Annotated in this window: 53 protein-coding genes; 29 read left to right on the forward strand and 24 right to left on the reverse strand. The window is 71.0% G+C overall.

Annotation, left to right across the window (positions count from 1 at the left end):
- Positions 1-148: 148 nt before the first annotated feature.
- The gene (locus tag ACZ63F_RS36930) at positions 149-1,015 is read right to left on the reverse strand and encodes a L,D-transpeptidase family protein (protein ID WP_469717947.1); all 867 of its coding nucleotides are present in this window, start codon (positions 1,013-1,015) and stop codon (positions 149-151) included.
- A 107-nt stretch (positions 1,016-1,122) separates the two neighbouring features.
- On the opposite strand from ACZ63F_RS36930, the gene ACZ63F_RS36935 reads away from it, so the two are divergent.
- Positions 1,123-2,703, forward strand: a complete 1,581-nt coding sequence (locus ACZ63F_RS36935; RefSeq protein ID WP_469717948.1) for an acyl-CoA mutase large subunit family protein — start codon at positions 1,123-1,125, stop codon at positions 2,701-2,703.
- Positions 2,704-2,764: 61 nt separating this feature from the next.
- Positions 2,765-3,418, forward strand: a complete 654-nt coding sequence (gene leuE / locus ACZ63F_RS36940) for a leucine efflux protein LeuE (protein WP_469717949.1) — start codon at positions 2,765-2,767, stop codon at positions 3,416-3,418.
- A gap of 180 nt (positions 3,419-3,598) precedes the next feature.
- Here leuE and ACZ63F_RS36945 read toward each other — a convergent pair whose 3' ends face one another.
- Positions 3,599-4,987: an FAD-dependent monooxygenase gene (locus ACZ63F_RS36945; RefSeq protein ID WP_469717951.1), complete on the reverse strand. Its 1,389-nt coding sequence runs from the start codon at positions 4,985-4,987 to the stop codon at positions 3,599-3,601.
- Positions 4,988-5,058: 71 nt separating this feature from the next.
- On the opposite strand from ACZ63F_RS36945, the gene ACZ63F_RS36950 reads away from it, so the two are divergent.
- Entirely contained in the window at positions 5,059-5,703 is a 645-nt protein-coding gene (locus tag ACZ63F_RS36950) for a TetR/AcrR family transcriptional regulator C-terminal domain-containing protein (protein ID WP_469717953.1), read from the forward strand.
- A gap of 48 nt (positions 5,704-5,751) precedes the next feature.
- Here the strand turns inward: ACZ63F_RS36950 and ACZ63F_RS36955 are convergent, their stop codons facing one another.
- The 5 genes from ACZ63F_RS36955 to ACZ63F_RS36975 all read right to left on the reverse strand — a co-directional run bounded on the left by ACZ63F_RS36955 (position 5,752) and on the right by ACZ63F_RS36975 (position 13,423).
- Complete coding sequence (locus tag ACZ63F_RS36955) at positions 5,752-6,666, reverse strand: class I SAM-dependent methyltransferase (protein WP_469717956.1); 915 nt, start codon at positions 6,664-6,666, stop codon at positions 5,752-5,754.
- A 144-nt stretch (positions 6,667-6,810) separates the two neighbouring features.
- Positions 6,811-7,920 (reverse strand): acyltransferase family protein, encoded by a 1,110-nt coding sequence (locus tag ACZ63F_RS36960; protein WP_469717958.1) that lies wholly within the window; start codon positions 7,918-7,920, stop codon positions 6,811-6,813.
- Between the two features lie 201 nt (positions 7,921-8,121).
- Entirely contained in the window at positions 8,122-10,809 is a 2,688-nt protein-coding gene (locus tag ACZ63F_RS36965) for a glycosyltransferase family 4 protein (RefSeq protein WP_469717960.1), read from the reverse strand.
- Positions 10,810-11,114: 305 nt separating this feature from the next.
- The gene (locus tag ACZ63F_RS36970; RefSeq protein ID WP_469717961.1) at positions 11,115-12,449 is read right to left on the reverse strand and encodes an alpha-2,8-polysialyltransferase family protein; all 1,335 of its coding nucleotides are present in this window, start codon (positions 12,447-12,449) and stop codon (positions 11,115-11,117) included.
- Positions 12,446-13,423, reverse strand: a complete 978-nt coding sequence (locus ACZ63F_RS36975; protein ID WP_469717962.1) for a glycosyltransferase family 2 protein — start codon at positions 13,421-13,423, stop codon at positions 12,446-12,448. The genes ACZ63F_RS36970 and ACZ63F_RS36975 overlap by 4 nt, the downstream gene beginning before the upstream one ends.
- A gap of 198 nt (positions 13,424-13,621) precedes the next feature.
- Between ACZ63F_RS36975 and ACZ63F_RS36980 the strand changes: the two genes are divergently transcribed.
- From ACZ63F_RS36980 to ACZ63F_RS37010, 7 genes are all read left to right on the forward strand, one after another.
- The gene (locus ACZ63F_RS36980; protein ID WP_469717964.1) at positions 13,622-14,944 is read left to right on the forward strand and encodes a DUF6716 putative glycosyltransferase; all 1,323 of its coding nucleotides are present in this window, start codon (positions 13,622-13,624) and stop codon (positions 14,942-14,944) included.
- Between the two features lie 56 nt (positions 14,945-15,000).
- Positions 15,001-16,251 carry a cytidylyltransferase domain-containing protein gene (locus ACZ63F_RS36985; RefSeq protein ID WP_469717965.1) on the forward strand — a complete coding sequence of 417 codons (1,251 nt, stop codon included), beginning with the start codon at positions 15,001-15,003 and terminating at the stop codon, positions 16,249-16,251.
- A gap of 15 nt (positions 16,252-16,266) precedes the next feature.
- Positions 16,267-17,202, forward strand: a complete 936-nt coding sequence (locus ACZ63F_RS36990) for an N-acetylneuraminate synthase family protein (protein ID WP_469717967.1) — start codon at positions 16,267-16,269, stop codon at positions 17,200-17,202.
- A 38-nt stretch (positions 17,203-17,240) separates the two neighbouring features.
- On the forward strand, positions 17,241-18,380 hold the full coding sequence (locus tag ACZ63F_RS36995) for a hypothetical protein (protein WP_469717968.1): 1,140 nt from the start codon (positions 17,241-17,243) through the stop codon (positions 18,378-18,380).
- 128 nt (positions 18,381-18,508) lie between these two features.
- Positions 18,509-19,015 (forward strand): carboxymuconolactone decarboxylase family protein, encoded by a 507-nt coding sequence (locus ACZ63F_RS37000; RefSeq protein WP_469717969.1) that lies wholly within the window; start codon positions 18,509-18,511, stop codon positions 19,013-19,015.
- 139 nt (positions 19,016-19,154) lie between these two features.
- Complete coding sequence (locus tag ACZ63F_RS37005; RefSeq protein WP_469717970.1) at positions 19,155-20,279, forward strand: SPFH domain-containing protein; 1,125 nt, start codon at positions 19,155-19,157, stop codon at positions 20,277-20,279.
- A gap of 15 nt (positions 20,280-20,294) precedes the next feature.
- On the forward strand, positions 20,295-21,377 hold the full coding sequence (locus tag ACZ63F_RS37010) for a TFIIB-type zinc ribbon-containing protein (protein ID WP_469717972.1): 1,083 nt from the start codon (positions 20,295-20,297) through the stop codon (positions 21,375-21,377).
- Here the strand turns inward: ACZ63F_RS37010 and ACZ63F_RS37015 are convergent.
- On the reverse strand, positions 21,374-21,559 hold the full coding sequence (locus ACZ63F_RS37015; protein ID WP_469717973.1) for a DUF397 domain-containing protein: 186 nt from the start codon (positions 21,557-21,559) through the stop codon (positions 21,374-21,376). The genes ACZ63F_RS37010 and ACZ63F_RS37015 overlap by 4 nt on opposite strands.
- A 10-nt stretch (positions 21,560-21,569) precedes the next feature.
- On the reverse strand, positions 21,570-22,412 hold the full coding sequence (locus tag ACZ63F_RS37020; protein WP_469717974.1) for a helix-turn-helix domain-containing protein: 843 nt from the start codon (positions 22,410-22,412) through the stop codon (positions 21,570-21,572).
- A 192-nt stretch (positions 22,413-22,604) separates the two neighbouring features.
- Between ACZ63F_RS37020 and ACZ63F_RS37025 the strand changes: the two genes are divergently transcribed.
- On the forward strand, positions 22,605-23,054 hold the full coding sequence (locus ACZ63F_RS37025; RefSeq protein WP_469717976.1) for an ATP-binding protein: 450 nt from the start codon (positions 22,605-22,607) through the stop codon (positions 23,052-23,054).
- Positions 23,055-23,670: 616 nt separating this feature from the next.
- Positions 23,671-24,759, forward strand: coding sequence for a glutamate--cysteine ligase 2 (locus ACZ63F_RS37030; protein WP_469717977.1), 1,089 nt, complete (start codon positions 23,671-23,673; stop codon positions 24,757-24,759).
- 36 nt (positions 24,760-24,795) lie between these two features.
- Here ACZ63F_RS37030 and ACZ63F_RS37035 read toward each other — a convergent pair whose 3' ends face one another.
- Positions 24,796-25,452, reverse strand: a complete 657-nt coding sequence (locus ACZ63F_RS37035; protein ID WP_469717979.1) for a class I SAM-dependent DNA methyltransferase — start codon at positions 25,450-25,452, stop codon at positions 24,796-24,798.
- A gap of 260 nt (positions 25,453-25,712) precedes the next feature.
- Between ACZ63F_RS37035 and ACZ63F_RS37040 the strand changes: the two genes are divergently transcribed.
- The 9 genes from ACZ63F_RS37040 (at position 25,713) to ACZ63F_RS37080 (ending at position 36,138) form a co-directional block, all read left to right on the forward strand.
- Positions 25,713-26,930 (forward strand): amidohydrolase, encoded by a 1,218-nt coding sequence (locus ACZ63F_RS37040; RefSeq protein ID WP_469717980.1) that lies wholly within the window; start codon positions 25,713-25,715, stop codon positions 26,928-26,930.
- Between the two features lie 383 nt (positions 26,931-27,313).
- Complete coding sequence (locus ACZ63F_RS37045) at positions 27,314-28,345, forward strand: BMP family lipoprotein (RefSeq protein WP_469717981.1); 1,032 nt, start codon at positions 27,314-27,316, stop codon at positions 28,343-28,345.
- Between the two features lie 244 nt (positions 28,346-28,589).
- A complete protein-coding gene (locus ACZ63F_RS37050) occupies positions 28,590-29,639 on the forward strand; it encodes a BMP family lipoprotein (protein WP_469717983.1) in 1,050 nt (349 codons plus the stop codon).
- A 326-nt stretch (positions 29,640-29,965) separates the two neighbouring features.
- Complete coding sequence (locus ACZ63F_RS37055; protein ID WP_469718115.1) at positions 29,966-31,669, forward strand: ABC transporter ATP-binding protein; 1,704 nt, start codon at positions 29,966-29,968, stop codon at positions 31,667-31,669.
- Positions 31,666-32,787 (forward strand): ABC transporter permease, encoded by a 1,122-nt coding sequence (locus ACZ63F_RS37060; RefSeq protein WP_352354751.1) that lies wholly within the window; start codon positions 31,666-31,668, stop codon positions 32,785-32,787. Before ACZ63F_RS37055 ends, ACZ63F_RS37060 begins: the two co-directional genes overlap by 4 nt.
- Positions 32,787-34,049, forward strand: coding sequence for an ABC transporter permease (locus ACZ63F_RS37065; protein ID WP_469717985.1), 1,263 nt, complete (start codon positions 32,787-32,789; stop codon positions 34,047-34,049). The genes ACZ63F_RS37060 and ACZ63F_RS37065 overlap by 1 nt, the downstream gene beginning before the upstream one ends.
- On the forward strand, positions 34,046-34,450 hold the full coding sequence (locus ACZ63F_RS37070; protein WP_469717986.1) for a cytidine deaminase: 405 nt from the start codon (positions 34,046-34,048) through the stop codon (positions 34,448-34,450). Before ACZ63F_RS37065 ends, ACZ63F_RS37070 begins: the two co-directional genes overlap by 4 nt.
- Positions 34,451-34,522: 72 nt before the next feature.
- The gene (locus ACZ63F_RS37075; RefSeq protein WP_469718117.1) at positions 34,523-35,800 is read left to right on the forward strand and encodes a thymidine phosphorylase; all 1,278 of its coding nucleotides are present in this window, start codon (positions 34,523-34,525) and stop codon (positions 35,798-35,800) included.
- Between the two features lie 74 nt (positions 35,801-35,874).
- Positions 35,875-36,138, forward strand: coding sequence for a hypothetical protein (locus ACZ63F_RS37080; RefSeq protein ID WP_469717988.1), 264 nt, complete (start codon positions 35,875-35,877; stop codon positions 36,136-36,138).
- Positions 36,139-36,146: 8 nt separating this feature from the next.
- On the opposite strand, the gene ACZ63F_RS37085 is transcribed toward ACZ63F_RS37080, so the two are convergent.
- Positions 36,147-37,067, reverse strand: coding sequence for an AEC family transporter (locus tag ACZ63F_RS37085; protein ID WP_469717989.1), 921 nt, complete (start codon positions 37,065-37,067; stop codon positions 36,147-36,149).
- 263 nt (positions 37,068-37,330) lie between these two features.
- On the opposite strand from ACZ63F_RS37085, the gene ACZ63F_RS37090 reads away from it, so the two are divergent.
- Positions 37,331-37,606: an STAS domain-containing protein gene (locus ACZ63F_RS37090; protein ID WP_457738088.1), complete on the forward strand. Its 276-nt coding sequence runs from the start codon at positions 37,331-37,333 to the stop codon at positions 37,604-37,606.
- Here the strand turns inward: ACZ63F_RS37090 and ACZ63F_RS37095 are convergent.
- Both ACZ63F_RS37095 and ACZ63F_RS37100 read right to left on the reverse strand, forming a co-directional pair.
- The gene (locus ACZ63F_RS37095) at positions 37,490-38,503 is read right to left on the reverse strand and encodes a sigma-70 family RNA polymerase sigma factor (protein WP_469717990.1); all 1,014 of its coding nucleotides are present in this window, start codon (positions 38,501-38,503) and stop codon (positions 37,490-37,492) included. The genes ACZ63F_RS37090 and ACZ63F_RS37095 overlap by 117 nt on opposite strands.
- A 211-nt stretch (positions 38,504-38,714) precedes the next feature.
- Entirely contained in the window at positions 38,715-39,983 is a 1,269-nt protein-coding gene (locus ACZ63F_RS37100) for an MFS transporter (RefSeq protein ID WP_469717992.1), read from the reverse strand.
- Between the two features lie 63 nt (positions 39,984-40,046).
- Between ACZ63F_RS37100 and ACZ63F_RS37105 the strand changes: the two genes are divergently transcribed.
- Positions 40,047-41,000 (forward strand): LysR family transcriptional regulator, encoded by a 954-nt coding sequence (locus ACZ63F_RS37105; protein WP_469717993.1) that lies wholly within the window; start codon positions 40,047-40,049, stop codon positions 40,998-41,000.
- A gap of 99 nt (positions 41,001-41,099) precedes the next feature.
- Here ACZ63F_RS37105 and ACZ63F_RS37110 read toward each other — a convergent pair whose 3' ends face one another.
- The gene (locus ACZ63F_RS37110; protein ID WP_352354733.1) at positions 41,100-41,864 is read right to left on the reverse strand and encodes a prolyl oligopeptidase family serine peptidase; all 765 of its coding nucleotides are present in this window, start codon (positions 41,862-41,864) and stop codon (positions 41,100-41,102) included.
- A 123-nt stretch (positions 41,865-41,987) separates the two neighbouring features.
- Here ACZ63F_RS37110 and ACZ63F_RS37115 point away from each other — a divergent pair, with 123 nt between their 5' ends.
- Both ACZ63F_RS37115 and ACZ63F_RS37120 read left to right on the forward strand, forming a co-directional pair.
- The gene (locus tag ACZ63F_RS37115; protein WP_469717995.1) at positions 41,988-43,145 is read left to right on the forward strand and encodes an adenosine deaminase; all 1,158 of its coding nucleotides are present in this window, start codon (positions 41,988-41,990) and stop codon (positions 43,143-43,145) included.
- A gap of 151 nt (positions 43,146-43,296) precedes the next feature.
- Positions 43,297-43,647, forward strand: a complete 351-nt coding sequence (locus ACZ63F_RS37120; protein WP_093499459.1) for an ATP-binding protein — start codon at positions 43,297-43,299, stop codon at positions 43,645-43,647.
- 82 nt (positions 43,648-43,729) lie between these two features.
- Here the strand turns inward: ACZ63F_RS37120 and ACZ63F_RS37125 are convergent, their stop codons facing one another.
- The 5 genes from ACZ63F_RS37125 to afsQ1 all read right to left on the reverse strand — a co-directional run bounded on the left by ACZ63F_RS37125 (position 43,730) and on the right by afsQ1 (position 47,699).
- Entirely contained in the window at positions 43,730-43,930 is a 201-nt protein-coding gene (locus ACZ63F_RS37125) for a PspC domain-containing protein (RefSeq protein ID WP_352354727.1), read from the reverse strand.
- A gap of 95 nt (positions 43,931-44,025) precedes the next feature.
- Positions 44,026-44,577 (reverse strand): VanZ family protein, encoded by a 552-nt coding sequence (locus ACZ63F_RS37130; RefSeq protein ID WP_469717996.1) that lies wholly within the window; start codon positions 44,575-44,577, stop codon positions 44,026-44,028.
- A 235-nt stretch (positions 44,578-44,812) separates the two neighbouring features.
- A complete protein-coding gene (locus tag ACZ63F_RS37135) occupies positions 44,813-45,442 on the reverse strand; it encodes a hypothetical protein (protein ID WP_469717998.1) in 630 nt (209 codons plus the stop codon).
- Positions 45,442-47,025 carry an ATP-binding protein gene (locus tag ACZ63F_RS37140; protein WP_469717999.1) on the reverse strand — a complete coding sequence of 528 codons (1,584 nt, stop codon included), beginning with the start codon at positions 47,023-47,025 and terminating at the stop codon, positions 45,442-45,444. The genes ACZ63F_RS37135 and ACZ63F_RS37140 overlap by 1 nt, the downstream gene beginning before the upstream one ends.
- On the reverse strand, positions 47,022-47,699 hold the full coding sequence (gene afsQ1, locus ACZ63F_RS37145) for a two-component system response regulator AfsQ1 (RefSeq protein WP_174855921.1): 678 nt from the start codon (positions 47,697-47,699) through the stop codon (positions 47,022-47,024). Before afsQ1 ends, ACZ63F_RS37140 begins: the two co-directional genes overlap by 4 nt.
- A gap of 253 nt (positions 47,700-47,952) precedes the next feature.
- Between afsQ1 and ACZ63F_RS37150 the strand changes: the two genes are divergently transcribed.
- Positions 47,953-48,690: a SigE family RNA polymerase sigma factor gene (locus ACZ63F_RS37150; RefSeq protein ID WP_352354719.1), complete on the forward strand. Its 738-nt coding sequence runs from the start codon at positions 47,953-47,955 to the stop codon at positions 48,688-48,690.
- 208 nt (positions 48,691-48,898) lie between these two features.
- Here ACZ63F_RS37150 and ACZ63F_RS37155 read toward each other — a convergent pair whose 3' ends face one another.
- On the reverse strand, positions 48,899-49,540 hold the full coding sequence (locus tag ACZ63F_RS37155; RefSeq protein ID WP_457700129.1) for a uridine kinase family protein: 642 nt from the start codon (positions 49,538-49,540) through the stop codon (positions 48,899-48,901).
- Between the two features lie 128 nt (positions 49,541-49,668).
- Between ACZ63F_RS37155 and ACZ63F_RS37160 the strand changes: the two genes are divergently transcribed.
- Positions 49,669-50,064: a hypothetical protein gene (locus ACZ63F_RS37160; RefSeq protein ID WP_469718001.1), complete on the forward strand. Its 396-nt coding sequence runs from the start codon at positions 49,669-49,671 to the stop codon at positions 50,062-50,064.
- Positions 50,065-50,164: 100 nt separating this feature from the next.
- Here the strand turns inward: ACZ63F_RS37160 and ACZ63F_RS37165 are convergent, their stop codons facing one another.
- From ACZ63F_RS37165 to deoC, 3 genes are read right to left on the reverse strand one after another with little or no spacing between them, the layout of a single operon-like run.
- Positions 50,165-51,052, reverse strand: a complete 888-nt coding sequence (locus ACZ63F_RS37165) for an aldehyde dehydrogenase family protein (RefSeq protein ID WP_469718002.1) — start codon at positions 51,050-51,052, stop codon at positions 50,165-50,167.
- A complete protein-coding gene (locus ACZ63F_RS37170) occupies positions 51,045-52,481 on the reverse strand; it encodes an aldehyde dehydrogenase family protein (RefSeq protein ID WP_469718003.1) in 1,437 nt (478 codons plus the stop codon). Before ACZ63F_RS37170 ends, ACZ63F_RS37165 begins: the two co-directional genes overlap by 8 nt.
- A gap of 20 nt (positions 52,482-52,501) precedes the next feature.
- On the reverse strand, positions 52,502-53,452 hold the full coding sequence (gene deoC, locus ACZ63F_RS37175; protein ID WP_352354872.1) for a deoxyribose-phosphate aldolase: 951 nt from the start codon (positions 53,450-53,452) through the stop codon (positions 52,502-52,504).
- A 192-nt stretch (positions 53,453-53,644) separates the two neighbouring features.
- Here deoC and ACZ63F_RS37180 point away from each other — a divergent pair, with 192 nt between their 5' ends.
- Both ACZ63F_RS37180 and ACZ63F_RS37185 read left to right on the forward strand, forming a co-directional pair.
- A complete protein-coding gene (locus ACZ63F_RS37180) occupies positions 53,645-54,325 on the forward strand; it encodes a PH domain-containing protein (protein WP_469718005.1) in 681 nt (226 codons plus the stop codon).
- A gap of 477 nt (positions 54,326-54,802) precedes the next feature.
- Positions 54,803-55,429, forward strand: a complete 627-nt coding sequence (locus ACZ63F_RS37185) for a TetR/AcrR family transcriptional regulator (RefSeq protein ID WP_469718006.1) — start codon at positions 54,803-54,805, stop codon at positions 55,427-55,429.
- Here ACZ63F_RS37185 and ACZ63F_RS37190 read toward each other — a convergent pair.
- Complete coding sequence (locus ACZ63F_RS37190; protein WP_469718007.1) at positions 55,416-56,180, reverse strand: SDR family NAD(P)-dependent oxidoreductase; 765 nt, start codon at positions 56,178-56,180, stop codon at positions 55,416-55,418. The genes ACZ63F_RS37185 and ACZ63F_RS37190 overlap by 14 nt on opposite strands.
- Positions 56,181-56,202 lie beyond the last annotated feature (22 nt).

The following is a 56,202-nucleotide window of genomic DNA, read 5'->3' on the forward strand; positions in this document are numbered from 1 at the left end:
GGGAGGAGGGGGAGGGGGGGGGAGGGGTGGGGGGGCGGAAGGAGAGGGGTGTGTTTTCCGCTGCGGGTGTGGGGGGGGGTCGGGGGGGGGCGCCCCCCCCCCCCCCCCCCCCCCCCCCCCGCCCCGAACGTCACCCGCTCGTACCCGTTCACCAGGAGACGACGACCTTGTCGCCGTTCCGCACCTGCGCGAACAGATCCGCGATCGCCGTCTCGTCCCGTACGTTGACGCACCCGTGCGAGCCGCCCGCGTAGCCCCGGGCCGCGAAGTCGTAGGAGTAGTGCACCGCCTGCCCGCCGCTGAAGAACATCGCGTACGGCATCGACGAGTGGTAGAGCGTCGACACGTGGTGGCGGGACTTCCAGTAGACGTGGAACACACCCTCGCGGGTCGGGGTGTACTGCGCCCCGAACCGCACCGACATCGTCGAGACCGTGCGCCCGTCGATCATCCAGCGCAGTGTCCGGCTGGTCTTGCTGATGCACAGCACCCGCCCGGTCAGGCACCGCGGATCGGGCGCGGCGGCCGGCTGACCGCCCATCAGGTACAGCTCCCACTTCCCCGGCCTGTGCGTCATCCGGACCAGCCGCTGCCAGGTCACGGCGTCGGTCTCGCCGGTCCGCGGCAGCCCGCGCCTGCCCTGGAAGCCCGCGACGGCCTGGGCGGTGAGGTCGTCGTAGGTCCCCGTCGGCCCGTCGAACAGCCAGGCGACCTGGCGCAGCCGGGCCTGGAGCTCGCGGACGCCGGTGCCGGTGTCGCCGCGGGTGTACACGATGTGCGGCGGGACCGTCTCGACGGCGGACGGCGAGGGGGTGCCCGCGGTGGGCATGGTGGTGCCGGACGCGGTGGGAGGGGATGCGGTGGGAGCGGTGCCGACGGGTGCCGGGCTGTGCGGGAGGTCGATGTGGACGGGCGAGTGCCCCTTGGCGTCCCCGCCGCCCGCCGGCTGGACCGTGCACCCGCACAGCACGGCCAGTACGGCGGCCAGGACCCCCGAATACCCAGAGACCTTCATGCCGAGGATGCTTCCCCGCGTGACCGCCGCCGAACAAGGAGGCATCGTGGGAACCGACAGACGTACCGGCGTACCGGTGTATCGGCGTACTGCGGAGGTCACCCGTCATGGCCCGTGAGTCGGAGTCCGGACTGCCCATCGAGCCCGTCTACGGTCCCGGCGACCTGGCGGGCTGGGACCCGGCCGCCAGCCTCGGCGACCCGGGCTCGTACCCCTTCACCAGGGGCGTCTACCCGACGATGTACACCGGGCGCCCCTGGACCATGCGCCAGTACGCCGGGTTCGGCACGGCCGCGGAGTCCAACGCCCGCTACCGGCAGCTCATCGCGCACGGCACCACCGGTCTCTCCGTCGCCTTCGACCTGCCCACCCAGATGGGCCACGACTCGGACGCGCCCCTCGCGCACGGCGAGGTCGGCAAGGTGGGCGTGGCGATCGACTCGGTCGACGACATGCGGGTGCTGTTCGGCGGGATCCCCCTGGACAGGGTGTCGACGTCGATGACGATCAACGCCCCGGCGGCCGTGCTGTTGCTGCTGTACCAGCTGGTGGCGGAGGAACAGGGCGTACCGGCGGCGGCGCTGACCGGCACGATCCAGAACGACGTCCTGAAGGAGTACATCGCGCGGGGCACGTACATCTTCCCGCCCAAGCCGTCCCTGCGGCTGACCGCGGACATCTTCGGGTACTGCCGGACCGCGATCCCGCGCTGGAACACGATCTCGATCTCCGGCTACCACATGGCCGAGGCGGGGGCGTCCCCCGTGCAGGAGATCGCCTTCACCCTCGCCGACGGGATCGAGTACGTGCGCACGGCGGTCGCGGCCGGCATGGACGTCGACGACTTCGCGCCGCGCCTCTCCTTCTTCTTCGTGGCGCGTACGACGCTTCTCGAGGAGGTCGCAAAGTTCCGTGCGGCGCGCCGGATCTGGGCACGGGTGATGCGGGAGGAGTTCGGGGCGCGGGACCCGAAGTCGCTGATGCTGCGGTTCCACACGCAGACGGCCGGCGTGCAGCTGACGGCCCAGCAGCCGGAGGTGAACCTGGTGCGGGTGGCGGTGCAGGCCCTGGGCGCGGTCCTCGGCGGCACCCAGTCGCTGCACACCAACTCCTTCGACGAGGCGATCGCGCTGCCCACCGACAAGAGCGCGCGGCTCGCCCTGCGCACCCAGCAGGTGCTGGCGTACGAGACCGACGTGACGGCGACGGTGGACCCCTTCGCGGGTTCGTACGCCGTGGAGCGGATGACGGACGACGTCGAGGAGGCGGCCCTCGCTCTGATGGGCAGGGTCGAGGACCTCGGCGGCGCGGTGGCGGCGATCGAGCACGGCTTCCAGAAGGGTGAGATCGAGCGGAACGCCTACCGCATCGCGCAGGAGACCGACGCGGGGGAGCGGGTGGTGGTCGGCGTCAACCGGTTCCGGCTGGACGAGGAGGAGCCGTACGAGCCGCTGCGCGTCGACCCGGCCATCGAGACCCGGCAGGCGGAGCGCCTCGCGAGGCTGCGCGCCGACCGCGACCGGGCGGCCGTCGCCGCGGCACTCACCGCCCTGAAGAAGGCCGCCGAGGGCGACGACAACGTGCTGCCCCCGATGAAGGAGGCGCTGCGGGCGCGGGCCACGGTGGGGGAGGTGTGCGACGCGCTGCGGGACGTGTGGGGGGTCTACGTCCCGGCGGACGTCTTCTGACGGCTCCTTATGGCGAACGACACCCGGGGCGTTGTCGGACCCGCGTGCGAGACTGCTTCCCATGTTCGGCGTCATCGATCTCCCCACCTACCTGGCAGGACTCGTCCTGATCGTCCTGCTGCCCGGCCCCAACTCCCTCTACGTGCTCTCCGTCGCCGCCCGGCAGGGGATCCGGGCCGGTTACACCGCCGCCGCGGGTGTGTGGTGCGGGGACACCGTGCTGATGACGCTGTCGGCGGCCGGGGTGGCCTCGCTGCTCAAGGCCAACGCCGTGCTGTTCGGGATCGTGAAGTACGCGGGCGCCGGCTATCTCACCTGGCTGGCGGTGGGCATGCTGCGGGCGGCCTGGACGATGTGGCGGACGCGGAAGCAGCAGGCGGCGGAGCAGACGGCACCGGCCGCCGCCCCGGCGCAGGAGCGCCCGTACCGCCGTGCCCTGGTGATCAGCCTCTTCAACCCGAAGGCGATCCTGTTCTTCATCGCCTTCTTCGTGCAGTTCGTCGACCCGGGGTACGCGTACCCGGCGGTCTCCTTCGTCGTCCTCGGAACCTTCGCCCAGCTGGCCAGCTTCCTCTACCTCAGTGCCCTGATATTCAGCGGCACGAGGCTGGCCGACGCGTTCCGCCGCCGCAAGCGGATGTCGGCGACGGCCACCTCGGCGGCGGGGGTGCTGTTCCTCGGGTTCGCGGTGAAGCTGACGCTGGCCAGCGCCTGAGTCCGGGGTCACACGTGCACGCCTTGCCCTGAGCTGGTCCGGTGAAGCCCACGGTTCGGCAGCGCCCCGTCAGGGGCGCTGGGGGTACCCCCGGCCGAAGGCTGGGGGAGGAACTGCGCGACCAGCCACCACGGTGCCGCGGTCGCCGGACGGCATGTCGCGGCACTTGCGGCGGAGCGCTCAGGCGACGTCGACCATCCCGGTGCGCGCCGCGTACACCCGTAGCCCTTCCGCCGTCTCCCCTGCCCACCCCACATAACCGTCCGGGCGGACCAGGAACACCCCCGGGCCGTACGACTCCGGGGCCGGCAGGCCGCCGAGGCCGGCCACCGGTTCCGGGGCCAGCAGCGTCCAGTGCGGTCCCCGGAACGCGTCGAACATCCGCACCCCGTCGACGTTGCGCCCGTCGGGCGCCCGGTCGCCCGCCCGCACCGGTCCCGGGTTCGCCCGGGTCTCCTCGGTCAGCGAGGACTCCCGGTAGCCGATGCCCAGCTGGACCGTGGCCTCGCCCCGCCGGACCTCGCCGTTGTGGACGCTCGTCGAGAGGCCCAGCATGGCGGCGGCGTTCGCCCGGCGCTCCTCCTCGTAGGTGTCGAGGAGCGCGTCCGGGGCCCGCCCGGCGAGCACCGCGGCCAGCTTCCAGCCCAGGTTGTAGGCGTCCTGGACGCTGGTGTTCAGGCCCTGGCCGCCGGCCGGGGAGTGGATGTGGGCCGCGTCGCCGGCCAGGAAGACCCGGCCCACCCGGAACCGGTCGGCCAGCGCGGCGCGGGGCCGGAAGTCGGAGGCCCAGCGCACCTCGGTGACGTCGGCGGCGTCGAGGTGGCTGTACGTCGTCACCAGCCGGCGCAGGCCCGCCAGGGACAGGTCGGTCTCCGTGCCCTCGGGCAGCCGGGCGCCCAGCTGGAACTCGTCGGTGCCGGCCAGCGGGCACAGCGCCACACCGCAGCCGTCGTCGCCGACGAAGGTGTGCCAGTGCTCGCGGTCGAGGCCCCGCACCCGCAGGTCGGCCACGAGGAACGGGCTCGGGTCGACCGACTCGCCGGTCATCCCGACGCCGACCGCACGCCGTACGGCCGAACGCCCGCCGTCCGCCGCCACGACGTACCGCGCACGGGCCGTCGTGCCGTCGGTGAAGCGGGCGGTCACCCCCTCCGCGTCCTGCTCCAGGCCGGTCACTCCACGCCCGAACGCGACCCGGCCGCCCAGCTCCCGCAGCCGCGCGTACAGCACCTCCTGCGTGCGCCACTGCGCGACCATCAGCGGCTCGGTGTACGGCGCCCCCTCGTCCGCCGCCACCGCGTCGAACATCGGCTCCGTGCCGAGGGGTTCGCCGTCCTTCCAGAGCAGCCGGGGCGGGTAGGGGCCGCCGGCCGCGCGCATCGCGTCGAGCACGCCGAGGTCGTCGTACACCTCCTGCGTGCGGGGCTGGATCCCCTTGCCGCGCGAGCCCGGGAACAGCTTCTCGCCGGCCTCCACGACCAGCGCGTCCACCCCGCGCCGGGCGAGGTCGATCCCGAGGACCAGCCCGGTGGGCCCGGCGCCGACGACCAGTACATCCAACGTATCCATCACATTTCCCCTTAACGTCGTTAAGTACCGTCGACGAGTAGGCTGACCTTAACGCTGTTAAGCTGTCAAGCGTGAGTACGGAACGACGCGCCCCCCTCGACCGCCGCCGGGTCGCCGACACGGCCCTGCGCCTGCTGAACGAGGTCGGTCTGGAGGGGCTGACCCTGCGGGCCATCGCCAAGGAGCTGGACGTCAAGGCCCCGGCCCTGTACTGGCACTTCAAGGACAAGCAGGCGCTGCTCGACGAGATGGCGACGGAGATGTACCGCCGGATGGTCGCGGAGACGCGGCTCGACCCCACCGGGACCTGGCAGAACGCGCTGCGGACGGTGGGCCGCGGACTGCGCACGGCGCTGCTCGGCTACCGCGACGGAGCGAGGGTCTTCAGCGGCTCACGCTTCACGGGCATCGAACACGCCCCGGAGCAGGAGGCCTACCTCCGCGTCATGACCGAGGCCGGCTTCACCCTCGCCCAGGCGGCCCGGGCGGGCATGACGACGAACGCCTACACCATCGGCTTCGTCATCGAGGAACAGGGCGTCGTACCCCTCTCGGGCGAGCGCCGGGAGGGGTACGACGTCGAGGAACGGGCCCGCCTGATGGCCGACTTCCCGCTGGCGGCACAGGCGGGCAGGGAGCTCTTCGACGATTACGACCAGCACTTCGAGGAGGGGCTGGAGATCGTCATCGCGGGGATCGGGGCGCGGCGGGGCTAGAACCGGTCGAGAAGGCCGGAATCCCCGCCCTTCAGGGCGCGGAGCATGTCAGTGCATCGCCTTCCGGATGGCCCGGGTGAGCACCGGTGGCAGCAGGTCCCGGGCGACTCGGCGTGCCCTGCTGGGCCGGCGGGGCGGAGCGGCGGGGGCGGCCGGCGGGGCCGGGGGTGCGGGCGCGGGCTCCGGTTCCTCCGGGGCGTCCGCGTAGCGCGACGGCGGGAACTCCGGTGCCCGCATCCCCTTGGACTTCAGCCGTACGATCCGGTGCCCGGCCGCCGTCTGGGTGCTCAGGTGGCAGTCGGTCCGCTGTTTGATCATCTCCATCAGCGCCTCCTGCACCGGCTCGGGGTCGCCCCAAGTGCCGTACAGCTTCTGGGTGCTGAGGCAGATCGGGTTCAGTCCGCCGTTGAGGACGGCCTCCCAGGCCGCTATGGAGACACCTGGCGTGTGCTCGGAGCGGAAGTCGTCGAGGACCACGATGCCGTCGGGCACGAGCAGTTCGTGCGCCGCCTTTATGTCACCGTGCACGTGCTCGTACAGGTGCGAGGCGTCGACGTGCACGAACCGGCAGGAGCCGGGCGCGACTTCGGCGGGGACCACGGAGCTGGGGCCCTGCAGGACGCGGGGGAGTTCCTCGTGGAAGGCGAGGTAGTTCTGCTCGAAGATGCTTCGGGTGAGTTTGCTGTAGGACTTCGTCGACTCGGCGCGGTTCGCGTCGTCCGGGGCGTCGCCCTCGAAGAGGTCGCAGACCGTGTACGTCTCGCCGGCCCGCAAATGCCGGGCCGTGAAGATCGCGCTCTTTCCCATGTAGGTCCCGACCTCGAGGAGGTCGCCGCGCGTTCCGGCCTCTTCCTGGCGGCGCAGGAACCAGTCGAAGAGCACCTGGTCGAGCACCGGGAACCAGCCGGGGACGTCGTCGAGACGGCGAGGCGGTCGGGTCGTTTCCTGGGTGGTTATCGCCATGCGGAGAAGGCACTCCCTCGATACACGAAACGGCGGTCTGTGGAATCCCTGCGAAAAACCTGTGCGCAGGCAAGGTTCCAAGGTGCCTGCCCGCCGTGCCGGTCCGAAACCCAAGCAGAGATGAACGGCGGGCCAACATCAGCGTCAGGCGTTTTTCAGGGCCCGCTTCAGGCGCGGTCCGAGCGGAGTCTCCACGAACCGGTGGACGAGCCAGGCGAGCCCCAGCATCCCGAGGACCGTCACCGCCAGCGTCGGCCACGGCGGCAGCCCCCACGCCCGGTGCAGGACCCGGATAACGAACCAGCCCAGGTGCTCGTGGACCAGGTAGAAGGGATACGTCAGCGCCCCGGCGGTGGTCAGCCAGGGCCAGGCCGCCCAGCGTGTCCAGCCCGCCGCCACCGCGGCGACGGCGGCGAAGGCGAGGGTGACGAGGAGCATCACGACGTACGGGTCACGGGGCGAGCCCGGGTGCCACAGGCCCTGGGTCGCCGTGCGCATGCCGAGGATCCAGGAGAGCGCCACGATCCCCCAGGGCAGCAGCCCGTTGCCGAAGCGGTGGACGAGGTAGAGCGCCAGGCCGCCGACGAAGTACGGCGCGTACGCGGGCATCACGACCAGCTCGGCCCAGGCGCCTCCGGTCGCGGTGGACAGGACGGCGGCCATGGTCCACACCGAGCAGAACAGCACCACCCTGCGGTAGGTGACGCCCCGCAGGACCACCAGGAGCGCGAACAGGGCGTAGAAGCGCACCTCGACCCAGAGGGTCCAGCAGACGCCGAGCACGCGGGGCACCCCCAGCGGCTGTTGCAGCATGGTCAGGTTGATCAGGAACTCGTCGAGCCGCACCGGGTGCACCACCGCGGGCAGTGCCACGGACGCGCCGGTGATCAGCGCGAGCGCGACCCAGTACGCGGGGTAGAGGCGGGCGACCCGGGAGCGGAAGAAGTCGCCGAGGGAGCGGCCCCAACTGCTCATGCAGATCACGAAGCCGCTGATGACGAAGAAGAACTGGACGCCGAGGCAGCCGTAGACGGCCGCCCTGGACAGGGTCGGGAAGACGTGCTCGGGGTTCTGGTGCCAGGAGGCGGAGACGACGCCGCCGCGGCCGGCGTAGTGGTAGAGGCAGACCATCAGCGCGGCGACGAGCCGCAGTCCGTCGAGGGCGAGCAGGCGGGGGCGGGGCCGTCCGGGTGGGGCCGGGACGGCCGTGATCCGCGCAGGCGGCGAAGGCAGTGGGGGGGATGCGAGTGGCATGGTCCGGGACGCCTACCCGGGGACGAGCCTTTAATCATCCGATCGGCTCGGACATCGCCGGTACGAAGGAGGTGCACCGCCGTCACCTGGGTGAATCACCGGAATGCCACAGGCGGCTGCGCCGATAATTCATATGACGGTATTTATTTGTTCGTTCGCCGGCCATGCAATCGGCCGGCGAACGGCTGGTCCTGTCAGGGCTCAGTCGGACTTCAGCAGCCGGGCCGAGCGGTTGGACAGCTCGATGCGGATCGACTCCTTGCGGGCCAGCTGCCGTATCGCCCTGCCCCGGGCGCCGAGGTCCCCGGCCACGCGGGAGATCTCCGCCCACACCCGGCCCCGGTCGCCGCCCGCGATGGCCGCGGCGGACAGCAGCCGGAGCGCCCCGTCGGTCTCGCCGCGCGAGGCCCGTATCTCGGCCATGCCGATGAGCACGTCCACCGGCTGCCGGCGGCGCAGGATCTCCCAGCCCACGCGCAGCGCCTCGTCCTGCCGGCCGGCCGTGAAGTGCCGGGTGAAGTCCTCGTTGAGGTACTTGGCGTGCCGGGAGAGCACCGCGGAGAACGGGCCCTCGGCGTAGGCCGTCTCGTCGTCCGGCTCCTGTCCCTCCGGGGCGTCGGCCGCGACGGCGGCGGGCAGGGCGCGTGCGACGCCCTCGGGGCCCGCGAGGTTCAGCGCGGCCGTCATCCGGGCGGTGAAGGCGGAGATGTCGAACAGCTCCTCGACGTCCTGGTACTCCTCCTCCGCCACCTCCTCGTCGAGCACCTGCCGCAGCGCGTCCAGGGCCGCCGCGGGCGTGTACTCGGCGAAGGACCGGTAGCCGGGCACCCCCTCCAGCACCTCGCGGGAGCCCACCCGGTGGTAGGTGACCGTACGCAGCCGCTGCTGCACCGCCTCCACCACCGAGAGCGGCATCGGGTCGTCCATGCTGGACAGGAAGAACACGTCGGAGGCGGCGAGTTCCTCGCGCACCCGGTCGCGGGAGAGCGCTCCCATCCACTCGACGCGATCGGACAGCAGCGTCGAGGAACTGATCCGCCAGGTCCTGTGGCCGATCCAGGCGAACTCCCACGGCAGGCTCTGCGTGTAGGCGAGTTCCGCGACCCGCGAGAACAGGTCGAGGCCCTTGCGGTCCTGCATCGAGCCGACCATCACGATCCGCGGCCGCTCACCGGGCGTCCGCCGGGCCAGGGTGCGGTGGGTGTCCTGCGGGACGGTGTTGTAGACGACGACCGGGTCGCTCACGCCGAGCTGCCGGAACATGTCGGCCTGCGCGGTGGAGACGCACAGCACCTTGACCTTGGGCAGCACCTTGACCATCTCGGCGTGCCGCAGCGCGTGCTGCTCGCCCTCGAAGTTCATGACGTACTCGGTCTCGTGCGCGTACACCACCACGGAGCGGCCGAGGGCGACGAGCGCCTCCGTCAGCTCGTTGGCCAGCGGTGAACGCCAGAACGGGGCGAGGCTGTTGATCAGGACGACCTCGGTGTCCGCCAGGTCGGCCAGCACGTCCTCGGTGCGCGTGTAGACGCCGAGGTCGAAGTAACGGATGTCGACCGGGTTCTGGGCGAGCAGCGCCTGGGTGTAGGTGAGCACGGGGATCGCCACACCGGTGACGTAGGAGAACCCGAGGCCCAGCACGGCCAGCGAGCGCGGCCGGTTGAGCCGCTCCTCGACGGCGCGCAGGGCGCGGTCCGCACGGGAGCCCCTGGCCGCCGCCTCGACGGGTGCGGGCCGGCGGGGCACGGGCCGCGCCGCCGGGACCTCGGCCTCCTCGATACGGCGCAGCACGCGGGAGGGGACGTCGTCGTGGAAGGTGATGAAGTGCTCGACGGGCTCACCGTGCGCGTTGGGCGTGAACTTGCCCGCGCGCTGCAGTTCGGCGGTGACGTCCACGAGCTCGCCGACCGTGCCGGCGTTGCGCAGCAGCGGGTGGTTGATCGTCGGGAAGACGATGTTCAGCGCGGGCGGGCTGAACAGGATCAGCGGCGTGCCGGCCCGCAGCGTCTGCAGGTAGGTGGTGGAGAAGAAGGTGATCGCGAGGTCGTAGCCGTCGAGGGACTCGGCGTCCAGGAGCGCGCTCTCGTCGAGCACGGTCACGTCCGGCAGGGTCCCCAGCCAGTCGAGGTGGCCGCGGAGCGTGGAGGGGTGCGGCTTGATCTCCACCTCGCCGAAGCCGGTGAGCGCCTCGCACAGCTCGGTGAGCTGCTCCCGGTGGTCCTTCCTGGAGAGCTTGCGCTGGTCGCTGAGCGGCTGGTCGAGGACGACGATGCGCAGCGGCTCGCCGGGGCCCTTGGCATGCCGGTGGGTGGTGGAGCGGGCCGCGCGCAGCAGCTGGGGGTCGTCGCTGTGGCCGAGCGCGCCGGTGATGTGGACGGGCACGCTGCTGTCCGGGGAGCGGAACATCAGGTGGTGGGCGGTCGCCGGTCCCCACACGCAGACGGCGGCGGGGGACGAGGAGCCGTAGTACCAGTTCTGGTCGCGCAGACCCGGGTCGGTGCGCTTGAAGTGGAAGTCCAGGTGCCCGTCCTGCACGAGGACCAGCGGCAGCGTGTCGCGCAGTTCGCCGGCCACCCGGCGGCCGCGCTGCGACTGGTCGTTGAAGAACACCAGCCGGTCGACGCGCTCCTGTTCGGCGTACGCGCGGATGCGGTGGCCGACCTCCTCCAGGAACTCGTCACCGCTGATCGGCTCGTCGACCTGGAACAGGTTGTGCACCTTGAGGTCGTCGAAGCGGGCCGCCGCCTCCTGCTCGATCCATCCGGCGACATCGCCGTCCCGGTCTGCCGTGACCAAGTGGAAGGAGTGTGCCTCGGCTCCCGGCGCCTTCATGATCTCCGAGGTGAGACCGACGCCGTTGCGGTTCTCGACAAACACAGCGATACGCATGGACGCAATCAATCTTCAGTGGGGCGGTCACGTTTTTACCGTGATCACACCCGAACCTTCATGTGAGTGAATGAAATACGACCTCGTTCGGCCATGGGTCGAACCGGTTGGAAACCTTGGGTGAACTCTGGGAGACATCGGGTTGTGCGGCAGGACAAAAGCGAGATTCAGGCAAGTAAGAAGCCCCTCGTTCTCACAGGGTTTTCATACCTTGTGAAAACGAGGGGCTGGGGGAACGGACAGTTTCGTCACAGGTTGTGGCCGCGTGACGGCGCCTCTCTCCGGGTGCTCCGCGGCACCGCCTGTCAGCGCTTGACGGCCTTCTGCAGCGCCCGGGCGCGGCGGACCATGCGCCGGGCGGTGGAGTTGCGGGGGATGAAGGCGAGCCGCCCGGGGATGCCGCCGGGCAGACCGAGGGAGGTCAGCCGCTTGCGCTTGAAGTACCGCTTGGCGGTACCGTTCTCGTGCTTGCTGAGATAGCGTTCGGTCTCGGCGCGCAGCTGTGGGTAGATCTTCGGCTGCATGGCGAAGCTCAGGGCGCGGATCAGCTCGCCGAGCGCCGCCACGCTCATGCGCGGGCGCTGCTCCTCGACCGCCTTGCGGTCGGTGAGTTCAGGTACCAGTGCGTCGACCACGGTGACCGGGACGCGGTTGCTGTTCTCGAACGGCGTGAGCCTGTCGAGGAGGGTGTCGGTGCCGACGCGGGCGGTCTGCAGGCCGTACAGCGCGGACGCGGTGAGCAGTGCGGTGGAGAAGCAGCCGACGACCAGCGCGGGACGCATCCGCTGGTAGAGCACTTCGGCCAGGACCGTGGTGTCCAGGACGGTGAGGTCGACCTCGAGCTTCTCGGCCTCCTGCTCCAGGGTGCGGGCGAACCTGGCCGGGGCGGAGGGGTGCGGCTTGAACACGACCTTGGTGTGGCCGAGTTCGACGGCGCCCTTCAACATCCGGACGTGGAGGTTCTCCTCTTGCTCCGGGGTGAGGATGTCGAGTGCGGAGAGGTACTGGCCGAGCAGCAGGGCCGGTTCCTCGATCTCGGGCAACTCGTCTCCGCTGGGGGCGAGTTCGGCCAGTACCTTGGTGAACGCCGCGGTCGGCACGACCTCGCCGTCGACGCCGAACTCGGTGAGCAGCGTCGGCTTGAGGCCGGGCACCAGGTCGAGGTGGAGGACGCGGTCGACGCGGGTGCCGACCAGCGGGTCGATCTTGTTGCGGGTCGGGCCGTAGCTCATCAGGCCGTCGGCGTAGACCGTGACCGGGGCGCCGTTGAAGATCTGGGTGAGGCTGAGCGAGGGGTTGACCTGGATCGACTCGACGGCGAACTCGACGTCGTCGTCGCCCAGCTGCCACTCGTGGCGCAGGAAGCGTTCCCACAGGGGCATGTCCTCCACCCGGGGGGCCCAGCCGCCCGGGTGGAACGGGAAGATCGTCTCGTTGTACGAGATCACGTCGTCGAAGCGGTCGCGCAGCCGCTCGAAGCCCGGCGCCTCGTCCAGGCCCGGGGTGGTCTCGGGGGTCGCCGCGTTGTTGCAGACCAGCAGGATGTGCCGGTCGGCCGGGCGGAAGGCGCCGGAGTCCAGGGCGGCGGCGAGGGTGGCCGTGCCGTAGAGGGTGGACGCCTGGAAGATCTGGGTGGTCACGCGGCGGCTCCCGCGGGGGCGGGACGGCGGCGCAGCCGGCGCAGCTTGGTGGCGCGCTGGAGGTCCATGGAGTCCAGGGCCTCGTCCAGCACGTCCTGCGGCATGCGCCGCAGTGCGGCCGCACTCATGGATTTCAGCTTCTTCGCCACCGCGGGCTCGAACCTTTCGATGGATCCCAGGTGATGGGAAATGATGGCGCAATACGTGCGGACGGCCTTCGGCAGGAGTTCCTTCGCGTCGGCGTCCTGCGCCGTTTCCTCGATCACCTGGTCGAATGCGCGAATGAAATCGAGCTGACGGACGTCGCCGATCTGTGTGAGTGAAGAGGCTACGCCACGCCGGTAGAAGACGCCGAGCAGGTTCACCGCCGCGAAGGACCCGGCCTCCCGGTGCAGCTTCCAGATCCACGGCCGGTCCTCGGCCGTGCGCAGCCCGTCCGTGAAATGCACGAGCCCCTTGTCCACCAGGCGGCGGTGGTAGACGCCCGCCCACGCGTAGGCGTAGTCGACGGAGGTGGACCGGTCGGCGGGCAGGATGGCGTCCCGCGGGTTCAGCACGACGTCGCGGCGGCCGACGGGCACCCGGTGCACGATCCGGGCGCGCGCCGTGCACTGCACATGGTCGGTGCGGACGAAGTCGCAGCCCAGCGACTCGATCGCGTCGACCAGCCGGGGGTAGTAGCCGGGCGCCAGCCAGTCGTCGCCGTCCAGGAAGGTCACGTACTCGCCGCGTGCTTTGTCGATGCCGGTGTTGCGCGCGGTGGCCAGCCCTCCGTTCAGCTCGTGTCTGACATGGACCGCGCCGGGGAGCTCGCGCTCGGCCCGCGCGAGAATCTCCGGTGTCCCGTCGGTCGAGCAGTCGTCGACGAGAATGAATTCGAAGTCCTCACGCGCGTTCGCGCGCAGGCTCCTCAGGGTGTCGGGGGCGTATTGCTGCACGTTGTAGAACGGCACGATGACGGAGAGCTTGACCACGTGAAGGACGTTAGGGGGACGCCCGTCATCCGTCTTGACTGTCGCCTTGAATCCAGGTGAACGACGCGTGGCGAAGCTGTGAACCAGGCAATTTTGAGGGCTTATCCCGGGCTGATTCCCCATCCGGAGGCGTGTTGTTAACCTTTTGTTGGATTCGGGTTCGGGAGTTCCTCGGAATGGCTTCCTAGCGTCTTCGGTGTGCCAGCAAGTGCAACGAAGTCCCTGCGGGTGGCCGTCCTGGCGGACTCCGACACCCGGTGGAAGTGGGGGGCGCTCACCGCGAAGCGCCTGATTCCCAACGAAGCCGACCATTCGGACGTCCGGCTCGACGGCTACCTTCTGCGCGGCCGTGCCACCCCGACCGCCCGCCAGCTCCAGGAGGTCGGCGTCCACGCGGACTCGCTCCGCGAGGTGACGGCCGTCGAGTTCCTGAGAGAGATGGACCGGGAGTCGTACGACATCCTCGTCCTCTCCCTCGTCGGCGGCGGCACGCAGGCCATGCTGCACGGGCTGCGCAGCGCCTGGGCCGGCCGGCAGAAGCGGCCCGTCGTCGTCACCGGCTATGTCGGCGTCGTCTACGAGAAGCTCGCCGACGGCCTGCTGCTGCGGCACGGCGCGGACCTCGTCCTCGCCAACTCCCGCCAGGACGCCGACCGGTTCCGGGCGGTGTACGACGGGGTCGGCGCCGACTCCTCGTCGGTGACCGAGGTCGCGCTGCCGTTCCTCGGCGGGGCGCCCTACGAGGGCGAACACGACCCGTACACCGTGGTGTTCGCCGCCCAGCCCTCGGTCCCGGACAGCCGCAAGGACCGCACCTACCTGCTCGGCCGGCTGATCGAGCACGCCCGCAGGCACCCCGAGCGGGAGGTGCTGCTCAAGCTGCGCTCCAAGCCCGGCGAGCACACCACCCACATCGAGGAACTGCCGTACCAGAAGCTGGTCCAGGGCAGGGACGTGCCCGCCAACTTCCGGCTGGTCTACGGCCACATGGGCGACGTACTCGATCGCACCGACCTGCTCGTCACGATGAGCTCGACGGCCGCCCTGGAGTCCCTGCACCGCCGGATCCCCACCGTCGTCCTCACCGACCTCGGCATCCGCGAGGCGCTCGGCAACCACCACTTCGTCGGCTCCGGCTGCCTCGCCTCCTGGGACCAGCTCGACGCCGGACACCGCCCGGTGCCCGACGCCGAGTGGGTCGCACGGCAGGGCGTCGCGGCCGACGGCAGCTACGCCACCGCCTTCGACGCGGCCCGCGAACGCATCGCGAAGCTGCTGGCACGGCCGGGCGGGCTGCCGCCGCTGAACCCGTACTACACACCCGAGACCGCCTCCGGTTACCTGCCCGGCCTCCTGGCCCGCCACCACCTCGGCCCCGACGGCGTCCCGCTCCCGGGCGCGCCCGCCGCCGACAGGGCCCCGGGCCCCGTCCGCCAGATCGTGCGCCGGGCCGCCCGCGGCGCCTACCGCCACGGCGTCCAGCGGGTGGCCCCCGTGATCCGCCGAATGGGAGAGCTGTGAGCGACCGGATCCCGCGTCAAGGAGCCCCGCTCCGAGCGTCCGAAGGAACTGAGCCGATGTCCCACCCCGAAGGGGCCGTAGTGCCCCGCGTCCTCGCCGTGATCCCCGCCCGGGGCGGCTCCAAGGGCGTCCCCGCCAAGAACCTCGCCCCGGTCGGCGGCGTCCCGCTGGTCGCCCGCGCGGTCCGCGAGTGCGTCGCCTCGCGACTGGTCACCGACGTGGTCGTCTCCACCGACGACCAGGCCATCGCCGCAGCCGCCCGCTCGGCCGGCGCCGAGGTCGTGCTGCGCCCGGCCGCCATCGCCGGCGACACCGCCACCTCCGAGGCCGCCGTCCTGCACGCCATGGACGCCCACGAGGCGCTGCACGGCGCCAGGGTCGACGTCGTGCTGCTCGTGCAGTGCACCAGCCCCTTCATCGTCCGCGAGGACATCGACGGGGTGGCCGGCGCGATCGTCGACAACGGCGCCGACACCGCCCTGACCGTGGCCCCCTTCCACGGCTTCGTCTGGCGCGACGAGGTGCACGCCCCGGTGCCGGCGGGCGACGGCGAGGCCGCCGCCAGCGGTGGCTTCGGCGTCAACCACGACAAGTCGTTCCGCCCGCGCCGCCAGGACCGCCCCCAGGACTTCCTGGAGACCGGCGCCGCCTACGCGATGCGCGCCGACGGCTTCCGCGAGCACCAGCACCGCTTCTTCGGCCACACCGAACTGGTGCGGACCGACCCCGCGCGCGTCCTGGAGATCGACGACCCGCACGAGCTGGCCCGCGCCCGCGCCCTGGCCCCGCTCTTCGACGCGGACCGCCCCGGCGCGCTGCCGACCGCCGACGACGTCGACGCGGTCGTACTGGACTTCGACGGCACCCAGACCGACGACCGGGTGCTGATCGACGCCGATGGAAAGGAGTTCGTCTCCGTGCACCGCGGCGACGGACTCGGCATCGCCGCCCTGCGCAAGAGCGGGCTGAAGATGCTGATCCTCTCCACGGAGCAGAACCCGGTCGTCGCCGCCCGGGCCCGGAAGCTACAGATTCCGGTCCTGCACGGCATCGACCGCAAGGACCTCGCACTCAAGCAGTGGTGCGAGGAGCAGGGCATCGCTCCCGAGCGCGTGCTCTACGTCGGAAACGACGTCAATGACCTCCCGTGCTTCGCCGTAGCCGGCTGGCCCGTGGCGGTCGCGAGCGCCCACGACGTCGTACGCGGCGCCGCACGCGCGGTCACCACCCTCCCCGGCGGTGACGGCGCGATCCGAGAGATCGCCAGCTGGATCCTCGGCCCCTCTCTCGATTCCCTCCCGAAGTAAGGACACCCCACAGTCATGAGCAACTCCCGCCTGCGCCAGTTCGGTTCCCGTGAGGTCGGCCCCGGCAAGCCCGTCTACATCTGCGGCGAGATCGGCATCAACCACAACGGTGAGCTGGAGAACGCCTTCAAGCTGATCGACGTCGCCGCCGAGGCCGGCTGTGACGCCGTCAAGTTCCAGAAGCGCACCCCGGAGATCTGCACCCCGCGCGACCAGTGGGACATCGAGCGCGACACCCCCTGGGGCCGCATGACCTACATCGACTACCGCCACCGCGTGGAGTTCGGTGAGGACGAGTACCGCCAGATCGACGAGTACTGCAAGAGCAAGAACATCGCCTGGTTCGCCTCCCCGTGGGACACCGAGGCCGTCGCCTTCCTGGAGAAGTTCGACGTCCCGGCCCACAAGGTCGCCTCCGCCTCCCTCACGGACGACGAGCTGCTGAAGGCGCTGCGCGCCACCGGCCGTTCGATCATCCTCTCCACGGGCATGTCGACCCCCAAGCAGATCCGCCACGCGGTCGAGGTCCTCGGCTCCGAGAACATCCTCATGTGCCACGCCACCTCCACCTACCCGGCGAAGGCCGAGGAGCTGAACCTCCGCGTGATCAACACGCTGGAGAAGGAGTACCCGAACGTCCCGATCGGCTACTCCGGCCACGAGACGGGCCTGCAGACCACCCTCGCCGCGGTCGCGCTCGGCGCCACCTTCGTCGAGCGTCACATCACCCTCGACCGCGCCATGTGGGGCTCCGACCAGGCCGCCTCCGTGGAGCCGCAGGGCCTCACGCGTCTGGTCCGCGACATCCGCATCATCTCCGAGTCCCTCGGCGACGGCGTCAAGAAGGTCTACGACTCCGAGCTCGGCCCGATGAAGAAGCTGCGCCGCGTCACCGGCCTCGTCGCCGAGGCGGAGATCGCCGCGGCCGCCGGCGAGCCGGTCCAGGTCTGACACCTCTGTTGTTACGACGACGGGACGGTCGTACGTCGATGAGCCCCCGCGCCGGGAACACCGGCCCCCACACACTCGCCTTCGTCGAGAGTCCGGTGCAGCTGCTGAACGTGCTGGAGTGGGCGCATGTCCACGCCCTGCGCGGGGCGGCGGACCCCGTGCCGGCCGTACCAGGACAGGTACGGCGCCCGGCAACCGGCATATCTGCACCCGGCGCGGAGCTCACGATCGTCGTCCTGTCCCCGACGGACCCCATGACCCGGGGCCAGCTGCGCCGTATGGCGGACCTGGCACGGGACGAGGGATACCGGGTCCGCTGGGAGGAAGCACGGGGCGGTACCGCCGCCCCCTTCCAGACGATCGGCGGCCTGGCGGGCTCCCTCCGCCGGGCCGACCGCATCGTGATGGGGGACCCCTTCTCCCGCTACGTACAACTGCTCCTGACCATCACCCGCGCCCGTGACCTGGTCGTGGTCGACGACGGCACGGCCACGATGGAGTTCGTCGCCCAGCTGGCGCGCGGTGAACGCCTGGTCCGCTGGCACCGCAAGGGCGGCCGGCCGGGCGCCCGCGACCTGCTCTTCGCGCCGGTCTCCTCCTCCGCGCGCCGCCGCCTCACCCCGAGCGCCCGCCGCCGGGTGGAGGTCTTCTCCTCCATGCCGGTGACGGAGACGCCGGCCGGGGTGACGGTCACCGCGAACGACTTCGGCTGGACCCGCGCCCGCTTCGGCCCGCCGCGCATCACCAAGGGCGCCGACATGGTCGGCACCTCCCTGGTGGAGACGGGCGTCGTGGACGGCGACCGCTACCTGGAGGCCGTCCAGACCCTGGCCAAGGCGCACGGCGCGACCCGCTACTTCGCGCACCGCCGCGAGAGCACCGAGAAACTCCACCGGCTGGCGGCCGAGACGGGCCTGGAGATAGTCCGCCCGGACCTCCCCCTGGAACTGATCGCCCGCCGCGGTCCCATAGGCCGTACGATCCTCAGCTTCCCCTCGACGGTCGTGCACACCCTCCCGCTGGCCCTGGCCGGCACCGGCGTCCGCGTGGCCGTCTGCGACATCGACCCGGCCTGGCTGACCGAGAACGCCTCCCCACGCGCCCAGGGCTTCCTGTCCGGGGTCACGGGGACGGCGAAGGACGTCCACCGGCTGGCGGCGGTAGCGGGCCCGGCCTGACCCCGGGCACGGTGGTGCCGCATGTCGTCCGGGCCGGCACCGAACGCACCACCTCCTCGTCACATCTGCCTCCCGGGGTCCGTCAATGCGGTGACAGCGACACCGAAGCGCTCACTGAGGAGACGACGATGGAAGCACGTTCGATCACGGCAGAGGTTCCGATGACCCCGCGGATGACCGACGACCCGGCGCAGCTCGTCCCCGAGCTGGCGGACGTGTCGGCGGCACTCTTCCGGGTCACCGGCAACGGCTCGGTCCCGCGTTCCACGATCAGCCTGGTCCAGCTCCGGGCCGGTCAGATCGTCGGCAGCACGTACCTGGCCGTCCTGCACACGGGTTTCCTGCGCAAGGCCGGGGAGACGGAGGAGCGGATCACGTCCCTGGCGTCGTGGCAGGACTCGCCGTACTTCACGGCGGCGGAGCGGGCGGCGCTGGCCCTGACGGAGGCCGTGCTGACGCCTCCGGTGAACGGCGAGCGGGTCCCCGACGACCTCTATGCCCAGGCGGCCGAGGTGTACGAGCCGAAGGCCCTGGCGACCCTGATGTTCGTGATAGGCCAGGTCAACTTCTTCGTCCCGGTCGCCCTGATCGCCAAGCCGGTACCGGGGCGGGCGTTCAACGCACCGTGGAAGTGAGGCGGTAACCGGACAGGCGGCTCAGGAGCTGCGGGCGGGCCGGGGGTATGCGCCCGCCCGTAGCCGCGCTGACCGTAGTGGGCGTACTGTCGGCTGATCGTTTGACTGTGGTGCGGAGTGGGGGATTGCTGTGGGGCTGATGGACCGCATCCGCGGTGAGTTCATCGACATCATCGAGTGGACCGACGACGGCCGGGACACCATCGTGTGGCGCTTTCCGCGCTACGGCAACGAGATCAAGATGGGTGCCCGGCTCGTGGTGCGCGAGTCGCAGGTGGCCGTCTTCGTCAACGAGGGCCGGCTGGCCGATGTCTACCAGCCCGGCACGTACACCCTATCGACCCGGAACATGCCGGTCCTGTCCACCCTGAAGGGCTGGAAGCACGGCTTCGAGTCGCCGTTCAAGGCCGAGGTCTACTTCGTCACCACCCGGCAGTTCACCGACTTCAAGTGGGGCACCCAGAACCCGGTGATCCTGCGGGACGCCGAGTTCGGCATGGTCCGGGTGCGTGCCTTCGGCACCTTCGCCGCCCAGGTGGTGGACGCCGCCGCACTGCTGCGCGAACTCGTCGGCACCGACCCGCAGTTCCGCACCGAGGAGGTCGGCGAGCACCTGCGCCGGCTGATCGTATCCAAGCTGGGCTCCGCGCTCGGCGCCTCCGGCGTGCCGCTGCTCGACCTCGCCGCCAGGCAGGACGGCATCGGGCAGCAGCTGGCCAAGGCACTGACCCTGGAGCTGTCCGCCACCGGCATCGCCATTCCCCGGTTCTACATCGAGAACATCAGCGTCCCGCCGGAGGTCGAGGCGGCGATCGACACCCGCTCCCGCATGGCGATCACCGGCAACCTCGACGACTACGCCAAGCTCCAGGCGGCCGACGCGATCCCGCTCGCCGCCGCCAACCCCGGCACCGGCGGCGAGGCACTCGGCCTGGGCGTGGGCATGGCCTTGGGACAGCGAATCGTGCAGAGCACCTCCGGTGCGGCCGCTGCCGCGGTCCCGCCGCAGCCCGCCCCCGCCGCCGCTCCGGCCGACGTCCCGCCGCCGCTGCCCACCGCGCCTCGCTGGTTCATCGCGGTCGGCGGACAGCAGCAGGGCCCGTACGACGAGAGCGCCCTGGCCGGGCAGGTGGCGGCCGGCAACCTGACCCGGACCACCCTGGTCTGGCGCAGCGGACAGGCCGCCTGGCAGCCCGCGGACCAGGTCCCGGAGCTCGCTTCGCTGCTCGCCGACGTCCCGCCGCCGCTGCCCCCGCAGGGCTGAGAACGGAGAAGTGAGTTGACGGATCAGGACGTCGTGCCGGCGCCCGACCGGGCGTTCCAGTGCGAGGCGTGCGGCGGGGTCAGCGAGTACGCGCCGGGGACCTACGCGCTGCGCTGCCCGTACTGCAGGCACGAGCAGGACATCACGCCGGTACCGCGGCAGGTGACCGAGCACCCGATCGATGAGCTGGCCGCGCTGCCCCGGCGGGCCGTCGCACCCGGCCGGACGAAGGTGTACACCTGCCCCGGCTGCCATGCGGTGACCGAGAGCGACACGCTCAGCGACAAGTGCCAGTTCTGCGCCACGCCGCTGGTCTCGGACGCGTCCGGCACCGAGCGCGTGGTGCCCGAGGCGGTACTGCCCTTCGGCGTGGACCGCGAACAGGCCCGTGCGGCGCTGGCGAAGTGGACCACGTCCCGCTGGTTCGCGCCCGACGAGCTGAAGAAGGTCGGCGAGGCGGAGACCTTCCGCGGCAGCTACCTGCCGCACTGGACGTACGACGCGCAGACCACCACCCATTACACCGGCGAACGCGGCGAGCACTACTGGGTGGAAGAAGAGGACTCCGAGGGCAACACCCGGCGGGTGCGGCACACCCGCTGGCACCACACGTCCGGGACGGTCGGCCGGTTCTTCGACGACGTGCTGGTGCCCGGCAGCGGCCAGGTGCCGGTGAAGGAACTGGACAAGCTGACCCCCTGGCCGCTGGAGGAGGCGGTTCCCTACCAGGAGGAGTACCTGGCGGGCTTCCGCACCGTCCGCTACGACGTCGAGCCGGAGGCCGGCCTGGAGTCGGCGAAGGCACGGATGGCACCGGTGATCCGCGCCGACTGCAAGCGGGACATCGGCGGCGACGAACAGCGGGTGCACTCGGTCTCCACCGCGTACAGCGACCTCACCTACAAGCTGGTACTGCTGCCCGTCTGGTTCCTGACCTACATCCACGCCGGCAAGGCATGGCCGGTCATGGTCAACGCCCGCACCGGCGAGGTCATCGGCGAACGGCCGTACAGCGCCCTGAAGATCACCCTGGCATCGGCGGGCGCCGCGCTCCTGATCGCCCTGGTGGTGCTGCTCGTGGTGATGCTGCGCAACTAGGGGCGCGGTACGTCCTTGAGGGCTGCGACGAAGGGGGCGAAGGACGCGGGCGGGAAGGTGAGGGTGCCGGCGGTGGGGTCCTTGGAGTCGCGGACGGATATGCGGGTGGGGGAGGCCGCTATCTCTACGCAGGAGTCGCCGTCGCCGGGTCCGGAGTAGGACGACTTCCGCCAGGTGTCCATGGGGGGTGCCTCACAGCTCTCTCGCCAGCTTGCGGATGAAGTCACGCGAGCGCTCGGGGTCGAGCGACGCGGCCTCCACCTTATGAAAGAGCGTTCGAAAGGCGCCGAGCTGTGCCTCGGAGTTGATGAAGGCAGCGCCGTGCGGGCCGTCGCGGACGACGGTGTCCAGCTTCGGTACGGCGCCTCCCGCGTAGGTCATGGCGCTCGCGGCGCTGGTGAACCCCTCCAGCTGGAAGGGGATGACACGGACGGTGACGTGTTCCGCCTCCGACGACTCCAGGACATGTGTGAGTTGAGTCCGCGAGGTGTTGCGGTCGCTGACCATGATGCGCAGCGCGGCCTCGTGGATGACTGCCTCGTACGGGGTCTGCGTCAGAGTTGCCGCGCGGCGCATGCGGTGACGAACGCGCAACTCGATGTCCTCGGTGGAGAGCGCCGGAACACGATCGGAGAATACGGCGCGTGCGTAGTCGGCCGTCTGGAGGGGACCGGGGATGAACAGGAACTGGACCTCCTTCAGGAACGTGGCGTGGTACTCAAGCTCGGCGAGGTCGAGGAACGGCATCGGCAGCAGTCCCCGGTACTCCTCCCACCAGCCTGCGGTGCGGTCGGTGGCCATGGTCACCAACGCGTCGATCAACTCGGCGTCGGCGCAGGAATAGTGAGCGGCGAGACGCCGTAGCCGCTTCGCGCTCATCCCTGCGATGCCCGACTCGATCTGGCTGATCACTGGAGCGGTCACTCCGAGCAGAGAGGCTGCCTCCCGAGCTGTGAGGCCCGCCGCGTCCCGGAGCCTGCGCAGCTCGACCGCCAGGCGCAACTGGCGCGCCGTCGGCTCGGTCCTCAGTGCCATCGACTGCCCTCCCAAAGCGCTTGAGCGCGTGGCTCGTTCGGGGTCACCTTACGGGAGCGGCTTGCGATGCATAAACAATTAGCCCTACCGTCGGTGACGGAACGGACACGCAGTGGAAGTGCACCGCACCTTTCCCGTGCGGCGATGCCACCGTGCGTGAAATCCCCTTCGCCTGACCGGAGTTGATGACGCATGCCCGAGACCTGGGACTACACGCTCTACGTCCCCAACGACCCGAGAGCGGTGACGGTCTCCCGTCGCACCCTGCGCCTGATCCTGACGATGCACGGGCTCATCGGCGTGGTGGACACGGCGGAGCTGCTGGCGGCGGAGCTGGTCTCCAATGCCGTACGGCACACGAAGGGGCCGGCCGCGCTGCGGGTTCGGCGCTCCCCGGAGGGCGTGGTGTGGATCGGGGCGTGGGATGCGGATCCCGTGCCTCCCGAGCCACCGGGGGTGGCCGCCGGGCTCGACGAGGCCGGGCGGGGGTTGGGGCTGGTGGTGGCGTGTGCCGACTGCTGGGGCTGGCAGCCGTCGGCCCGGTTCGGGGAGCGGGGCAAGTACGTGTGGTGTGAGTTGGGAGTCGCTGACGGTGCGTCCGCTGGTGCTGGGGCCGGAGAACGTGCCGGTGGTCGCGGATGAGCGGGAGGCGGTAGGGGACGTACCTCTTGCGGTGCTGCCTGGTCGATCCCCGGGCGAAGCAGATGTGGAGGGACTGCGAGAGCGGGTGGACGCCTGTACGGAGCTGGACCAGCTGGAGGTCTGGGCCCAGCGCGCAGTGCACGTCACGGACGCCACGGAGCTGTTCGTCGAGGAGTGACCGTCGGGGCCGCCCGCTTCTTCGGAGTGTCGTGCCTCCGTGAGCCGCGTTAAGGGCGCTACGCGTCGCCTTCGGCGATGACCCTCCGGGTCACCCTTGACCCGGCTCGCTCCGGCACGGGGGAGAAGCGAGCGGGCGGCCTGGGATGGCGGGGGCTCCGCGGAGGTTTGCGGGGCCGGGTGCTGTGTGCGTGCCGTCGGTCGGCGGGCGCGGGGGCGGCTTGCAGGGGTGCGGTGGTCCGGCGGCTTGCGGTGGGTGGTGGGTGGTGGGGCGTGGGGAATGGTGGATGTGTGCCGTCTGGGGGGCGGAGGGCGTGGGGTGGGGGTGGCACGGATCCTCCTGTCACGGTGCGGCAGGTGTCCCCTCGCTCCGCCTGGGAAGTCGGGGGGTAAACAGCTTGCCGCGTGCGGGCGCGGCGTGGGTGGAGGGCGGCTTTGCGTGCGTACCGTCGGTGTGGAGGAAGAGCTTCTGCTCGTCGACCCGGACTCGGGTGAGCCCAGGGCGTCGGCCGCGGCCGTGCTGGCGCGGGCCTCGCTGGTGGATCCGGGGCAGGACGTGTTCGAGAAGGAGCTCTACGGGCAGATGCTGGAGTTCGCCACCCATCCGCAGTCGGACATGGCGGAGCTGGGGGAGGAGATCGTCCGGTGCCGTAAGGAGGCCGCCAGGCTCGCCGGCGAGCTGGGGTGTGCCGTCGTCGCGCTCGCCACTTCGCCGCTGCCCGTCAGTCCTTCGATCAGCGTGAACCCGCGCTACCAGTGGCTGGCCGAGCAGTACGGCATCGCCACCCGGGAGCAGCTGGTGTGCGGATGCCATGTGCATGTTGCCGTGGAGTCCGACGAGGAGGGGGTGGAGGTCCTCGACCGCATACGGCCGTGGCTGCCGGTGCTCGTCGCGATCAGCGGGAACTCGCCCTTCTGGCAGGGCAACGACACCGGCTACGCCAGTTACCGCAGCCGGGTGTGGTCGCGCTGGCCGTCCGCCGGTCCGGCGGAGCTCTTCCGGTCCGCCGAGCGGTACCACCGGCTGGTCGCGGACATGGTGGCCACCGGCGTGATCCTGGACGAGGGGATGGTCTACTTCGACGCCCGGCTGGCCCAGCGCTATCCGACCGTGGAGATCCGGGTCGCCGACGTCTGCCTGCGCGCCGGGACCGCCGTGCTCGTGGCCACCCTCGCCCGCGCGCTGGTGGAGACGGCCGCGCGGGAGTGGCGGGCCGGGCGGCAGCCCGTCGACCACGGGGTGGGGCTGCAGCGGCTGGCCGGCTGGCGGGCCGCACGGTCCGGGCTCGGCGGTGAACTGCTCGATCCCGGCACCATGCGGCCCCGCCCGGCCCCCGCCGTACTGGAGTCACTGCTCGCGCACACCCGGGACGCCCTCGACGGCAGCGGTGACCTGGCGGCCGTGGAGGAGGGCGTGGAGCGGCTGCTGCGGTGCGGTAGCGGCGCCGACGAGCAGCGGGAGCTGCTGGCGGCCTCCGGGAGCCTGCGGGACGTCGTCACGGGGTGCGTGCAGCGCACCCAGGAGTGACGCCCCCGCATCTCCCCGGGGGTGACGGTCGCCCGGTCAGCCCGGCTTGCGGGCCAGGACGAACGCCCGGGGACTCTTCTCCGGCCCCACCGGCTCCCGGATCAGCGTCGCCGCCACGTCCAGGCCCGCCTTGGCGAGCATGTCGCTCACCACGTACGCGGGGCGCCAGTAGTAGCGCAGGTCGATCTCGTGGCCGAAGCGTTCGGTGAGGTGGAGGCCGGGTGTCTCGCCCTTCTGGAACGACAGCAGGACGTGACCGCCGGGGACCAGGACGCGGTGGAAGCCCGCGAAGGCCGCCGGGAGGTGGTCGTCGGGGACGTGGATGATCGAGTAGAGGGCGACGATGCCGCCGAGGGTCTCGTCGGGCAGGTCCAGGGAGGTCATGGAGCCCCGGTGGAAGCGCACGCCGGGGTGGGCCTCGCGGGCCAGGGTGACCATGGCGGGCGAGAGGTCGATGCCGAAGGTCTGGACACCCAGGTCGTTCAGGTGGGCCGTGATGTGGCCGGGGCCGCTGCCCAGGTCGGCCACGGGGGCGGTGCCGTTCGCCGTCACCAGCGCGGCGAAGGCGGCGATCATGGACATGTCCACAGGCAGGTCCGGGATGCCGGGAAAGGCGGCGGCGTAGTCCTTGGCGATCGTGTCGTAGGACGTACGGGTGGTCTGTATGAAGTCGGTCGTCTCCGGGTCCGTCACGGTCGCGCACGCTACCGGCCAGGCGGGGCCCGTGTGGCGAAGTCACGGTTGCGGCCCGGTCCCGTTTCGGTGGGTGGACAGGACGGGCGTGATCGTCGCCTGGCGTGGTATCCGTGGAAGAGGAAACATACGTGTTACCCAGCCACGTCCGAGGTCATGCGTCCGCGGTCAGATTTTCTTCCCCTAACGGGCTGAACTTTTGTTGATCTCGGGTCAGTTGACCCTTCGGGCGTCCTACCCTTCAGAGGGTGAACCAATTGATGTCCCCAGAGACCGAGGCCGACCTTCCCGGGGCTGTGCTCCCCGGCGTGCTCAGCGAGGAACTGCACGCCGAACTCGTCGCCTTCCGCCGCGACCTGCACATGCACCCGGAGCTAGGAAACCAGGAGTTCCGCACCACGGCCGCCATCAAGGAACGGCTGGAGAAGGCCGGCCTGCGGCCGCGCGTCCTCCCGGCGGGGACCGGACTCATCTGTGACATCGGGACGGTCGGGGACGGGCTTCCGGTGCTCGCCCTGCGGGCCGACATCGACGCCCTGCCCATCCCGGACATGAAGACCGAGTGCTCCTACCGGTCCACCGTGCCGGACCGCGCGCACGCCTGCGGGCATGACGTGCATACGACAGTGGTGCTGGGCGCCGGACTGGTTCTCGCCGAGCTGCACGCGAAGGGGCAGCTGCCGCGGCCGGTGCGGCTGCTCTTCCAGCCCGCCGAGGAGGTGCTGCCCGGCGGCGCCGCCGACGCCATCGAGGCCGGGGTGCTGGACGGGGTGGGGCGGATCATCGCCGTGCACTGCGACCCCCGCGTGGACGCGGGCCGGGTCGGGCTCAGGGCCGGCCCCATCACCAGCGCCTGCGACCGGGTCGAGGTCGCGCTGGACGGCCCCGGCGGGCACACCGCGCGGCCGCATCTGACGACCGACCTGGTCACCGCCGCCGCCCGGGTGGCCGTCGACGTGCCGGCGCTCATCGGGCGGCGCGTGGACAGCCGGAGCGGGCTCGCCGTGACCTGGGGCCGGATCGAGTGCGGGCACGCGCCCAACGTGATCCCGCAGCACGCCGAGCTGTCCGGGACCGTGCGCTGCCTGGACCTGGAGGCCTGGCGGACCGCGCCGGACGTCGTGCACGCGGCGATCGACGAGGTCGCCACCATGCACCGCGCCAAGTCCGAGATCAACTACGTCCGCGGGGTGCCGCCGGTCGTCAACGACCCGGTGGTCACCGAACTGCTGCGGGACGCGATGACCGCCCGGCGCGGTACCGAATCCATCGAGACCACCGAGCAGAGCCTCGGCGGCGAGGACTTCTCCTGGTACCTGGAGCACGTGCCGGGCGCCCTGGCGCGGCTCGGGGTGCGCACGCCGGGCGAGCGGACCGTGCGCGACCTGCACCAGGGTGACTTCGACGCCGACGAGCGGGCCATCACCGTCGGTGTGGAGCTGTTCACGGCCGCCGCGCTGATCGACGCGACCATGTAGGAGCAGCGGCGGCAGCCGTGCCGGTTGCCGTGTCGGACGGCGGAGAAACGGTCAGCTTCCCCGGAAGCCCCGCAAGCCACGGAAGCCCCGCAAGTTCCGCAAGTCCCACAAGGGGCGGAGAGGTGCCCGGTCGGTACCCCTTCGCCCCCTTGTGTCACCCCGCCGTAACCGGCGGCCGTCGCTTGTAACCCGGAGTCGGCACGGTTCGATAACGGCCCGGAGAAACCCCGTTCCCCTCCCCTTCTACGCGCGTTACTGTGCGCCGAAATCGCCACCGAGGGTGGACGGTTGGGGAAGCGGGCCGGTGACGGTGCCGTGGGGACGAAGGGGTGCTTGCTGTGCGTCATATCTCGGGTCGGAGGACTCGGTTCTCCCAAGCTGCGGTGACCGTTGCCGTCATCGCCCTCGCGGCCGCCGGGTGCGGCAAGTCCAGCTCGGACAGCGGTGCGACCAGCACCAACTCGTCCGGCAAGTACAACGGCAAGGGCATAGGCCTCGCCTACGACATCGGCGGCAAGGGCGACCAGTCCTTCAACGACGCCGCCTACGCCGGCTTCCAGAAGGCCGAGAAGGAGTTCGGCATCGGCGGCCGGGACATCGAGCCGCAGGACGGCGAGTCCGACGCCGACAAGGTGCAGCGCCTCGACACGCTCGCCAAGGCCGGCTACAACCCGATCATCGGGGTCGGCTACTCCTACGCGCCCGCCGTCAAGGAGGTCGCGGCCAAGTACCCCAAGATCACCTTCGGCATCATCGACGACAACGAGGTGACGGCCGCCAACGTCGTCGACATGGTCTTCGCGGCCGAGCAGTCGTCGTACCTCGCGGGTGTGGCCGCGGCGTCCGCCACCAAGAAGAACCACATCGGCTTCATCGGCGGCGTCGACGTGCCGCTCATCCACACCTTCGAGGCGGGCTTCGACCAGGGCGCCAAGTCCGTCAACCCGAAGATCAAGATCGAGTCGCAGTACCTGACCCAGACGGCCCAGGAGGGCGGCTTCTCCAGCCCCGACAAGGGCAAGGCCGCGGCGCAGGGGCAGATCGACGCCGGCGCCGACGTCATCTACCACGCGGCGGGCCTCTCCGGCCAGGGCGTGATCGAGGCCGCCGCCACCGCCAAGGTGTGGGCGATCGGCGTCGACTCCGACCAGTACGCCCAGAGCGCGCTCGCCAAGTACAAGGACTACATTCTGGGCTCCGCCCTGAAGAACGTCGGCGGCGCCGTGTACGACCTGGTGAAGTCCGTCCACGAGGGCAAGCCGGAGAGCGGCGTCGTCGAGGGCACCCTCAAGACCGGCGGCGTCGGCTTCGCGGACACCAACCCGAAGTACAAGGCCATGACCAAGGTCGTCGCCGCCGTCGACAAGGCCAAGCAGGACATCATCGACGGCAAGGTCGCCGTCAACACGAAGTAATGCGACATATATAAGTCGCCGGGTGAGCGGCCGTACCGATGGGTACGGCCGCCCCCGCGTCGTTGCAGTCCGTGCGCCCCTTGCCTCCTGCAAGGGGCGCGCTGCTGTCCGTAGCCTTGGTGGTGACTGTGGCCACAGCTAGATAACGGACCGGACATTGGGGGTTTTCCGTCTGGTCTACGCGCGTTACGCTGCCGCGGAACCAGCGCCTGGTTTGGGCGCTTGCACGAAGGAGTCTCGTTCCATGCGCCGGGTGTCCCGAATCGCCGTTGCGGGCGTTGCAACCGCAGCTCTTGCCGTCACCGTTTCCGCGTGCGGCAGCTCGTCCAGCTCGTCCACCGGCAAGGCCGGCGCGTCCAAGGGCGTCGGTCTCGCGTACGACGTCGGCGGCAAGGGCGACCAGTCCTTCAACGACGCCGCGTACGCCGGCTTCCAGAAGGCCAACCAGGAGTTCGGCGTCACCGGCCGGGACATCGAGCCGCAGGACGGCGAGTCGGACGCGGACAAGGTCCAGCGTCTGGAGACCCTGGCCAAGTCGGGCTACAACCCGGTGATCGGTGTCGGCTTCGCCTACGCGCCCGCCGTCAAGGAGGCCGCCGCGAAGTTCCCGAAGGTCACCTTCGGCATCATCGACGACAACCAGGACCAGGCGAGCAACGTCGCGGACATGGTCTTCCACGAGGAGCAGTCCTCGTACCTGGCCGGCGTCACCGCCGCGCTGACCACCAAGTCGAACACCGTCGGCTTCATCGGCGGCGTGGACGTCCCGCTGATCCACAAGTTCGAGGCGGGCTTCGAGCAGGGCGTCAAGGACACCAAGAAGAACGTCACGGTCAAGGCCCAGTACCTGACCCAGACCGCCCAGGAGGGCGGCTTCTCCAGCCCCGACAAGGGCGAGGCCGCTGCCGAGGGCCAGATCGGCGGCGGTGCCGACGTGGTCTACGCCGCTGCCGGCCTCTCCGGCCAGGGCGTCATCAAGGCCGCCGCCGCGCACAAGGTGTGGGCGATCGGCGTCGACTCCGACCAGTACAACCAGGCCGCGCTGTCGAAGTACAAGAACTACATCCTGACCTCGGCCCTCAAGAACGTCGAGGGCGCGGTGTACGACCTCGCCAAGTCCGTCATCAAGGACAAGAAGCCGCTGTCCGGCGAGATCCGCGGCTCCCTGAACAACGGCGGCGTCGGCCTGGCCGACTCCAACCCGGTCTTCAAGAACAACGCCGCCCTGCAGGCCGCGCTCAAGAAGGCCGAGGCCGGCATCAAGGACGGTTCGATCACGGTCAAGACCTCCTGACCCGGCGGTCATGACCTTGTCGTAGGCATGGTCAAAGAGACGCTGTAATGGCAGCGTTACGGCCACGGAACGGGGTGCGGGAAGGATGTTCTTCCCGCGCCCCCTGCCATGATCCGGGGACCCGGACGGGGCCCTGGCGCGGATCCGAGAGTTCGGTCAGGAAGCTCGGGTACGGGTCTGGTGGATCGGCGGCAGGGGCAACCCCCTTCGCGCGGCAGAATGCTCGGAACGGATCGAGAGTCGAAAAAGCTCGGTCAGGTCCGGGCACTATTTAAAGCAGGGGCGCTACGCGCGTAGAGCGACCCCTTTTCCGAGGAGAGTGCGCCATCGACGCGTCCAGCAGCCCTCCGCTCACCGCAGAGACGACAGCCGCGGTCGAGCTGGCGGGGATCACCAAGCGATTCCCGGGTGTCGTAGCCAACCACGACATCCACCTGTCCGTCCGCAAGGGCACCGTGCATGCCCTGGTGGGCGAGAACGGGGCCGGCAAGTCGACCCTGATGAAGATCCTCTACGGCATGCAGAAGCCGGACGAGGGCACCATCGCGATCGACGGCGAGCAGGTCTCCTTCTCGTCCCCGGCCGACGCCATCGCACGCGGCATCGGCATGGTCCACCAGCACTTCATGCTGGCGGACAACCTGACGGTCCTCGAGAACGTCGTGCTCGGCAGCGAGAAGCTGTACGGCATCGGCGGCAACGCCCGGAAGAAGATCAAGGAGATCTCCGACCGGTACGGCCTCGGCATCCGCCCGGACGCCCTGGTCGAGGACCTCGGCGTGGCCGACCGGCAGCGCGTGGAGATCCTCAAGGTCCTCTTCCGCGGCGCCAAGACCCTGATCCTCGACGAGCCCACCGCGGTCCTCGTCCCGCAGGAGGTCGACGCGCTCTTCGACAACCTGCGCGAGCTGAAGTCCGAGGGCCTCTCGGTCATCTTCATCTCCCACAAGCTCGGCGAGGTGCTCTCCGTCGCCGACGACATCACCGTCATCCGGCGCGGCACCACGGTCGGCACGGCGATCCCGTCCGAGACCACCCCGCGCCAGCTCGCCGAGCTGATGGTCGGCAGCGAGCTGCCCACCCCGGAGACCGCCGAGTCCACGGTCACCGACAAGGCCGTCGTCACGGTGCAGAACCTCACCGTCTACGCCAGCGGCCCCTCCCTCGGCGAGGTCGGCGCGCAGCCCGAGACCGCCACGGTCGGCTCGTCCGGCGCCACCGCCCGCGGTGACGTCCTCGACGAGGCCACCGCCCCGGGTGCCGCCAAGCGCGTCCTCGACGACGTCACCTTCACCATCCACGCCGGCGAGGTCATGGGCATCGCCGGCGTCGAGGGCAACGGCCAGACCGAGCTGATCGACGCGCTCATCGGCACGCGCAACGCAGACTCCGGCACGATCGAGTTCCTCGGCGAGGACGTCACCGGCTGGGGCACCCGCAAGCGCCGCGAGTCCGGCGTCGGCTACATCCCCGAGGACCGGCACCGCCAGGGCCTGCTCCTGGAGTCCCCGCTCTGGGAGAACCGCATCCTCGGCCACGTCACCGAGAAGCCCAACGCCAAGGGCTTCTGGCTGGACATCAAGGGCGCCCAGGCCGACACCCGCCGGATCGTCGAGGAGTACGACGTCCGCACCCCCGGCATCGACGTCACCGCCGCCTCCCTCTCCGGCGGCAACCAGCAGAAGCTGATCGTCGGCCGCGAGATGAGCCACCACCCGAAGTTCCTGATCGCCGCCCACCCCACCCGTGGTGTGGACGTCGGCGCCCAGGCGCAGATCTGGGACCGCATCCGGGAAGCCCGCCGCGAGGGTCTGGCGGTGCTGCTGATCTCCGCCGACCTGGACGAGCTGATCGGCCTGTCGGACACCCTGCGGGTGATCTTCGACGGAAGGCTGGTCGCGGACGCCGACCCGGCCACCATCACCCCGGAGGAGCTGGGCTCCGCCATGACGGGTGCCGCGTCCGGCCACCTGGAACACGTAGAGACCACCGACGAAGGCGCCGACGGTCCGGAGGACGAGGCCCGATGAAGAAGTTCGACAAGGAGCGGGTGCTCCTCGCGGTGGCCGGCCCGGTCATCGCGCTCGTCCTCGCGATCGCCCTGACCTCGATCGTGCTGCTGGCCTCGAACCGCAACCCGTTCGAGCCGTACGTGCTGATGCTCCAGCAGCTGCCGTACTCGGACATCCAGGTCCTGATCATCAACCAGGCGGCGATGTACTACATCGCGGCCATCGCGGTCGCCCTCGGCTTCCGGATGAACCTGTTCAACATCGGCGTCGACGGCCAGTACCGCCTCGCCGCCGTGATGACGGCCGTGGTCGGCGCCAACGTCGGCCTGCCCGCCTTCCTGCAGATCCCGATGCTGCTCCTGGTCGCCATGCTCACCGGCGCCTTCTGGGCCGGCATCGCGGGCGTCCTCAAGGTCACCCGGGGGGTCAGCGAGGTCGTCGCCACGATCATGCTGAACGCCATCGCCACCAGCGTCATCGGCTACGTCACCCTCTCGAACGTGTGGGGCGTCCAGGTCGGCAACAACATGACGACCGGCGTGATGAAGAAGTCCGGCTGGTTCCCCGGCATCAACCTGGGCGCCGACGTCGGTGAGATCTACGGCATGGTCTTCGTCGCCATCGCCCTCGGCATCGGCTACTGGGTCGTCCTCAACCGCACCCGCTTCGGCTTCGACCTGCGCGCCACCGGTGCCTCCGAGTCCGCCGCGGCCGCCTCCGGTGTCGACGCCAAGCGCATGGTCCTGATCTCCATGCTGATCTCCGGCGCCGTCTCCGGCCTCTCGGGCCTCCCGCTGCTGCTCGGCGACTCGCACACCTACAGCCTCGACTTCCCGGCCGGCCTCGGCTTCACCGCCATCGGCATCGCCCTGCTCGGCCGCAACAACCCCGGCGGCATCGCCTTCGCCGCCCTGCTGTGGGCCTTCCTCGACAAGGCCTCGCCCGCCCTCGACTACGCGACCCCGGTGGCGTACGAGAAGGAGATCGCCACGATCATGCAGGGCCTGATCGTCTTCTCCGTCGTCATCTCCTACGAAGCCGTACGGCAGTGGGGTCTGCGCCGCCAGCAGCGCCAGGTCGGCGCGGAGCTCGCCGCGGCCGCCGCCAAGAACACCAAGAAGGAGGTGGCGGCCTGATGTCCACCGCGACCATCGCCAAGCCGCAGGCGACCAAGCCCGGCAAGGGCGGCCGCCGAATGTCGCTCCCGGTACTCCTGCTGGTCATCGCCGGCGTACTGGTCCTCACCTCGGCCGTGCGCATCATCACCGGCGCCGAGGGCATCACCTCGACCGGCCAGATGTCCACCGCGCTGCGCCTCGCCGTCCCGATCGGCCTCGCCGGTCTCGGCGGTCTGTGGGCCGAGCGCGCGGGCGTCGTCAACATCGGCCTCGAGGGCATGATGATCCTCGGCACCTGGTTCGGCGCCTGGGCCGGCTACCAGTGGGGCCCCTGGACCGGCGTCGTCTTCGGCATCCTCGGCGGCGCGCTCGGCGCCCTGCTGCACGCCGTCGCCACCGTCACCTTCAACGTCAACCACATCGTCTCCGGTGTGGCCCTGAACATCCTCGCCCTGGGCGCCACCCGCTACCTCTCGAAGTTCACCTTCGAGAACGCCGAGGGCGGCTCCTCCAAGCAGTCCCCGCCGATCGACTCACTCGGCACCTTCAGCGTGCCGGGCCTGTCCGACTGGCTGGACACGCTCAACCAGAAGCACTGGTTCTTCATCTCCGACGTCGCGGGCCTGGTCGGCGGTCTGCTCACCGACCTCTCCCCGCTGACGGTCGTCGCGGTCGCCCTCGTACCGATCACGTGGTGGGTCCTGTGGCGCACCGCCTTCGGCCTGCGCCTGCGCTCCTGCGGCGAGAACCCGGTCGCGGCCGAGTCCCTCGGCGTCAACGTCTACAAGTACAAGTACATCGCGGTGATCATCAGCGGCGGCTTCGCCGGCCTCGGCGGTGCGTTCCTGTCCATCGTCGCCTCGAACGTCTACCTCGACGGCCAGACCGCCGGCCGCGGTTACATCGGTCTCGCCGCGATGATCTTCGGCAACTGGATGCCGGGCGGCCTCGCCCTCGGCGCCGGGCTGTTCGGCTACACGGACAGCCTCAACCTGCGCGGCGGCACGGTGAACGTCCACGCGCTGATCCTGCTGCTCGCGATCCTGCTGGTGTTCGGCGCCGCGTACCTGGCCTGGAAGAAGAAGTACGTCCCGGCGGCGATCACCATCGTGATCTCGGTCCTGATGTTCGTCTGGTACGCCACCACGAACGACGTCCCGCGTCAGCTCGTGACCGCGACCCCGTACATCGTCACCCTGCTGGTGCTCTCGCTGTCCGCGCAGTCCCTGCGGATGCCGAAGGCGGACGGACTGCCGTACCGGAAGGGACAGGGCAAGTGACCGCCGAGCCGGCCGGCGTCGACTGGGAGGCACTGCGGGCCGAGGCGCGGGAGGCCATGTCCCACGCCTACGCCCCGTACTCCGGCTACCCGGTCGGGGCCGCCGCCCTGGTCGACGACGGCCGCACGGTCTCCGGCTGCAACGTGGAGAACGCGTCCTACGGCCTCGGCCTGTGCGCCGAGTGCGGCCTGGTCTCCGAGCTGCAGCGCACGGGCGGCGGCCGGCTCACGCACTTCACCTGCGTGGACGGCACGGGCGCCCTGCTCGTCCCGTGCGGCCGCTGCCGCCAGCTCCTCTACGAGTTCGGCGGCCCGGACCTGTTCCTGGACACCCCGGAGGGCGTATTGCCCCTCTCCGAGATGCTGCCCCAGGCCTTCGGCCCGGCCCACCTCACCAAGTAATCCCGTACGGCCCCTTCCGACAGGGAGGGGCCGTACGCATCGCACTTCTCCGAAGGGAACGCCATGGCCACCATGGACGCCGTCTCCGTCATCCGCACCAAGCGCGACCGCGGTGAGCTCAGCGACCAGCAGATCGACTGGGTCATCGACGCGTACACGCGCGGCGAGGTCGCCGACGAGCAGATGTCGTCGCTCGCGATGGCCATCCTCCTCAACGGCATGAACCGCCGGGAGATCGCCCGCTGGACCGCCGCGATGATCGCGTCCGGCGAGCGCATGGACTTCTCCTCGCTGTCCCGCCCGACGGCCGACAAGCACTCCACGGGCGGCGTCGGCGACAAGATCACCCTCCCGCTCGCGCCCCTGGTGGCGGCCTGCGGCGCGGCAGTCCCCCAGCTCTCCGGCCGCGGCCTCGGCCACACCGGCGGCACCCTGGACAAACTGGAGTCGATCCCGGGCTGGCGCGCCCTGCTCTCCAACGAGGAGATGCTGTCGGTGCTGGACGGGACCGGCGCGGTGATCTGCGCGGCGGGCGACGGCCTGGCCCCCGCCGACAAGAAGCTCTACGCGCTCCGCGACGTCACCGGCACGGTCGAGGCGATCCCGCTCATCGCCTCCTCGATCATGTCGAAGAAGATCGCCGAGGGCACCGGCTCCCTGGTCCTGGACGTGAAGGTCGGCACCGGCGCCTTCATGAAGACGATCGAGGACGCCCGCGAGCTGGCCTCGACCATGGTGGGTCTCGGCACCGACCACGGCGTGAAGACGGTCGCCCTCCTCACGGACATGTCCACCCCGCTCGGCCTCACCGCGGGCAACGCCCTGGAGGTCCGCGAGTCGGTGGAGGTCCTGGCCGGCGGCGGCCCCGCCGACGTCGTCGAACTCACCCTCGCCCTGGCCCGCGAGATGCTCGACGCGGCCGGCGTCCGTGACGCCGACCCGGCGAAGGCACTCGCCGACGGCTCGGCGATGGACGTCTGGCGCCGGATGATCGCGGCCCAGGGCGGCGACCCGGACGCGGCCCTCCCGGTGGCGAAGGAACAGCACGTGATCAAGGCGCCGTCGTCCGGCGTCCTGACCCGCCTCGACGCCTACGACATCGGCGTCGCCGCCTGGCGCCTGGGCGCCGGCCGCGCCCGCAAGGAGGACCCGGTGCAGGCGGGCGCCGGCGTCGAACTCCACGCCAAGCCCGGCGCCACGGTCACGGCGGGCCAGCCCCTGCTCACCCTGCACACGGACACCCCGGAGCGCTTCGAGTACGCGCTCCAGGCGGTCGAGGGGTCCTACGACATCGCGGCGGCGGGTACGGCCTTCACGGCGTCCCCCGTCGTGCTGGAACGCATCGCCTGACCAGGGGATTGCTCGATCGGGCGAACGGGATCGGTGGACCTGCGCCGGTCCCGTTCGGCGTGTTCGATGGACCCATGCGTGTGGGCGACGCCGACTACATCATGGCTGACAACGAGTGGGACGAACTGGTCTGGATCTGGCAGCAGCCGGATGTCCCCAAGGGCTGCAGGGTGGAGATCATCGAAGGGCTCGTGACGGTATCTCCCCCGGTCACGCTCTACGGTGAGCCGACGGACGGCGTCTATCGGATCCTGCGCACAGCAGGGTTCGGCGCCCCCATCACGCTGCCGGAGCCGTTCGGCCTCACGATCGACACCGGCGAGTTCCCCGTCGACTGAACGGCCGGTCACCCCAGCAGCGCCGCCACGACCACCAGCACCGGCACCGCCAGCACCGTCGACAGCAGGATCGAGTCGCGGGCCAGTTCCTCGCCGACGTGGTAGGTGCTGGCGTACGTGTACAGGTTCTGCGCGGCCGGCAGTGCCGAGGTCACCGTCACGTCCAGCAGAGGCGCGCCGTGCAGGTCGAAGACGGCCGACGCCAGGGCCCAGGCGGCCAGCGGCTGGCCCACCGACTTCAGGGCGACGGACAGGAGAACCGGGTGGCCTTCGCGGCCCCGGCCGGGGAGTCTGCTGCCGCGCAGGGAGATGCCGAAGGCCAGCAGCACCGCCGGGACGGACATGTTGCCGATCAGGGTCAGCGGGTCCATGACCGGGCCGGGGACGTGGATCCCCAGACCCGAGACCGCGACGCCGGACAGGGAACCCACGGCTATCGGGTTACGGAGCGGAGTCAGTAGGCGGCGCCACCAGGGACCCTTCTCGCCCGCGCCCGACAGGTCGAGGACCGTCAGGGCGACCGGGGTCAGGAGCACCACCTGGAACAGCAGCACCGGGGCCACCAGAGACGCGTCGCCCAGCACGTACACCGCGATCGGGATGCCGAGGTTGCCGGAGTTGACGTAGCTGGAGCACAGCGCGCCGATCGTCGTGCGGCCCACCCCCCAGCCCCGTACGACGCCCACCGCCACGAACGCGCCCGCCGCCGCGGCCGTGCTCAGGGCCGTCACCAGGAGGCGGCTGGAGAAGATCACCGCCAGGTCGGCCCTGGCGAGGGTGGTGAAGAGGAGGGCGGGGGAGGCGACGTGGAAGGCGAGCTTGGTGAGGACCTCGCGGCCGTTCGCGCCCAGGTGGCCGCCGCGGCCGAGGACGTAGCCGACGGCGATGACGATCGCGATCACCGCGAAGCCGCTCAGCACCCCCTGCACGGGACCCCCTCGCAGGGGAGGAGGCCGGTGGGTGGAGCGGGCGCTGCTGATCCGTGGGGCATACAGCCAACCCTCTGGGCCGGTCAGGTGCAGGTCAACGTCATGACCCTTGTGATCTTCGCGACCGTACGGAGGACGGGGTGCCCTACCGATGAGTTGGGAGACCGTAGCCGGTCTACCGCCTCGTGGATGCCGTGACCCCCGCTGTGCTCGTGCTGTCGGGCCCCGTCGCCAGGGACGAGGTGCCGGGGCTCTGCGACGACGTGCGTGAGCTGCTCGCGGCGGGCGAAGCCCGGGTTGTCGTGTGCGAGGTGGGCGGTCTCGGGCCGCCGGGGCTCGGCGCCGTCGATCTGCTGGCCCGGCTTGAGCTGACGGCCCGGCGGGCCGGAGGGCGGATCCGGCTCCGCGACCCCGACCCCGCCCTACGCTCCCTCCTGCGCTTCCTCGGCCTTCGCCTCCAGGTGGAGGGGGAGGCCGAAGAGCGGGAACCAGCGCTTGGTGTCGAGGAAGAAGTGGAACCCGGTCAGCCGGCCGTCTGAGATCTCCAGGACCTGGATGGACCAGGGGCTCCAGCCGCCGGTGTCCGGGTCGGGCTTGTACTGGGCGAAGCCGGGCAGGCCGTTGACCCGGACCGGGAACAGCCGCGAGCCCTCGCAGGCGGAGCCGAGGGTGGTCATGAAGCCGGTGATGTCGTCGTGACCGGTGAGCCAGAGGTCGAACGGCGGCATCGTCATGATGGCGTCCTCGTGGAGGAGGGCCGTGAGTGCCGTCATGTCGTAGCCCTCGAAGGCCGCGACATAGCGCTCCAGGAGCTTCTGCTGCTCCTCGTCGAGCGGGTCGGAGACGTCGGCGGCGGCGCCCGACTGCCGCTGCTCGGCCAGCGTGGCCCTGGCCCGCTGCAACGCGCTGTTGACCGAGGCGACGGTGGTGCCGAGCAGCTCGGCCACCTCGTTGGCCTTCCAGGCGAGCACCTCGCGCAGGATCAGCACCGCGCGCTGCTTGGGCGGCAGCTGCTGGAGCGCGGCCATGAAGGCGAGCCGGATCGACTCCTTGGCCACGGCGGCCTCCGCCGGGTCGTCCACGGTCGGCAGCACGCGCGCGTCCGGCACCGGCTCCAGCCAGGTGTTGTCGGGCCGGGGCGCGAGCGCGGCCTGGGCGAGCGGCGTCGACTCGCTGAGGTCCATCGGCCGGGCCCGCTTGTTGCCCGCGGTGAGCATGTCCAGGCACACGTTCGTCGCGATCCGGTACAGCCACGACCGCAGGCTGGAGCGGCCCTCGAACCTCTCGTAGCTCCGCCAGGCCCGCACCATCGTGTCCTGGACCGCGTCCTCGGCCTCGAAGGACGAGCCGAGCATGCGGTAGCAGTACCCGGTCAGCTCGGTCCGGTGCTTCTCCAGTGCGACGTCCAGCTCCGCCGTCGCCGTGCCGTCGGTCATCTTCCGTCCACCCACCCCTGTGGCCGTTCCTGTTCGCGCGACGTTGCGCTCCAGCACTTGAAGCTAGCGCAGGGGACTGACAACGGCCCCCGGTGTGGGGAAACGTGCAGGTGGGGAGGGGGCCGTGCCTACGGGGGTGGGGGGCGGGGGTCTCGTGGCGGGTGCGGGCTCGTCGTGGCTGGTCGCGCAGTTCCCCGCGCCCCTAAAAACCTCAGTGAGCGTTGGCCGGGATCTGCCTGCGGGCTGCCACTGAGCCGAGGACCGTGATGGTCACCACGCCCAGGATCGCGAGGAGGCCCACGCCGACCGTTCCTGCCCAGCCGCTCGTGTGGAAGGCCATCGCGCCCACCGTGCTGCCCGCGCTGGAGCCGATGTAGTACGCGGACTGGTAGAGGGCGGAGGCCTGGGCCCTGCCGTGGGTGGCCGTCTTGCTGACGGCGGAGGAGGCGACGGCGTGGCCCGCGAAGAAACCCGCGGTGATCAGGACCAGGCCCAGCAGGACCAGGGGGAGCGAGTCGGCCAGGGAGAGGAGGAGGCCGCTCGCCGTGGTGCCGCCGGCCAGGTAGAGGGCACCGCGGCGGCCCAGGCGGCCGACCAGGCGGCCCGCGGTCGACGCGGACACCGTGCCGACCAGGTACACCAGGAAGATCGAGCCGATGATGCCCTGGGGGAGCGAGAAGGGCTCCTGGGTCAGGCGGTAGCCGATCACCGTGTAGACGCCGCCGAAGACGGTCATGAAGAGCGCGCCGATCGCGTACAGGCGGCGCAGCAGCGGATCGGCCAGGTGGTCGCGGACCGTGCCGAGCAGCCGGCGCGGGTGCAGTGAGCCCGACTTGAAGTGCCGGGGCGCGGGGAGGAGCAGCCGGAAGGCGACGGCGCAGCCGACCGCGATCACGCCGATCGTGCCCACGGCCACCCGCCAGCCCCATTCCTGCGCGACCCAGCCGGTGATGACCCGGCCGCTCATCCCGCCCACGCTGTTGCCCGCGACGAACAGGCCGATCGCCGTGACCAGTGCCTTCGGCCTGACCTCCTCGGCCAGGTAGGCCTGCGCCGACGCCGGCAGACCGGCCAGCGCCGCCCCCTGGACGCCACGGAGCACGATCAGCACGCCGAGGGACGGCGCGAAGGGCACCAGCAGTCCGACGGTCACCGCGACCGCCAGCGAGGCCGTCATGACCGTACGGCGTCCGAACCGCTCGGAGAGGGCGCTCATCGGGATGACGAACAGCGCCAGTCCGCCGGTCGCCGCCGCCACCGTCCAGCTCGCGTCGCTCGCGGAGACGCCGTAGCCGTCCGAGATCAGCGGGAGCAGGGCCTGCGTGGAGTAGAGGAGGGCGAAGGTCGCGACACCGGCGAGGAAGAGCGCGAAGCTCATCCGGCGGTAGCCGGGACCGCCCGGGGTCAGGCGGGAGTCGGAGGCGGGGACGGACGGGACGGCGTCCACGGTGGTGGACGCCCCGGTACTGGCGGGAGACATGCCTCGAACGTACGGACCCCGCCGTTGATCCGTCCAATGCACGGAATCGCCATAATCGTTCCCATGGAGCATCAGCAGAGGCCGGCGAGGCGCCTGTCACCGGACAGTGACACAGAAGACATGACGATGTTGCTGGCCCCACGCCTCGCGTACTTCGCCGGCGTGGCCCGCACGGAGCATGTCACCAGGGCCGCCCAGGAGCTGAACGTCCCCCAGTCGACCCTCTCGCGGGCGATGGCCCGCCTGGAACAGGACCTGGGCGTGGACCTCTTCACCCGGCACGGCCGCACCGTCTCCCTCACCCCGGCCGGCCGCACCTTCCTCACCTCGGTCGAGCGTGCCCTCGGCGAGGTCCGGCGCGCCGCCGACGAGGTACGCGCCGACGCCGACCCGACCACGGGCAAGGTCGCCTTCGGGTTCCTGCACACCATGGGCGCGGAGACCGTGCCCGGCCTCCTCCAGGCCTTCCGCGTCGACCATCCCCGGATCCGCTTCAGCCTCGTCCAGAACTACGGCGAGGCGATGATCGAGAAGCTGCGGGCGGGTGAGCTGGACCTCTGCCTCACCTCCCCGGTACCGGACGCGCCGGACCTGGCCGCCCGCCGCCTCGACGAACAGAAGCTGCGCCTGGTGGTGCCCGCCGACCACCCGCTGGCCACCCGCAAACGCATCCGCCTCGCCGAGGCCGCCGACGAGACGTTCGTGACCCTGGAACCGGGCTACGGCCTGCGCCGCATCACCGACGACCTCTGCAGGGAGGCCGGCTTCAAGCCGAGGACCGCCTTCGAGGGTGAGGAGGCGGAGACGCTGAGGGGCCTGGTCGCGGCCGGCCTGGGCGTCGCACTGCTCCCCCCACCCGCCTTCCCCCGCCCGGGAGTCGTGGAACTGACGGTCACCGCCCCGAGAGCGGTGCGAGAGATCGGTGTGGCATGGCTGGAGGGCCACCCGGACACACCCCCGGTGGCGGCTTTCAAGCGCTTCCTGCTGTCGAGAAGGGGCAACTTGCTGCCTACCTAGGTGCAGCGCCCTTCAGGGGCGCTGGGGGTACCCCCGGCCGAAGGCCGGGGGAGGAACTGCGCGACCAGCCACCACGCACCCGCACCCGGAAACCGGGCCTCAGCCCTTACGGAGCGACCGCCCGAACCCCGCAGCCAACGGCATCCGCAACCCGATCGGCGGCGGCGCGGCCAGCGCGTCCTCCACCGGCCGCGACACCGCCCGCCCGTACAACGCCCCCATCACGAAGTCCGATGCGAGCGCGAGGACTTCGTCCCGGTGCTGATGCAGCCCGTGACCGTCCGAGTGCACCTCGAACCGGCACACCTCCCGGTTCGCCTTCTTCGCCCGCGCCGCCAGCCGGAACGACAGCTCCGGATCGGTCCGTTCGTCGTTCGTGCCGTGCACGATCAGCACCCGCCGCCCCACCAGCTGCCGAACCGGTTCCTCGGGCGCCGCCACGTCGTTCTCGGGCAGCCAGGGGGCGATGGAGACCACGGAGTTGACGGCCTCGTGCCCGCCCGCGTGCAGCGCGGCCCGGCCGCCCATCCCCACGCCGAGCAGGCACACCGGGACGTCGCCGTACCGCCGTACGACCTCGTCGGCCGCCCAGCCGGCGTCCCCGGCGAGATTCGCCTCGCTGCCGTTCCACCCGCGGTAGCGGTAGTGGACGACGTGTGCGGCCAGCCCCTCGTCCCGGCCGTCCCGGGCGAGCCGGCGGCCGAGCGCGCGAACGAAGGCCGTCGCCCATACGAGGGACGGCCGTCGCGCGGAGACCTCCTCCCCGCCGGGGAGGAGCAGGACCGCGCCGCTCACCGTCGTCGGCTCCTGGCCGACTGCCCTGCTCAAGCTGGCCGTTCGGGCCGGCGTCGCTTGCTGTGCCATGACAGAACAGTGTCAGAAGAGGCGGTGTACGCGACCCGTCCGTGCGGTCACCATTGCGTATCGACGGAAACGGAAATCTCCGAGTACCGAGCGATCTACGCGCGTAGGAGTTACAGTGCGGAAATGACGAGCCAGAGCACCGCGAACACCCCGACGCCGGACCAGATCCGCCGGGCGCCGAAGGTTCTGCTGCACGACCACCTCGACGGCGGCCTGCGTCCGGGCACCGTCGCCGACCTCGCCCGCGAGACCGGGTATCCCGGCCTCCCCGAGACCGACCCGGACAAGCTCGGCATCTGGTTCCGCGAGGCCGCCGACTCCGGTTCGCTGGAACGGTACCTGGAGACCTTCTCGCACACCGTCGGCGTCATGCAGACCCGGGACGCCCTGATCCGGGTCGCCCGCGAGTGCGCCGAGGACCTCGCCGAGGACGGCGTCGTCTACGCCGAGGTGCGGTACGCCCCCGAACAGCACCTGGAGCGGGGGCTGACCCTCGAGGACGTCGTCGAGGCCGTCAACGAGGGCTTCCGGCAGGGCGAGGCCCTGGCGCGGGAGAACGGCCGGCGGATCCGCGTCGGCGCCCTGCTCACCGCCATGCGGCACGCGGCCCGCTCCCTGGAGATCGCCGAACTCGCCAACCGCTACCGGGACCTGGGTGTCGTCGGCTTCGACATCGCCGGCGCCGAGGCGGGCTACCCGCCCACCCGGCACCTGGACGCGTTCGAGTACCTCAAGCGCGAGAACAACCACTTCACCATCCACGCCGGTGAGGCCTTCGGGCTGCCGTCCATCTGGCAGGCGTTGCAGTGGTGCGGCGCCGACCGGCTCGGGCACGGCGTGCGGATCATCGACGACATCCAGCTCCACGCGGACGGCACGGTCAAGCTCGGCCGGCTCGCGTCGTACGTCCGCGACAAGCGGATCCCGCTGGAGCTGTGCCCCAGCTCCAACCTCCAGACCGGCGCCGCCGACTCCTACACCGGGCACCCGATCGGGCTGCTGCGCCGGCTGCACTTCCGGGCCACCGTGAACACCGACAACCGGCTGATGTCCGGGACCAGCATGAGCCGGGAATTCGAGCATCTCGTCGAGGCGTTCGGTTACACGCTCGACGACATGCAGTGGTTCTCCGTCAATGCGATGAAATCAGCGTTCATTCCTTTCGATGAACGACTCGCCATGATCAATGACGTTGTGAAGCCCGGGTATGCGGAGCTGAAATCCGAATGGCTGTTCCGGCAGACCGCCTCCACCAGCGGTTCTGCCGATCAGGAGGGCTGATCGGCCGTCTCGGCGGGGCACGGAATGCGGACAGGTCTTCACCGGCCGTCCGTATTTCGGTGTTTGCGGCGGGCCACTCGGCATGTTTACGGTCGTGGACCGCTCAGCGTGTTATTGATCCCCGTCTCCGTATTCCAAGGACGCATTGACGATGAAGCAGTCTGCTGCCAAGACCCTCGGTGTCGCCGCCCTCGGTGCCGCCTTCGCCGCTGTCGGCGCGGGCGCGGCCAACGCGGCCCCGGCCGTCCCGGACTCCCAGGCCCTGGACACCGTCACCAAGACGCTGCCGGCCGAGAACGTCTCCAAGGCGCTGCCGGGTGCCGGCGAGGCCGTGGCGCAGGGGCAGAGCGCCCTCGCTGCCGGACTGACCGCCGTGCAGCCGGCCGTCGAGCAGGTCGTCGCCGGCGGCCCGACCAAGCCCGTCGCCGGCCTCCTCGGCGGACTGCCGGTCAAGGGCCTGCCCACGCACGGCCTGCCGGTGAACGGGATTCCGCTCGGCTGACCTCTCCCCGGCCGATCGGCAACGCCGTTGGGGCGCCCCGGAAACGTCCAGGGCGCCCCAACGGCGTTGCCATACCCCCTGATCACCAGGCGGTGGAGGCCTTCTCCTCCGAGGGGAGGAGGATCCACAGCGCTATGTAGAGCAGGAACTGCGGCCCCGGCAGCAGGCAGGACAGCAGGAAGATCACCCGCATCGTGGTCGCGGAGATGCCGAAGCGCCGGGCCAGCGCGGCGCACACTCCGCCGATCATGCGGCCATGGGTGGGGCGGGCGAGGCTGGACATCTGCGGCTCCTTCGTGAGCGTCCGGTGCGAGACGGCCCTTGCGGCCTCTCGTCTGCCCTCAACGCTACGGAGACGAACCGGGTCGAAGCGTCGCTCTACGGGGCGATCCCGACCCTGGGAATCGTCGGGGTACGACCCTGAGCCCCTTCCTCCTGGGGGAGGGCGGCGGGCCGGCGCCGCTCACCCCGCCGGCGGAGCCGGGCGCGTGCCGCGGGCACCACCGCCAGATGCGTGACCACCACGCCCGCCGTGTTGAGCAGGATCGAGTCGACGTCCACCACCCGGCCGGGCACCCCGGTCTGCAGCAGGGCTATGCCCGTCGAGATCAGCGCGCCCGCGGCGGCCGAACTGGTCAGGGAGGCGAACGTCGAGACCCGGAGCCTGCCGTGCGTCATCGGCAGCAGCACACCCAGCGGCGCGAGCAGCGCGAGCCCCTCACCGATCCGGTGCGCCGCCTCGCGTCCACCGAGCGCCAGGTCGGCGCGGATACCGGCGAGGGGGTGCAGGTTGGCGGGCATCACCCAGGGCACGTCCAGCGGCCGCAGCATCAGCCAGGCGACGAACGCGAGGTGTGCGGCAAGGAGGACACCCCCTGCCACACGGACGCGGATCGCGGCGCTGCCGCCGATGGAGCCTTGACGCTGCACGCCCCCGTAGACGCGCCCGCGCACACGATCGGTTCCGGATACAGCGGTGAGGCCTCGGACACACGGCGCCCGGTCAGGGGCGCGGGGAACTGGGCGAGCAACCACCCACCACCCGCACCCGGCAAGTGCCGCACCACGCCGTCGTCCGACCGCGGCGCCGTCGTGGCTGGTCGCGCAGTTCCTCCCCCAGCCTTCGGCCGGGGGTACCCCCAGCGCCCCTGAAGGGCGCTGCCCCTCACCCGGAGGAGACCTCGGTGGACGGCGGACGGTTTCCGCTCGGCGCATTCCGCACCGCGTCCGTGCACTCGTACCGCCGCAACGGCTCCCGCCCCGGCCCGCCCAGGATCACCGAGCCGTCCCCCTCCGCGGCCGCCGAGTCGGAGAGCGTGCACACGATCTGGGCGAGCGCGTACGACGTCAGCTGCGGCGGCGACGTGCTCAGCCGCAGCGTGTCGTCGGGATCCCCGGCCCGCGGCCCCCACACGCTCATCCCGCCCCGCACGTACGTCGTGTAGCCCGCCTCCTTCTCGGGGGCCGACGGCGTCTCGGCGAGCTGGTCGAGCAGCCCCTGGGCGACGATGACCCGCCGCTTGGCGTCCGCCGACCCGTCCGGCACCCGCACCTGGCGGTCGACGGTCACCAGCGACGAACCGCACAGCAGGAACACCTGCACCGGAACCCCGCGCTCGTCCTGCGCGGACACGTCCGGCTGCGTCATCGAGCACGGCACCCGCGACGGCGCCCCGCCGAAGTCGGTCGGCACCTCGGTGGCCCGGATCCCGCACCCGGTAAGCGCCAGCGCCAGCCCGGCGACGGCCAGCAACGGCACGCCGTGCCGCCGTACCGCCAGTCCTCTTACGTGCATCAGGCGCCCTTCTCCCCGGTGTCCCCGGCTTCCCCGGTCTTCCCGGCGTCCTTGTTCTCCTCCGTCAGCCGCGAGGCATCCCGGGGCAGCCGGAGGGTGAACACCGCGCCGCCCTCGGGGGAGTTCGCGGCGGTGATCGAGCCGCCGTGGATGCGGGCGTTCTCCGTCGCGATGGACAGGCCGAGGCCGCTGCCCTCGGAGCGCGGCCGGGAGGCGCTGGCCTTGTAGAACCGGTCGAAGACGTGCGGCAGCACGTCCTCCGGGATGCCCGGACCGTGGTCCCGTACGGCGACGACCAGTTCGTCTCCCTCTATCCGCACCGACACCCGTACCGGCGAACCGCCGTGCTTGAGCGCGTTGCCGATCAGGTTGGCGAGGATGACGTCGAGGCGGCGCGGGTCGAGGCGGGCGTGGATGCCGCGCTCGGCGTCCAGGTCCACCGCGTCCAGCCAGGCACGGGCGTCGATGCAGGCGGTGATCTGGTCGGCGATGTCGACGTCGTCGAGGACCAGACGGGCCGTACCGGCGTCGAAGCGGGTGACCTCCATCAGGTTCTCGACGAGGTCGTTGAGGCGGCGCGTCTCGCTGACGACCAGCCGGACGGCGGGCTCGATCATCGGGTCCATCGACCCGGACTCCGCCTCCAGCTCCTCCTCCAGGATCTCCGTCACGGCGGTGATCGCGGTGAGCGGAGTGCGCAGTTCGTGGCTCATGTCCGCGACGAACCGGCGCGAGGCCTCGTCGCGCGCCGCCATGTCGTCGACCCGCTTCTCCAGCGCCTCGGCCGCGTCGTTGAACGTCCTCGACAGGTCCGCGAGTTCGTCCGTCCCGGAGACCCGCAGCCGGGTGTCCAGCTTGCCCTCGCCGAGCCGCCGGGCGGCGACCCCGAGCCGGTGCACCGGCTTCAGCACGGTCGTGGCGGCGGCCTGCGCCAGCAGCGCCGACCCGATGAGCGCGAGCCCCGTGGCGATCCCCAGCGACCAGGCGAGCGAGTTGAGGTCCTTCGCCTCGGGCTCCAGGGACTTCATCATGTAGCCGGTCGGCCCGCCGCCGATCAGCCGCGTGCCCGCGACGAGATACGGCGTGCCGTGGTCGACGACCCGCTGCCAGTACAGGTGGTAGGCCGACCTGTTGCTGTCGGTCACCTTCTGCTGCTTGTCGACGGCCTTGCGCAGCGAGGCCGGCACGTCGTCCAGCGCGAACGCGCTGAGCCCGTCCGAACTGCCGTACACCGTCTTGCCGCCGCTGTCCTCGCCGACCAGCAGCACGCTGAACCGCTGGCTGCTGTTGGCCATCTGCCCGGCCGTGCGCTGCAGTTCGTCCTGCGTCGGGTGCACGGGCAGTGCCCCGGCGCGGTTCTGCATCTCCTGCTGGAAGTCGCGCAGCACCGCGTCCTGGGTACGGGTGAGCACGGCCTCGCGGTTGAGCCAGTACGCGATGCCGGACGCGGACACGGCGGCGGTCAGCGCGACGAGCCCGAAGACGACGACGAGCCGCAGTCGCAGACTGGTGAAGCGCAGCCGGGACATGGCTCCCTTGCGATCCGCGGCCCAGCCGCGGAAACCCCCCTGCACGTCCGTCACTGAGGGGCGTCCAGGCGGTAGCCGACACCACGCACGGTACGGATCAGGGTCGGGGACGAGGGCACGTCCTCCACCTTGGCGCGCAGCCGCTGCACGCACGCGTCCACCAGCCGCGAGTCACCGAGGTAGTCGTGCTCCCAGACCAGCCGCAGCAACTGCTGCCGGGACAGCGCCTGCCCCGGCCGCCGGCTCAGTTCGAGCAGCAGCCGCAGCTCGGTCGGCGTCAGCTGGAGATCCTCGCCGTTCTTCGTCACGGTCATCGCGGACCGGTCGATGACGACGTTGCCGTAGGTCGCCGAGTCACTGGACTCCCGCTCCCCACGGCGCAGCACGGCCCGGATCCGGGCGTCGAGCACCCGGCCCTGGACCGGCTTGACGACATAGTCGTCGGCACCGGACTCCAGCCCGACCACCACGTCGATGTCGTCGCTGCGCGCGGTCAGCAGGATGATCGGCAACTGGTCCGTGCGCCGGATCCGCCGGCACACCTCGAACCCGTCGATGCCGGGCAGCATGACATCGAGGACGATCAGATCGGGCCGCTGCTCACGCAACAGCTTCAGACCGTCCTCACCGGTCGCAGCGGTGGCCACCCGGTGCCCCTGGCGCGTCAGAGAGAGCTCCAGGGCCGTGCGGATGGCGTCGTCGTCCTCGATCAGCAACAGGGAAGGCACGGGCTCATTCTGGCCCATGCGGGCCCCGTCGTACGACCTGTGCGGCGCGCAGCTCCCCGCAAAGCTCCGTACCGCCACCACCTGTGCACTCTCTGTGGACGTTCTGTGCCGGACCCCTGTGACAGGTCTGTGACAGTCGGCGGATACGGCCGTGAAGGTGGCCCGGCAGTCTTTTCGGCACAGGCAAGCGAGCGAACACGGCGAGCGGCCTGAGCAAGCCGAACTACCGGAAGTCCACGACGGGGGGCGCGAGATGAACACGCTGATCGGTCACAGCACCAGCGCAGTGATCACGCGTCTGCACGACGTGAACCGGGGTTCCGAGAAGTCCGGTGCCGTGAGCGGGCGGGGGTGCGCTCGCGGCACCGGGCGTCAGCACACCGGTTACATGACGGTGGTTGACAGCCGCACGGGGGAAGCACACGGGGGATCCGCCTACAGGGAGGACACGGGGGAGCGCCGCTCGCTGACCGAGGCGGAGTTCACCGCCTACGTCCAGGAGCGCCGCGCCTCCCTGTACGCGACCGCCTACCACCTGACCGGCGACCGCTACGAGGCCGAGGACCTGCTGCAGAGCGCGCTGTTCTCGACGTACCGGGCGTGGGAGCGGATCAGCGACAAGGCGGCCGTGGGCGGGTACCTGCGCCGCACCATGACCAACCTGCACATCAGCGCCTGGCGGCGCCGCAAGCTCAACGAGTACCCGACCGAGGAGCTGCCGGAGACGCCCGGCGACACGGACGCGATGAGCGGCACCGAGCTGCGCGCGGTCCTGTGGCAGGCGCTGTCCCGGCTCCCCGAACTCCAGCGCACCATGCTGGTCCTGCGCTACTACGAGGGCCGCACGGACCCGGAGATCGCGGAGATCCTCGACATCAGTGTCGGCACGGTGAAGTCCAGCATCTGGCGGTCGCTCCGCCGGCTGCGCGAGGACGAGGTCCTCAGCTTCGGCCGTGACGAGGAGGACGCCTTCGGGGAGCTCGTCGCCTGAGGGTGAGGGGATCCGGGGGGATCCTGACGGGGGAGAACCGGGGGACGGGGGACCACGGGGGAACGGGTCCGGGGGGACCCGGGGGGGAAGCACGGGGGAGCTCCGCCACGGGGGACACGGGGGTGTTCGGCGGAGCAACGGGGGAAGCGGGACTGGAGGGCCGGGGGGTCCGTCCAGTCCCGCTTTTTTTCTGCCCGCGCCGCGGCCGTCAGGCCGGTGCCTGTGTGCGATCGCGGCTCTGCCGGCCCACGGCGGCGGCGGCCATCCGGCCCAGCGCCTCGTCCCGGTCACACGCGTACGCGCCCAGCGCCACCTGACGGGACACGATCGTGCGCTCCGCCCGCATCAGCCGCCAGCCGCGCCGCAGCAGGAACGGGACCGACTTGCGGCCCTCCCTGAGGTCGCGCAGGAACCGGCGCCGGAACGTCTTCACCGGGCCCCGGCTGAGGCAGAGCGCGTCGGCCAGCAGGCCCAGTTCGCGGCAGCGTTCCACGATCTCGGCGGCGAAGATGCCCTCGGCGATGAACAGCGGGGTGCGGCCGATGTCCAGCGTCTCGGAGCCGGTGCGGGCGCTCAGTGCTATGTCATATACCGGTACGGGCGCGGACCCTGTGGCGCACAGCCGTCCGATCGCCTCGACCGCGACCTCCGCGTCCCAGGACTCCGGGTGGTCCCAGTCGATGTCCGAACTCCCCGCCACCAGCGGCAGAGTCGGGTCGTCGCCCTCCTTGTAGAAGTCGTCGAGGCGCAGGACGGGAAGCCCGGAACGGGCGGCGACCAGTGACTTGCCCGAGCCCGAGGGGCCGCACAGCAGCACGACGCGGGCGGGGGACGGGGGATGAATGCTCACGGAACACCAGTTTGACGTATGGGGGGGCCTCCTGCCGACCCCGCGGGTCGGCTTTGGAGCGTGAGTCACACCTCAACTACCCTGTGTACCGACATGATTACCCTGCGTACCAGAAGGTGGCACCAGTGATGTCCCGACACGCGTCCCCCTCGACCCCGACCGCCCGGCGCGCTCTCACCGCCCTTGCCACGGCGGGTGTGGCGCTCGGCGCGGGCGCCGCGACGGCGGCCGCGGACAGCCGGCCCGCGGTGGACGTGGTCCACACCCGCCCCACCTCGCTCGGTCACGTCGACCCGCAGGCGGGTGTACGGGTGCTCACCGCCATGCTGCCGTACGTCACCGGCCCGGTGGCGGGCCTGCGGCCCAACCCGCTCGCGGGCACGGGAGTCGACCCGCTGGACAACGGGCTGGGCACGCAGCTGGCCGACTTCAAGCCGCTGACGACGAAGATGGTGACGGGGCCGGTGGCGCAGGCGCCGTCGGTCGGGGCGCTGCCGGTGGTGGGGCAGGTCCTGGGGGGCTGAGCGTGGTGGGGAACTGCGGGCCCGGCCGTGGCCGGTCGCGCAGTTCCCCACCGGCCTGCGGCCGGGGCCCCAGCACCCTTTTCGGGTACTGCGGTGCGCGTCAGTAGGAAGAACCGGACGCGCCCAGTGCCCCCGTCGGGTGCCACACCGTCTTGGTCTCCAGGAACGCCGTCATGCGGTCGGTCCCCGGCGTCGCCGTCCAGTCGTCCACAGGCTGTGGACGCAGGACGCGCTTGAGGTTGTCGGCCGCCGCGATCTCCAGCTCCTTGGCCAGCACCTCGTCGGCGCCCGCGAGGTCGATCGCGTTGACGTCCTGGTGGGCGGCGAGCGGCGCGGCGATCTCCGACGTACGGCCGGAGAGGACGTTGACGACTCCGCCCGGCACGTCGGACGTCGCGAGCACCTCGGCGAGGGACAGGGCCGGGAGCGGTGCCTTCTCGCTGGCGACGACGACCGCGGTGTTGCCGGTCGCGATCACCGGCGCGACCACCGACACCAGGCCCAGGAACGACGACTCCTGCGGGGCCAGGACGGCGACGACGCCCGTGGGTTCGGGGGAGGAGAGGTTGAAGAACGGGCCCGCGACCGGGTTGCCGCCGCCGGTCACCTGGGCGATCTTGTCGGTCCAGCCCGCGTACCAGACCCAGCGGTCGACGGTCGCGTCCACGACCGCGGCCGCCTTGGACTTGCCGAGGCCCTCCGCGTCGGCGACCTCGCGCACGAACTGGTCGCGGCGGCCCTCCAGCATCTCCGCGACGCGGTAGAGGACCTGGCCCCGGTTGTAGGCGGTGGCCCCCGCCCAGCCGCCGAACGCCTTGCGGGCGGCGACCACCGCGTCCCGGGCGTCCTTGCGGCTCGACTGCGGTGCGTTGGCCAGCCAGTTGCCCTTGGAGTCGGTCACCTCGTACACCCGGCCGCTCTCGGAACGCGGGAACTTCCCGCCGACGTACAGCTTGTAGGTCTTGAAGACAGACAGGCGATCAGACATCGAGGTATGCCTCCAGGCCGTGGCGGCCGCCCTCGCGGCCGAAGCCCGACTCCTTGTATCCGCCGAACGGCGAGGTCGGGTCGAACTTGTTGAACGTGTTGGACCAGACGACGCCGGCGCGCAGCTTGTTCGCGACCGCCAGGATCCGCGACCCCTTCTCGGTCCAGATGCCGGCGGAGAGGCCGTACTGGGTGTTGTTGGCCTTGGCGACCGCCTCGTCGGGCGTCCGGAAGGTCAGGACCGACAGGACGGGGCCGAAGATCTCGTCGCGGGCGATGGTGTGGGCCTGGGTGACGTTCGTGAAGAGCGTCGGGGCGAACCAGTAGCCGGCGGAGGGGAGTTCGCAGGCCGGGGACCAGCGCTCGGCGCCCTCCGCCTCGCCCTGGTCGGCGAGGGCGGTGACGCGGGCCAGCTGCTCCGCGGAGTTGATCGCGCCGATGTCGGTGTTCTTGTCCAGCGGGTCGCCGAGGCGGAGCGTGGACAGGCGGCGCTTGAGGGAGTCGAGCAGCTCGTCGTGGATCGACTCCTGCACGAGGAGGCGGGAGCCCGCGCAGCAGACCTGCCCCTGGTTGAAGAAGATGCCGGTGACGATGCCTTCGACGGCCTGGTCGATCGGGGCGTCGTCGAAGACGATGTTCGCGCCCTTGCCGCCCAGTTCGAGGGTGAGCTTCTTGCGGGTGCCCGCGACGGTCCGGGCGATCTCCTTGCCGACGGCGGTGGAGCCGGTGAAGGCGACCTTGTTGACGTCGGGGTGGGCGACGAGCGCGGCGCCCGCGTCGCCGTAGCCCGGGAGGATGTTGACGACACCCTTGGGCAGGCCCGCCTGGCGGCAGATGTCCGCGAAGAAGAGGGCGGAGAGGGGAGTCGTCTCGGCGGGCTTCAGGACCACCGTGTTGCCGGTGGCGAGCGCCGGGGCGATCTTCCAGGCCAGCATCAGGAGCGGGAAGTTCCAGGGGATGACCTGGCCGGCGACGCCGAGCGGTTGCGGGTTCGCGCCGTAGCCGGCGTGGTCGAGCTTGTCGGCCCAGCCCGCGTAGTAGAAGAAGTGCGCGGCGACCAGGGGCAGGTCGGCGTCGCGCGTCTCCTTGATCGGCTTGCCGTTGTCCAGCGTCTCCAGGACGGCCAGCTCACGGCTGCGCTCCTGGATGATGCGGGCGATGCGGAAGAGGTACTTGGCGCGCTCGGAGCCCGGCAGCGCGGACCACTTCTCGAACGCCTTGCGGGCGGCCCTGACGGCCCGGTCCACGTCCTCGGCGCCGGCGCGGGCGACCTCGGAGAGGACCTCCTCGGTCGACGGGCTGACCGTCTTGAAGACCTTGCCGTCGGCCGCGTCCGTGAACTCGCCGTCGATGAAGAGGCCGTAGGAGGGCGCGATGTCGACGACGGAGCGGGACTCGGGCGCCGGTGCGTACTCGAATGCGGTGGTCATCTTTTCCTTGGCCATGGTGATCAGTCCACCGTCACGTAGTCGGGGCCGGAGTAGCGGCCGGTGGCCAGCTTCTGACGCTGCATCAGCAGGTCGTTCAGGAGCGAGGAGGCGCCGAAGCGGAACCAGTGGTTGTCCAGCCAGTCCGCACCGGCGGTCTCGTTGACGAGAACGAGGAACTTGATCGCGTCCTTGCTGGTCCGGATCCCGCCGGCGGGCTTGACCCCGACCTGGACGCCGGTCTGCGCCCGGAAGTCGCGCACGGCCTCCAGCATGAGGAGCGTGTTCGCCGGGGTGGCGTTCACCGCGACCTTGCCGGTCGACGTCTTGATGAAGTCGGCGCCCGCGAGCATGCCCAGCCAGGAGGCACGGCGGATGTTGTCGTACGTCGACAGCTCGCCGGTCTCGAAGATGACCTTCAGGCGGGCCGCGCCCGAGGCCTCCTTCACGGCGGTGATCTCGTCGTACACCTTCAGGTAGTTCCCCGCGAGGAACGCGCCCCGGTCGATGACCATGTCGATCTCGTCGGCGCCCGCGTTCACGGCGTCCCGCACGTCGGCGAGCTTGACGTCGAGTGCGGCGCGGCCGGCCGGGAAGGCGGTGGCGACGGAGGCGACCTTGACGGACGAGCCGGCGACGGCCTCCTTCGCGGTGGCCACCATGTCGGGGTAGACGCAGACGGCGGCCGTGGCGGGGGTCGTACGGTCCGTCGGGTCCGGGTGGACCGCCTTGGCGCCGAGTGCCCGGACCTTGCCGGGGGTGTCCGCGCCTTCCAGCGTCGTCAGGTCGACCATCGAGATGGCGAGGTCGATGGCGTACGCCTTCGCGGTGGTCTTGATGGAACGGGTGCCGAGGGAGGCGGCACGCGCCTCCAGGCCGACCGCGTCGACGCCGGGCAGCCCGTGGAGGAAGCGGCGCAGCGTGCTGTCGGACGCGGTGACGTCAGCAAGTGCGTGGGGTGCGGTGGTGGGCATGGTCACCAGCCGAGCATATCTACGCGCGTAGCGGCTGTACACCCCGAGGGAACGGTTCATCTTGGCGGCGGCTGCGCATGCGCCCCGAGGGGGCGTGGGGTACCGGGCGAGCGACCCCGTACGACCCGCACGCGCGTAGGGCCATGATGCCCCCACGGCGCCGACGCGCACGTCTGGTGCAGAATCGGCGCTATGACCACGCCTCTCGTCAAGGACCGCATCTACCGCTCGCCCCAGGCGCTGATCGGTGGCGTACTGCTCCTCGTCATCGTCCTCTGGCTCGGTATCGACGCGCTGATCCGGGGGCACGGCCACACCCCCTGGCTGGCCCTCGCCGCGCTCATCCTCATCGTGCCGCTGGTCGTCGCGTTCACCCTGCGCCCCGCGGTGTTCGCGGGCGAGGACCGGCTGCGGGTACGGAACCCGTTCCGGGTGATCACGCTGCCGTGGGGGGAGATCGCCTCGCTGCGGTCCGGGTTCTCGAACGAGGTGGTCGTCAAGTCCGGCGCGAAGTACCAGCTGTGGGCGATCCCGGTGTCCCTGCGGGGCCGCAAGAAGGCGGCGCGGCAGCAGGCGAAGTCGGAGGCGGACGCGCGGCGCGGGCGGACCGGGCCGGGGGCCGGGGGCGCCGGGCGCGGCCTCGGCGGGTTCGGCGGCTTCGGGGGATTCGGGGGGCAGGCCGGGGCCGAGCAGGCGGACGGGCCGATGCGCGCGGAGACCGACAAGGTCATGGACGACCTGCGGGAGATGCTGGAGAGCAGGGGGCCGGCGGAGTCGGCGCAGGGTGAGGTCACGGTGCGGTGGGCGTACGAGGTGGCTGCGCCGGCGGTGGCGGGGGCGGTGCTGCTGGCGGTCCTGCTGGTGGTGGGGTAGGGCCGTGGGCGTGGTGGGGGTGCGGGTCGTCGGCTGGGTGCGGGCCGGTGGGGGTTGTTCGCGCAGTTCCCCGCGCCCCTTTGGGGTTGGTGGTGCCGTGTGTCGGGAGGAGCGGGCGTCTTCCTGAGTGGTCGGGTGCGGGCCGGTGGGGGTTGTTCGCGCAGTTCCCCGCGCCCCTTGGGAGGGGTCGGTGCCGTGTTCGGAGAAAGTCCCGTGCCTCCCGGAGTGGTCGGGTGAGTGGGGCGGCAGTGCCCTGCTCGGCTCGGTTGTGTCCGACGCCGTGGCCGGCTGGACTTCGCGATGACCGTCCTGTTCGCCGTACTCGCTCTGGACGCCGTCCGGGAGCCGTCGCGGCGACCTGCACCCGGCCCCGGTGCTGGTCAGCGCCCTGACGGCTGTCCCGTCAGCTGCGGCTGGCGGCTGAGCTCGTAGGACCGTAGATTGGACTGCGCGGTCCAGTCTACGGAGGCGGGTGCGATGCGGCGCAAGGAGCTGACGGCCAAGGGGAAGGCGACCCGGCGCCGGATCGTCGAGGGGGCCGCCGAGGTGCTGCGGGAGCGGGGCGTCGGCACGGTGACGCTGGACGACGTCATGGCCCGGACCGGCACCAGCAAGAGCCAGCTCTTCCACTACTTCCCGGACGGCAAGGACGAACTGCTGCTCGCCGTCGCGCGGTTCGAGGCGGAGCAGGTGCTGGAGGACCAGCAGCCGTATCTCGGCCGCCTCGCATCCTGGGAGGACTGGGAGCGGTGGCGGGACGTGGTGATCGCCCGCTACGAGGCACAGGGCGAAACCTGTCCGCTCGGGTCGCTGTTCCTCCAGGTCGGACGGTCGACGCCGGGCGCGCGGGCGATCGTGGTCGAGCTGTTGCGGCAGTGGCAGGAGAGCCTCGCGGCGGGCATCCGCGCGGTACGGGCCGGCGCCGGGACGGACGCGGACGTGGACGTCGACGCGCGGGCCGCCGCTCTGCTCGCCGCGATCCAGGGCGGTGTGTCCATCCTGCTGTCGACGGGGCGCTCCGGCCACCTGCGGGCCGCCCTCGACCAGGGGATCGCGGACCTGCGGCGCGAGCTGGACCCCACCCCGGCGGCTACGCCGCGATGACCGCCGCGGTCGTACGGCCGCCGTCCACGTCGAGCACGATCCCGTGCACAAACGACGACTCGTCGGCCGCCAGATAGACCGCCGCGCTCGCGATCTCCTCCGGCGTGCCCATCCGGCCCGCCGGCGTCCCCGTCATCATCGCCCCGGCGACCCCGGCGTGCTCGGTGTCCGCCGCCAGCACCACGCCCGGCGAGATCGCGTTCACCCGCACTCCTCGCGGCCCGAACTCCGCCGCCCATGCCCGGGTCAGCGTCTCCATCGCCCCCTTGGTGGAGCTGTACAGCGCGCCCACGGGCACGCCCAGCCGCGCGATCCAGGACCCCAGGTTGACGATCGCCCCGCCCCCGGCCTCCGCCATGGCGGGCGCGACGGCCGCGGTCAGGAAGAACGGGGCCTTGACGTTGACCGCGTAGACCTGGTCGAAGGTCTTCTCGTCGGTGGCGGGGGTCGGGTCGCCGGGGTAGACGCCCGCGTTGTTGACGAGCACGTCGATGCGGCCGCCCAGCACCCGCGTCGCCTCCTCGGCCAGCGCCCGCGACGCGGCGGCGCTGCCGTCCAGGTCGGCCCGCACGAAGTCGGCCCGGCCGCCCCGGGCCCTGATCCCCTCGACCACCTCCGCCCCGCGCTCGGCGCTCCGCCCCGAGACGACGACATACGCTCCCTCGGCGGCGAACGCCTCCGCGATCGCCCGCCCGATGTTGCTGGTCGCGCCGGTCACCAGCGCGGTCTTGCCGGTCAGTCGCATGGTCATGATCAACCCTCCGTGTCACGTG

The organism is Streptomyces sp. NPDC104761 (assembly GCF_055583445.1).

Coding starts and splice junctions, on each gene's coding strand:
- ACZ63F_RS36965 (WP_469717960.1), bottom strand. CDS start 10,809: ATGCGTATCGCTGTGTTTGTCGAGAACCGCAACGGCGTCGGTCTCACC.
- ACZ63F_RS36990 (WP_469717967.1), top strand. CDS start 16,267: ATGAGCAACTCCCGCCTGCGCCAGTTCGGTTCCCGTGAGGTCGGCCCC.
- ACZ63F_RS36985 (WP_469717965.1), top strand. CDS start 15,001: ATGTCCCACCCCGAAGGGGCCGTAGTGCCCCGCGTCCTCGCCGTGATC.
- ACZ63F_RS37040 (WP_469717980.1), top strand. CDS start 25,713: ATGTCCCCAGAGACCGAGGCCGACCTTCCCGGGGCTGTGCTCCCCGGC.
- deoC (WP_352354872.1), bottom strand. CDS start 53,452: ATGCCCACCACCGCACCCCACGCACTTGCTGACGTCACCGCGTCCGAC.
- ACZ63F_RS36955 (WP_469717956.1), bottom strand. CDS start 6,666: ATGGCGATAACCACCCAGGAAACGACCCGACCGCCTCGCCGTCTCGAC.
- ACZ63F_RS37075 (WP_469718117.1), top strand. CDS start 34,523: ATGGACGCCGTCTCCGTCATCCGCACCAAGCGCGACCGCGGTGAGCTC.
- ACZ63F_RS37005 (WP_469717970.1), top strand. CDS start 19,155: ATGGACCGCATCCGCGGTGAGTTCATCGACATCATCGAGTGGACCGAC.
- ACZ63F_RS37015 (WP_469717973.1), bottom strand. CDS start 21,559: ATGGACACCTGGCGGAAGTCGTCCTACTCCGGACCCGGCGACGGCGAC.
- ACZ63F_RS37025 (WP_469717976.1), top strand. CDS start 22,605: ATGCCCGAGACCTGGGACTACACGCTCTACGTCCCCAACGACCCGAGA.
- ACZ63F_RS37105 (WP_469717993.1), top strand. CDS start 40,047: ATGGAGCATCAGCAGAGGCCGGCGAGGCGCCTGTCACCGGACAGTGAC.
- ACZ63F_RS37180 (WP_469718005.1), top strand. CDS start 53,645: ATGACCACGCCTCTCGTCAAGGACCGCATCTACCGCTCGCCCCAGGCG.
- ACZ63F_RS36995 (WP_469717968.1), top strand. CDS start 17,241: ATGAGCCCCCGCGCCGGGAACACCGGCCCCCACACACTCGCCTTCGTC.
- leuE (WP_469717949.1), top strand. CDS start 2,765: ATGTTCGGCGTCATCGATCTCCCCACCTACCTGGCAGGACTCGTCCTG.
- ACZ63F_RS37190 (WP_469718007.1), bottom strand. CDS start 56,180: ATGACCATGCGACTGACCGGCAAGACCGCGCTGGTGACCGGCGCGACC.
- ACZ63F_RS37160 (WP_469718001.1), top strand. CDS start 49,669: ATGTCCCGACACGCGTCCCCCTCGACCCCGACCGCCCGGCGCGCTCTC.
- ACZ63F_RS37065 (WP_469717985.1), top strand. CDS start 32,787: ATGTCCACCGCGACCATCGCCAAGCCGCAGGCGACCAAGCCCGGCAAG.
- ACZ63F_RS37080 (WP_469717988.1), top strand. CDS start 35,875: ATGCGTGTGGGCGACGCCGACTACATCATGGCTGACAACGAGTGGGAC.
- ACZ63F_RS37170 (WP_469718003.1), bottom strand. CDS start 52,481: ATGACCACCGCATTCGAGTACGCACCGGCGCCCGAGTCCCGCTCCGTC.
- ACZ63F_RS37120 (WP_093499459.1), top strand. CDS start 43,297: ATGAAGCAGTCTGCTGCCAAGACCCTCGGTGTCGCCGCCCTCGGTGCC.
- ACZ63F_RS36945 (WP_469717951.1), bottom strand. CDS start 4,987: ATGGATACGTTGGATGTACTGGTCGTCGGCGCCGGGCCCACCGGGCTG.
- ACZ63F_RS36930 (WP_469717947.1), bottom strand. CDS start 1,015: ATGAAGGTCTCTGGGTATTCGGGGGTCCTGGCCGCCGTACTGGCCGTG.
- ACZ63F_RS37110 (WP_352354733.1), bottom strand. CDS start 41,864: ATGGCACAGCAAGCGACGCCGGCCCGAACGGCCAGCTTGAGCAGGGCA.
- ACZ63F_RS37060 (WP_352354751.1), top strand. CDS start 31,666: ATGAAGAAGTTCGACAAGGAGCGGGTGCTCCTCGCGGTGGCCGGCCCG.
- ACZ63F_RS37150 (WP_352354719.1), top strand. CDS start 47,953: ATGAACACGCTGATCGGTCACAGCACCAGCGCAGTGATCACGCGTCTG.
- ACZ63F_RS37020 (WP_469717974.1), bottom strand. CDS start 22,412: ATGGCACTGAGGACCGAGCCGACGGCGCGCCAGTTGCGCCTGGCGGTC.
- ACZ63F_RS37165 (WP_469718002.1), bottom strand. CDS start 51,052: ATGTCTGATCGCCTGTCTGTCTTCAAGACCTACAAGCTGTACGTCGGC.
- ACZ63F_RS37095 (WP_469717990.1), bottom strand. CDS start 38,503: ATGACCGACGGCACGGCGACGGCGGAGCTGGACGTCGCACTGGAGAAG.
- ACZ63F_RS37185 (WP_469718006.1), top strand. CDS start 54,803: ATGCGGCGCAAGGAGCTGACGGCCAAGGGGAAGGCGACCCGGCGCCGG.
- ACZ63F_RS36960 (WP_469717958.1), bottom strand. CDS start 7,920: ATGCCACTCGCATCCCCCCCACTGCCTTCGCCGCCTGCGCGGATCACG.
- ACZ63F_RS37000 (WP_469717969.1), top strand. CDS start 18,509: ATGGAAGCACGTTCGATCACGGCAGAGGTTCCGATGACCCCGCGGATG.
- ACZ63F_RS37050 (WP_469717983.1), top strand. CDS start 28,590: ATGCGCCGGGTGTCCCGAATCGCCGTTGCGGGCGTTGCAACCGCAGCT.
- ACZ63F_RS37125 (WP_352354727.1), bottom strand. CDS start 43,930: ATGTCCAGCCTCGCCCGCCCCACCCATGGCCGCATGATCGGCGGAGTG.
- ACZ63F_RS37135 (WP_469717998.1), bottom strand. CDS start 45,442: ATGCACGTAAGAGGACTGGCGGTACGGCGGCACGGCGTGCCGTTGCTG.
- ACZ63F_RS36935 (WP_469717948.1), top strand. CDS start 1,123: ATGGCCCGTGAGTCGGAGTCCGGACTGCCCATCGAGCCCGTCTACGGT.
- ACZ63F_RS37100 (WP_469717992.1), bottom strand. CDS start 39,983: ATGTCTCCCGCCAGTACCGGGGCGTCCACCACCGTGGACGCCGTCCCG.
- ACZ63F_RS37115 (WP_469717995.1), top strand. CDS start 41,988: ATGACGAGCCAGAGCACCGCGAACACCCCGACGCCGGACCAGATCCGC.